This is a genomic window from Glutamicibacter nicotianae, assembly GCF_016907615.1.
Classification (GTDB): Bacteria; Actinomycetota; Actinomycetes; order Actinomycetales; family Micrococcaceae; genus Glutamicibacter; species Glutamicibacter nicotianae.
Map to the genome: position 1 here is coordinate 56,157 of NZ_JAFBCH010000001.1, position 56,537 is coordinate 112,693.

Annotated in this window: 55 protein-coding genes and 4 pseudogenes (1 of these 59 only partly in view); 30 read left to right on the forward strand and 29 right to left on the reverse strand. The window is 61.4% G+C overall.

Annotation, left to right across the window (positions count from 1 at the left end):
* The 6 genes and pseudogenes from JOE62_RS00295 to JOE62_RS00320 form a co-directional block, all read left to right on the forward strand.
* Positions 1–901, forward strand: partial view of a carbohydrate ABC transporter permease gene (locus tag JOE62_RS00295; protein ID WP_121866130.1) — the 3' portion only. It extends 83 nt beyond the left edge of the window; 901 of the gene's 984 nt are visible here — the last part of the coding sequence; its start codon lies off the left edge, out of view; its stop codon occupies positions 899–901.
* A gap of 10 nt (positions 902–911) precedes the next feature.
* A complete protein-coding gene (locus JOE62_RS00300; protein WP_204719456.1) occupies positions 912–1,580 on the forward strand; it encodes a YesL family protein in 669 nt (222 codons plus the stop codon).
* A 120-nt stretch (positions 1,581–1,700) separates the two neighbouring features.
* Positions 1,701–3,136: pseudogene (locus JOE62_RS00305) on the forward strand (IS1380 family transposase).
* A gap of 601 nt (positions 3,137–3,737) precedes the next feature.
* On the forward strand, positions 3,738–4,706 hold the full coding sequence (locus tag JOE62_RS00310) for a GGDEF domain-containing protein (protein WP_204719457.1): 969 nt from the start codon (positions 3,738–3,740) through the stop codon (positions 4,704–4,706).
* 333 nt (positions 4,707–5,039) lie between these two features.
* Positions 5,040–5,657, forward strand: coding sequence for a Fic family protein (locus tag JOE62_RS16425; protein ID WP_204719459.1), 618 nt, complete (start codon positions 5,040–5,042; stop codon positions 5,655–5,657).
* A 105-nt stretch (positions 5,658–5,762) separates the two neighbouring features.
* Positions 5,763–6,812, forward strand: a complete 1,050-nt coding sequence (locus JOE62_RS00320) for a YeiH family protein (RefSeq protein WP_204719461.1) — start codon at positions 5,763–5,765, stop codon at positions 6,810–6,812.
* Between the two features lie 152 nt (positions 6,813–6,964).
* Here JOE62_RS00320 and purU read toward each other — a convergent pair.
* Positions 6,965–7,836, reverse strand: a pseudogene (gene purU, locus JOE62_RS00325) (formyltetrahydrofolate deformylase).
* 438 nt (positions 7,837–8,274) lie between these two features.
* Here purU and JOE62_RS00330 point away from each other — a divergent pair.
* Positions 8,275–8,943, forward strand: a complete 669-nt coding sequence (locus JOE62_RS00330) for a GntR family transcriptional regulator (RefSeq protein WP_204719463.1) — start codon at positions 8,275–8,277, stop codon at positions 8,941–8,943.
* Between the two features lie 27 nt (positions 8,944–8,970).
* Here JOE62_RS00330 and JOE62_RS00335 read toward each other — a convergent pair whose 3' ends face one another.
* The gene (locus JOE62_RS00335; protein WP_420842161.1) at positions 8,971–10,011 is read right to left on the reverse strand and encodes a BCCT family transporter; all 1,041 of its coding nucleotides are present in this window, start codon (positions 10,009–10,011) and stop codon (positions 8,971–8,973) included.
* A gap of 23 nt (positions 10,012–10,034) precedes the next feature.
* On the opposite strand from JOE62_RS00335, the gene JOE62_RS00340 reads away from it, so the two are divergent.
* The 4 genes from JOE62_RS00340 to JOE62_RS00355 all read left to right on the forward strand — a co-directional run bounded on the left by JOE62_RS00340 (position 10,035) and on the right by JOE62_RS00355 (position 13,355).
* The gene (locus tag JOE62_RS00340; protein WP_204719465.1) at positions 10,035–10,964 is read left to right on the forward strand and encodes a hypothetical protein; all 930 of its coding nucleotides are present in this window, start codon (positions 10,035–10,037) and stop codon (positions 10,962–10,964) included.
* Between the two features lie 25 nt (positions 10,965–10,989).
* Positions 10,990–11,367: a universal stress protein gene (locus JOE62_RS00345; RefSeq protein ID WP_204719466.1), complete on the forward strand. Its 378-nt coding sequence runs from the start codon at positions 10,990–10,992 to the stop codon at positions 11,365–11,367.
* Positions 11,368–11,526: 159 nt separating this feature from the next.
* Positions 11,527–11,961 (forward strand): MarR family winged helix-turn-helix transcriptional regulator, encoded by a 435-nt coding sequence (locus tag JOE62_RS00350; protein WP_204719468.1) that lies wholly within the window; start codon positions 11,527–11,529, stop codon positions 11,959–11,961.
* Positions 11,958–13,355: an MFS transporter gene (locus tag JOE62_RS00355; RefSeq protein WP_204719470.1), complete on the forward strand. Its 1,398-nt coding sequence runs from the start codon at positions 11,958–11,960 to the stop codon at positions 13,353–13,355. Before JOE62_RS00350 ends, JOE62_RS00355 begins: the two co-directional genes overlap by 4 nt.
* A gap of 72 nt (positions 13,356–13,427) precedes the next feature.
* On the opposite strand, the gene JOE62_RS00360 is transcribed toward JOE62_RS00355, so the two are convergent.
* From JOE62_RS00360 to JOE62_RS00390, 7 genes are all read right to left on the reverse strand, one after another.
* Positions 13,428–13,724 (reverse strand): antibiotic biosynthesis monooxygenase family protein, encoded by a 297-nt coding sequence (locus JOE62_RS00360; protein WP_204719472.1) that lies wholly within the window; start codon positions 13,722–13,724, stop codon positions 13,428–13,430.
* 103 nt (positions 13,725–13,827) lie between these two features.
* Positions 13,828–14,358, reverse strand: a complete 531-nt coding sequence (locus JOE62_RS00365) for an ASCH domain-containing protein (RefSeq protein WP_204719474.1) — start codon at positions 14,356–14,358, stop codon at positions 13,828–13,830.
* A 237-nt stretch (positions 14,359–14,595) separates the two neighbouring features.
* The gene (locus JOE62_RS00370) at positions 14,596–14,910 is read right to left on the reverse strand and encodes a hypothetical protein (protein ID WP_204719476.1); all 315 of its coding nucleotides are present in this window, start codon (positions 14,908–14,910) and stop codon (positions 14,596–14,598) included.
* Positions 14,911–15,162: 252 nt separating this feature from the next.
* Positions 15,163–16,545: an allantoinase AllB gene (allB, locus tag JOE62_RS00375; RefSeq protein WP_204719478.1), complete on the reverse strand. Its 1,383-nt coding sequence runs from the start codon at positions 16,543–16,545 to the stop codon at positions 15,163–15,165.
* A 151-nt stretch (positions 16,546–16,696) separates the two neighbouring features.
* Positions 16,697–18,490, reverse strand: coding sequence for a glyoxylate carboligase (gene gcl, locus JOE62_RS00380; RefSeq protein ID WP_204719480.1), 1,794 nt, complete (start codon positions 18,488–18,490; stop codon positions 16,697–16,699).
* Between the two features lie 305 nt (positions 18,491–18,795).
* Positions 18,796–19,695, reverse strand: a complete 900-nt coding sequence (locus tag JOE62_RS00385; RefSeq protein WP_204719482.1) for a 2-hydroxy-3-oxopropionate reductase — start codon at positions 19,693–19,695, stop codon at positions 18,796–18,798.
* A gap of 36 nt (positions 19,696–19,731) precedes the next feature.
* On the reverse strand, positions 19,732–20,535 hold the full coding sequence (locus JOE62_RS00390; protein ID WP_204719484.1) for a TIM barrel protein: 804 nt from the start codon (positions 20,533–20,535) through the stop codon (positions 19,732–19,734).
* 363 nt (positions 20,536–20,898) lie between these two features.
* Between JOE62_RS00390 and JOE62_RS16430 the strand changes: the two genes are divergently transcribed.
* From JOE62_RS16430 to JOE62_RS00400, 3 genes and pseudogenes are all read left to right on the forward strand, one after another.
* A complete protein-coding gene (locus JOE62_RS16430; RefSeq protein WP_275587934.1) occupies positions 20,899–21,024 on the forward strand; it encodes a hypothetical protein in 126 nt (41 codons plus the stop codon).
* Between the two features lie 173 nt (positions 21,025–21,197).
* A pseudogene (locus tag JOE62_RS00395) lies at positions 21,198–22,665 on the forward strand (NCS1 family nucleobase:cation symporter-1).
* An 8-nt stretch (positions 22,666–22,673) separates the two neighbouring features.
* A pseudogene (locus tag JOE62_RS00400) lies at positions 22,674–23,391 on the forward strand (aspartate/glutamate racemase family protein).
* A gap of 50 nt (positions 23,392–23,441) precedes the next feature.
* Here JOE62_RS00400 and JOE62_RS00405 read toward each other — a convergent pair.
* Both JOE62_RS00405 and JOE62_RS00410 read right to left on the reverse strand, forming a co-directional pair.
* Complete coding sequence (locus JOE62_RS00405) at positions 23,442–24,203, reverse strand: HD domain-containing protein (protein WP_204719486.1); 762 nt, start codon at positions 24,201–24,203, stop codon at positions 23,442–23,444.
* 85 nt (positions 24,204–24,288) lie between these two features.
* Complete coding sequence (locus tag JOE62_RS00410; protein WP_204719488.1) at positions 24,289–24,975, reverse strand: SDR family oxidoreductase; 687 nt, start codon at positions 24,973–24,975, stop codon at positions 24,289–24,291.
* A 174-nt stretch (positions 24,976–25,149) separates the two neighbouring features.
* On the opposite strand from JOE62_RS00410, the gene JOE62_RS00415 reads away from it, so the two are divergent.
* From JOE62_RS00415 to JOE62_RS00440, 6 genes are all read left to right on the forward strand, one after another.
* Positions 25,150–25,362, forward strand: a complete 213-nt coding sequence (locus JOE62_RS00415; RefSeq protein WP_204719490.1) for a hypothetical protein — start codon at positions 25,150–25,152, stop codon at positions 25,360–25,362.
* A 34-nt stretch (positions 25,363–25,396) separates the two neighbouring features.
* On the forward strand, positions 25,397–25,930 hold the full coding sequence (locus tag JOE62_RS00420) for a DUF488 domain-containing protein (protein WP_275587935.1): 534 nt from the start codon (positions 25,397–25,399) through the stop codon (positions 25,928–25,930).
* Between the two features lie 334 nt (positions 25,931–26,264).
* The gene (locus JOE62_RS00425) at positions 26,265–27,251 is read left to right on the forward strand and encodes a siderophore ABC transporter substrate-binding protein (RefSeq protein ID WP_204719494.1); all 987 of its coding nucleotides are present in this window, start codon (positions 26,265–26,267) and stop codon (positions 27,249–27,251) included.
* A gap of 93 nt (positions 27,252–27,344) precedes the next feature.
* The gene (locus JOE62_RS00430) at positions 27,345–28,325 is read left to right on the forward strand and encodes an ABC transporter permease (protein ID WP_204719496.1); all 981 of its coding nucleotides are present in this window, start codon (positions 27,345–27,347) and stop codon (positions 28,323–28,325) included.
* 4 nt (positions 28,326–28,329) lie between these two features.
* Positions 28,330–29,364, forward strand: coding sequence for an iron chelate uptake ABC transporter family permease subunit (locus JOE62_RS00435; protein ID WP_204719498.1), 1,035 nt, complete (start codon positions 28,330–28,332; stop codon positions 29,362–29,364).
* A complete protein-coding gene (locus JOE62_RS00440) occupies positions 29,361–30,116 on the forward strand; it encodes an ATP-binding cassette domain-containing protein (protein ID WP_204719500.1) in 756 nt (251 codons plus the stop codon). The genes JOE62_RS00435 and JOE62_RS00440 overlap by 4 nt, the downstream gene beginning before the upstream one ends.
* Positions 30,117–30,226: 110 nt before the next feature.
* On the opposite strand, the gene JOE62_RS00445 is transcribed toward JOE62_RS00440, so the two are convergent.
* The 3 genes from JOE62_RS00445 to JOE62_RS00455 form a co-directional block, all read right to left on the reverse strand.
* Positions 30,227–30,820 (reverse strand): GNAT family N-acetyltransferase, encoded by a 594-nt coding sequence (locus JOE62_RS00445; RefSeq protein ID WP_204719502.1) that lies wholly within the window; start codon positions 30,818–30,820, stop codon positions 30,227–30,229.
* Positions 30,821–30,871: 51 nt separating this feature from the next.
* Complete coding sequence (locus tag JOE62_RS00450) at positions 30,872–32,092, reverse strand: MFS transporter (protein ID WP_204723167.1); 1,221 nt, start codon at positions 32,090–32,092, stop codon at positions 30,872–30,874.
* Between the two features lie 138 nt (positions 32,093–32,230).
* Positions 32,231–32,812, reverse strand: a complete 582-nt coding sequence (locus JOE62_RS00455) for a carbonic anhydrase (protein WP_204719504.1) — start codon at positions 32,810–32,812, stop codon at positions 32,231–32,233.
* A gap of 426 nt (positions 32,813–33,238) precedes the next feature.
* Here JOE62_RS00455 and JOE62_RS00460 point away from each other — a divergent pair, with 426 nt between their 5' ends.
* From JOE62_RS00460 to JOE62_RS00480, 5 genes are read left to right on the forward strand one after another with little or no spacing between them, the layout of a single operon-like run.
* On the forward strand, positions 33,239–33,874 hold the full coding sequence (locus JOE62_RS00460) for a TetR/AcrR family transcriptional regulator (RefSeq protein ID WP_204719505.1): 636 nt from the start codon (positions 33,239–33,241) through the stop codon (positions 33,872–33,874).
* Positions 33,875–33,878: 4 nt separating this feature from the next.
* Positions 33,879–35,483 carry a carboxyl transferase domain-containing protein gene (locus tag JOE62_RS00465; protein WP_204719507.1) on the forward strand — a complete coding sequence of 535 codons (1,605 nt, stop codon included), beginning with the start codon at positions 33,879–33,881 and terminating at the stop codon, positions 35,481–35,483.
* A gap of 15 nt (positions 35,484–35,498) precedes the next feature.
* Positions 35,499–37,547: an ATP-binding protein gene (locus tag JOE62_RS00470; protein ID WP_204719509.1), complete on the forward strand. Its 2,049-nt coding sequence runs from the start codon at positions 35,499–35,501 to the stop codon at positions 37,545–37,547.
* Entirely contained in the window at positions 37,544–38,068 is a 525-nt protein-coding gene (locus JOE62_RS00475; protein WP_204719511.1) for a MaoC family dehydratase, read from the forward strand. Before JOE62_RS00470 ends, JOE62_RS00475 begins: the two co-directional genes overlap by 4 nt.
* Positions 38,061–38,864 carry an HpcH/HpaI aldolase/citrate lyase family protein gene (locus JOE62_RS00480; RefSeq protein ID WP_239543078.1) on the forward strand — a complete coding sequence of 268 codons (804 nt, stop codon included), beginning with the start codon at positions 38,061–38,063 and terminating at the stop codon, positions 38,862–38,864. The genes JOE62_RS00475 and JOE62_RS00480 overlap by 8 nt, the downstream gene beginning before the upstream one ends.
* A gap of 123 nt (positions 38,865–38,987) precedes the next feature.
* Here the strand turns inward: JOE62_RS00480 and JOE62_RS00485 are convergent, their stop codons facing one another.
* The 5 genes from JOE62_RS00485 to arsB all read right to left on the reverse strand — a co-directional run bounded on the left by JOE62_RS00485 (position 38,988) and on the right by arsB (position 44,107).
* Positions 38,988–39,350, reverse strand: a complete 363-nt coding sequence (locus tag JOE62_RS00485) for a recombinase family protein (protein WP_338085725.1) — start codon at positions 39,348–39,350, stop codon at positions 38,988–38,990.
* 421 nt (positions 39,351–39,771) lie between these two features.
* Complete coding sequence (pstS, locus tag JOE62_RS00490) at positions 39,772–40,920, reverse strand: phosphate ABC transporter substrate-binding protein PstS (protein ID WP_204719513.1); 1,149 nt, start codon at positions 40,918–40,920, stop codon at positions 39,772–39,774.
* A gap of 101 nt (positions 40,921–41,021) precedes the next feature.
* Positions 41,022–42,542, reverse strand: a complete 1,521-nt coding sequence (locus JOE62_RS00495) for an FAD-dependent oxidoreductase (protein ID WP_204723169.1) — start codon at positions 42,540–42,542, stop codon at positions 41,022–41,024.
* Between the two features lie 49 nt (positions 42,543–42,591).
* The gene (locus JOE62_RS00500) at positions 42,592–43,008 is read right to left on the reverse strand and encodes an arsenate reductase ArsC (RefSeq protein WP_038992396.1); all 417 of its coding nucleotides are present in this window, start codon (positions 43,006–43,008) and stop codon (positions 42,592–42,594) included.
* A 10-nt stretch (positions 43,009–43,018) separates the two neighbouring features.
* A complete protein-coding gene (gene arsB / locus JOE62_RS00505; protein ID WP_204719515.1) occupies positions 43,019–44,107 on the reverse strand; it encodes an ACR3 family arsenite efflux transporter in 1,089 nt (362 codons plus the stop codon).
* A gap of 110 nt (positions 44,108–44,217) precedes the next feature.
* Between arsB and JOE62_RS00510 the strand changes: the two genes are divergently transcribed.
* The 4 genes from JOE62_RS00510 to trxA are packed head-to-tail and all read left to right on the forward strand — an operon-like array spanning position 44,218 to position 46,353.
* Positions 44,218–44,589 (forward strand): ArsR/SmtB family transcription factor, encoded by a 372-nt coding sequence (locus JOE62_RS00510; RefSeq protein ID WP_204719517.1) that lies wholly within the window; start codon positions 44,218–44,220, stop codon positions 44,587–44,589.
* Complete coding sequence (locus JOE62_RS00515; protein WP_204719519.1) at positions 44,586–45,002, forward strand: arsenate-mycothiol transferase ArsC; 417 nt, start codon at positions 44,586–44,588, stop codon at positions 45,000–45,002. The genes JOE62_RS00510 and JOE62_RS00515 overlap by 4 nt, the downstream gene beginning before the upstream one ends.
* 40 nt (positions 45,003–45,042) lie before the next feature.
* On the forward strand, positions 45,043–45,999 hold the full coding sequence (gene trxB, locus JOE62_RS00520) for a thioredoxin-disulfide reductase (protein WP_204719521.1): 957 nt from the start codon (positions 45,043–45,045) through the stop codon (positions 45,997–45,999).
* Positions 46,000–46,029: 30 nt separating this feature from the next.
* Positions 46,030–46,353, forward strand: coding sequence for a thioredoxin (gene trxA / locus JOE62_RS00525; RefSeq protein WP_204719522.1), 324 nt, complete (start codon positions 46,030–46,032; stop codon positions 46,351–46,353).
* A 78-nt stretch (positions 46,354–46,431) separates the two neighbouring features.
* Here trxA and JOE62_RS00530 read toward each other — a convergent pair whose 3' ends face one another.
* Complete coding sequence (locus tag JOE62_RS00530) at positions 46,432–46,929, reverse strand: GNAT family N-acetyltransferase (RefSeq protein ID WP_239543081.1); 498 nt, start codon at positions 46,927–46,929, stop codon at positions 46,432–46,434.
* Between the two features lie 9 nt (positions 46,930–46,938).
* Positions 46,939–47,328: a MerR family transcriptional regulator gene (locus JOE62_RS00535; RefSeq protein WP_038992406.1), complete on the reverse strand. Its 390-nt coding sequence runs from the start codon at positions 47,326–47,328 to the stop codon at positions 46,939–46,941.
* A 187-nt stretch (positions 47,329–47,515) separates the two neighbouring features.
* On the opposite strand from JOE62_RS00535, the gene JOE62_RS00540 reads away from it, so the two are divergent.
* The gene (locus tag JOE62_RS00540; protein ID WP_204719524.1) at positions 47,516–49,039 is read left to right on the forward strand and encodes a SulP family inorganic anion transporter; all 1,524 of its coding nucleotides are present in this window, start codon (positions 47,516–47,518) and stop codon (positions 49,037–49,039) included.
* A gap of 556 nt (positions 49,040–49,595) precedes the next feature.
* Here JOE62_RS00540 and JOE62_RS00545 read toward each other — a convergent pair.
* From JOE62_RS00545 to JOE62_RS00580, 8 genes are all read right to left on the reverse strand, one after another.
* A complete protein-coding gene (locus JOE62_RS00545) occupies positions 49,596–50,198 on the reverse strand; it encodes a cadmium resistance transporter (protein WP_204719526.1) in 603 nt (200 codons plus the stop codon).
* Positions 50,195–50,554 carry a Cd(II)/Pb(II)-sensing metalloregulatory transcriptional regulator CmtR gene (cmtR, locus tag JOE62_RS00550; RefSeq protein WP_038992393.1) on the reverse strand — a complete coding sequence of 120 codons (360 nt, stop codon included), beginning with the start codon at positions 50,552–50,554 and terminating at the stop codon, positions 50,195–50,197. Before cmtR ends, JOE62_RS00545 begins: the two co-directional genes overlap by 4 nt.
* Positions 50,555–51,231: 677 nt before the next feature.
* Complete coding sequence (locus JOE62_RS00555) at positions 51,232–51,936, reverse strand: hypothetical protein (protein WP_204719528.1); 705 nt, start codon at positions 51,934–51,936, stop codon at positions 51,232–51,234.
* Positions 51,937–52,140: 204 nt separating this feature from the next.
* The gene (locus tag JOE62_RS00560) at positions 52,141–52,953 is read right to left on the reverse strand and encodes an AAA family ATPase (RefSeq protein ID WP_096256526.1); all 813 of its coding nucleotides are present in this window, start codon (positions 52,951–52,953) and stop codon (positions 52,141–52,143) included.
* On the reverse strand, positions 52,953–54,461 hold the full coding sequence (locus JOE62_RS00565) for a TnsB C-terminal domain-containing protein (RefSeq protein ID WP_239543083.1): 1,509 nt from the start codon (positions 54,459–54,461) through the stop codon (positions 52,953–52,955). The genes JOE62_RS00560 and JOE62_RS00565 overlap by 1 nt, the downstream gene beginning before the upstream one ends.
* A gap of 6 nt (positions 54,462–54,467) precedes the next feature.
* Positions 54,468–55,061, reverse strand: a complete 594-nt coding sequence (locus JOE62_RS00570) for a recombinase family protein (RefSeq protein WP_096256525.1) — start codon at positions 55,059–55,061, stop codon at positions 54,468–54,470.
* A gap of 299 nt (positions 55,062–55,360) precedes the next feature.
* Positions 55,361–55,822, reverse strand: coding sequence for a hypothetical protein (locus tag JOE62_RS00575; RefSeq protein ID WP_096256524.1), 462 nt, complete (start codon positions 55,820–55,822; stop codon positions 55,361–55,363).
* Positions 55,810–56,469, reverse strand: coding sequence for a hypothetical protein (locus JOE62_RS00580; RefSeq protein ID WP_204719530.1), 660 nt, complete (start codon positions 56,467–56,469; stop codon positions 55,810–55,812). Before JOE62_RS00580 ends, JOE62_RS00575 begins: the two co-directional genes overlap by 13 nt.
* Positions 56,470–56,537: the final 68 nt, after the last annotated feature.

A 56,537-nucleotide genomic window follows, 5' to 3' on the forward strand; every position in this document is an offset into this window, starting at 1 on the left:
CACGAAGTGGCGCATCCAGCAGCGCACCGCGGGGGACTGGGCGGTGGACATCGTGCTCGGCGTGCTGATCGCCTTGATCCTCGCCGCGGTGATCTACCCCCTGTGGTTCATCGTCGTGGCCTCCTTCTCCGATCCGCGCGCCGTGGCCACCGGCGAGGTCACTCTGCTCCCGCAGGGATTCGGGCTGACCGGATACGAGATGATCCTGGCCGATGATCGCATCTGGACCGGCTACCGCAACACGATCCTCTATTCGGTGCTCGGCACGGCGGTGAACCTGCTGGTCACCCTCCCCGCCGCCTTCGCGATGTCGCGGCGCGAGTTCCGCCCGCGCCGCATCATCATGTTCCTGTTCGCCTTCACCATGTTCTTTGGCGGCGGGCTCATCCCGATGTTCCTTCTGGTCAAGCAGCTGGGCCTGCTGAACAACATGTGGGTGTTCATCCTGCCCACCGCCTTCTCGGTGTTCAACATGATCATCGCCCGCTCCTTCTTCGAGACCTCCATCCCCGAGGAGCTGCGCGAGGCCGCGGCCTTGGACGGGCTGAGCTACTTCGGATACTTCCTGAAGATCGTGATCCCGCTCTCGAGCGCGATCATCGCCGTAATCGGCCTGTACTACTTCGTCGGGCACTGGAACGACTTCTTCACCGGCCTGATCTTCATCCGCGACCAGGAGCTGCAGCCGCTGCAGAACGTGCTGCAGCAGATCCTGATGGCCAACCAGTCCAGCGCCGGGGCCGGGGGCTCGCTCGGGCAGTCCGCCGGCGATGCGCAGAACCTGGCGGACCAGATCAAGTTCGGGGTCATCATCGTCTCCACGCTGCCGATCCTGGTGCTCTATCCGATGCTGCAGAAGTACTTCAACAAGGGCGTCATGATCGGTGCCGTGAAGGGTTGAGCGGGCAGCGATGAAGAATTTCACAATGGGCTACGAATTCCTGGCCCGCATCATCCTGATGGTCTTCGTGCTGAATGCTGCGGTGGTGGCCTTCACGCTGCGCGGGCTGGTCGTGGCCGGCTTCTTCCCCTCGGTGGCCGCCTGCTATGCCAGCTGCCGCAGCTGGGTGCTTTCGGAAGACCGCCGCTGGACCGTCGCGCAGACCTGGCGCACCTTCGGGATGGCCTGGAAGCAGGAGCGTCGCGTCGCGAACCTGGCCGGCTGGCCGCAGCTGCTCATTGGCCTGCTGCTGGCCTGGGACTACTATCTGGTGAACTGGAACGACATGGGGGCCGCCGGCGTCGCGGCCTCCGGGCTGGTGCTGCTGGCCAATGCACTCTACTGGCTGTTCGTGCTGGTGTTCTGGGCGGTGGCGGCCAATTTCGAGGAGCGGCCGTGGTGGCTCGTGCGCACCTCGCTGCAGCTGGTGCTGGCCCGGCCCTGGTGCAGCCTCATGCTGGCCTCGATGCTCGGGCTGACGGCGTGGGCGTGGGACACCTGGCCCGGGATCCTGGTGGCCTTCGGCCTGGCCACCCCGATCTTCCTGGTGGTGCTGTGCGTGCATTGCTTCGGGCGGCTGCCCGGGATGGATGCACGGGAGCCGCAGAGGGCCGCAACCCCGGCGGGGCAGCCGGCTTAGCCCGGGTATTTCATGAAGGCGGCAGTCATTAACTGACTTAAAAGGAGAAAAGGCGGCCTGAACTGGGAAAATGGGAGTGCCTAAGCTTCCAAAATACCCGTTCGAAGGATCACCTTTTCAGTGAACCATTCTACCCCCGTTTTTCCTGCTCTCTCGACCCAACTCACCGGCCAAGCCCTGGTCTCCCATGCAGGGTTGTCGGTGCTGACCAGCTTCCTGAACGCGGTAGGCTTCCGCCAGCTTTGCGAGGACCGGTTCAGCCAGTTCGTGCCAGCCACCGCTACCCACCGTCCAGGCAAGATCCTCGGAGCGCTGGCTCTATCGTTGGCGGCTGGCGGGGAGCAAGCCACCGATATCGACCAACTACGAGCCGCACCAGGACTCTTCGGCCCGGTAGCGTCGGATGCCACCATCAGCAGGTTCATGAACCGGATCAAGGAGCAACCCGAAGCCTTCGAACATGGGTTCGCCACCATGACCCGGACCCTGCGCACCAAACTCTGGGCTGCGGCCGGGCCACGGAATCCCGGCCGGCTGGCCACACCAACCAACCCGCTGATCATCGACATCGACGCCTCGTTGGTGCACGTGCACTCCGAAAAAGAATCCAGCGCTGGAACCTATAAAGGCGGTACGGATTCGCACCCATGATCGCCATGGCCGACTACGGCAAGAAGAACGGCACCGGCGAAATCTTGGCCGTGCAGTTGCGCCCGGGAAACCGAGGAGCGAACTGCGCGACGTCCCATATCGAGGTGCTCAACCAGGCGTTGGCGCAGCTGCCGGACGGGTTCTATGACGAGCGCGGAAACCTCTATGGAGAGAAGGTCCTGGTCCGCACCGATAGTGCCGGCTCGTCCCGTGAGTTCTTGCACTACCTGGATTCGTTGGGGATCCAATTCTCCACCTCGTATTCGCTGCCGGTCATCAAGGAGCGGTTCATCCGGTGGATCGATGAGAAGAAATACTGGGAACCAGCCCTGGACGCTGACGGGGATCAGCGTGATAACGCGTGGGTGATCGACGCGTCCAAGGTGATCGAGCTGAAGGACTACCCGCCAGGAACCCGGATCTATTTGCGTGCTGAGCCGTTGCATCCCGGGGCGAAAGCGAACCTGTTCGATACGGACGGGAACAGGGTGACTGCGTTCTTGACCAATGCCCCGCGATTCAACGTGGCGTTCCTCGATGCGAGGCACCGGGCGCGTGGCCGGTGCGAGAACAGGATCAAAACGCTGAAGAACACGGGGCTGGGCAAGCTGCCGTATTGGTCTTTTGCCGCGAACCAAGCATGGGCCAACCTGGCGATGCTCGCACTGAATCTGGTGTCGTGGCTGCAGCTGGCCGTTCTGCCTGGTGGCCACGAGGCGTCGGTGTGGGATGTGAAGCGGTGGCGGTACCGGCTGTTCTCAATGGCCGGGAAAATTGTCTCTGGCGGCCGGCAGCGCCGGCTGTTGATCCCCGAAAGTGCACCAGAAGCGCAACTTCTATGCCAACTGATTGAGGGCATCGGCGTGTTGTTTCAGCGGTGGCGGCACGGTGAGCTGTCCGCCTGATGCTGGTGGTTGTCCCGTTGTTTCTTTGGTTGTGAAAGGTCATTTCAGTCCGGGCGGGTGGAGCCTGGCACCCAGCGCTGGTGGTTCGGCGCTCTTTGGCGTGGACAGAACCGGAGACGGCCGCCGAGAACCCCTTGGTATCGGAATTCGGCGGCCGGCGGAGTCCTCATGAAAAATTTGGGCTAGGAGCTTGAGATACCGTAGACCACGAGCGCTGAGGACGGCTTTTGGGGTTTGGTGGGGTATGCAGGCCAGGCTCTCGCATGCCGGCCCCGGCGTGCTTGTTTCCTGCAGGGGGCTCCGGTCCTAGTGGGTGCCGTAGCGACCGCTAAGAGCGAATACGGGGTAGTGATACATGCCAAAGTTTTGAATCTTTGCCGATCTTTGGCTCAATGAACTCGCGATCATTCGTCAAATACCCAAACGGTTCTGGTGGGATATAGAGAGAACATTCAGCAAATCAGAACCTGGTTGTTATTCTGTTTATCAGGAAACGGTTTCGCACAAGATTCCTGTTCTCGTGGGGATTTTAAGTTTGTTTAATTTCGAATTGTGCTCTGAGTGCATTATCGCCTGAGCTGCACGGAGGGTAGAGCCTAAGATGACACGCATTGCGAAAGATGCACAGTTGTTTAACGGTGCTCAGATATTCACCGATTCGGCCGAACATGCTATTTCTTACCTCAAAAGGCATACTCCGTTGACGGATTGGTCAGTTTCTCGCGTAATCGATGGAGAACAGGTCCATTTGCACGTGCAGCAGGGCCAGTTGCTCAAAACTGGTCAGCGTGTTGAGTGGGAGGAATCTTTATGCAGTCGAATGGCCAACGGTGCTGCTCATGTTGTGGAGAATACGCAGCTAGACCCTGACTATTCGCGTATGCGATTTTCAGCCGAGGTGGGCGCCTATGCCGGGTACACCATCAATGATGATCGGGATGAGATGTTTGGGGTCCTATGCGGCGTGCGCACCGATCCGCTCACTGAAGGAGAAAAAATAGATGAAGATCTCGTTGCTCTTATCAGTTCACTTCTATCTGCCCAATTGAAGCTAGCAAGAGTAGCTGATCGAGAACGGAGAAATAGCGAGCTATCCGATGCCTTGGCGCAAACAGATGCTTTAACTGGTCTGTTGAACCGACGCGGCTGGGATAAGATCACCAATGATGCGCAAGAACGCCTCGACGCTTTTGGCGATTCTGTCTCGGTTGCGGTGATAGACCTCAATGGGCTTAAGCAGGTCAATGACAGCCAAGGTCATGCAGCTGGAGATTTATTGTTGCAGCGCACTGGTGAGATCCTGAGAGGTAAAAGCACTGAGTCCTGCCGCGTCGCTCGATACGGGGGTGATGAGTTCATGATTTTGGCCAACGGAGTGGCTCCATCCCAGACAGAGGCTTATTTCTCAGTATTCAAAGAGTCTTTGGAAGAAGCAGGGATTCCTGCAGCCATGGGATTCTATTCAGCTCAGCCAGGTAGTACCAACATTGATCAGTGTATTGCCGCGGCCGATGCTTTAATGTATGAGCAGAAATATCAGCGTCGCGTTCGCCCCAATAACAATAGCTAACAGGCTATCCTTGCAACGGCTTCTAAAGAACTATATCCATCTAAATGCGCTCTTGTCATGAAGATCTCGAGATCGAAGGTTGTGCTCACTGAGGGGCAAACGGTTCTTGAGCCGAAATGCTACTTGTATTGTGTTTCCTGTTCATCTGCGACCAACCCGTCGTTATTTCCTAGCGTCTAATTCACTGCTGACTGAGCAAGCACGGACCTAGGACAACGTTGCCGATGAGGCTGGGAAGTTCAGGCAAGAACTCGTATGGATCGGCTACAAAATTTTCGCCGGACCTCGCGGAGCGAACCATGTTGCGACCCAGCATGAACTGATCCCTTTGCCTTGGCTGACCTTGAAGCGTTCATCCACCGAGATGACCTCCCCACTCTCATCCAGGTAGCTGTCGCACACGCCCAATTCGAGAGCACCCATCCGTTTGTGGACGGGAACGGCAGAACGGGGCGCGCCCTCGCCCACGCAATGCTCCGTCATCGCAGGGTGACCATCCATTCGACCGCACCGATCTCCGCGAGAATCCTGAGGGATATCCCTGGCTATTTCGACGCGCTGACTGCCTACCGGCAAGGCAACGCCCATGCAATTGTTAAAATCTTCATCGATGTCTCGATCTACGCCGCTGCTACGGGTCAAGCGCTGCTGCATGCCCTCGCTGATGAGCTGGAAGAATCACGCAACCGCTTGCAGGGGCTTCGGTCGAATTCGACGGCGTTCAAGTTGCTCCCCCTGCTCATAGCGCAACCCGTGATCAACTCCAACTATGTGAAAACATCCTTGGGTGTCACAGATGCCGTCGCGCACCGAGCCTTTGCAACGTTAAACGACCGCGGGGTCCTGAAAGAGAAGTCAGGATTGCGCAGAAACCGCGTCTGGCAGCACGATCACATTCTGCGAATCCTGGACGACTACGCAGCAACGATTCGACGGGACTCGGTGCACTAAGCCCTGATGCCCATGCGATGGGCATCAGACCATATGATTGTGATATGACCGTGATAGCCAGACGGGTCTCACTGTTCGACGACGAGTCATGGAAGAGTCATTAGCATGCCTCTTGAGGATTCATCGCGCACCCAAATGCCGGCTTCCGCTGAACCCAAGCCGTCGCTGGCGACACGCGTGGGCGAATGCATGCCCGGCATTATCCTGTGCCTCGTCATGGGCGGCGTGTCACTGGCCGCCGCGAAGCTCATCCCCGGGATGAGCGCACTGCTGATTGCCATCTTGCTCGGTGCGCTGTGGCGCAATCTGGCGCCGGTGCCCGCGGTCTTCGAGCAAGGGGTGGCCTTCTCCGCGAAGAAGCTGCTGCGTGCTGGCATCGTGCTGCTGGGCTTCCAGCTCTCGCTCGGCGCCATCCTGGCCTTGGGCCCGGGCGTGCTGGTCATCGTGGTGCTCTGTGTGGGCGTGACCTTCCTGGCCACCGTGTGGATCGGCGGGCGCATGGGCATTGAGCTGCCGCAGCGTCTGCTGATCGCCGCCGGCTTCTCCATTTGCGGTGCTGCTGCCGTGGCTGGTGCCGAGGGCGCAACCCGCGCCAAGCAGGACCAGGTGGCTACGGCCATCGGCCTGGTGGTGCTCTTCGGTACCCTGATGATCCCGCTAACCCCGGCGCTGGGCGCGCTGTTGGGCCTGGGCGAAACCAGCATCGGCGTGCTGATCGGCGCTTCCACCCACGAGGTGGCCCAGGTGGTCGCCGCCGGCGGCGCGGTGGGCGCCACCGCGCTGGGCGTGGCCGTGACGGTCAAGTTGGCACGCGTGGTCATGCTCGCCCCGATCATGGCGGGCCTGTTGCTGTACATGAGCCGCAAGCACAACATCGAAGGCGGAAAGCGCCCACCGGTCATCCCGCTGTTCGTGGCGCTGTTCCTGGTAGCCATGCTGGTCCGCACCACCGGCATCCTGCCCGAAACGCTGCTGCAGCTGGCCTCGACCGCGCAGACCGTGCTGCTGGCCGCCTCGATGTTCGCACTGGGCCTGGGCGTGCACCTGAAGTCAATCGTGAATTCAGGCGGCCGCTCGCTGGTGCTGGCCTTGCTGTCCACGCTGGTCATTCTGGTCATCGCCGTGGTCGGCGCGCTGCTCTACCGTCCGCTGTAACGCCAAGATTTCCACGAATCTCCACGACTGCCTCGGCACCGGCATTGCGGAAACGAATCAAACTTCACCGCAAGGGTCCGCGGGAACTCCGGGACGCAGAAAGCCAGCCACGTAGCGATGGCAACATGGCTGGCTGTCTGGAACTGCTGCAACTAGCGCAGCACGACGGTGCGTGAGCCACTGAGGAAGACCCGGTCCTCGCAGTGCCAGCGCACCGCGTCGGACAACGCCTTGCACTCGGTATCGCGGCCCGCGGCCACCAGATGCTCGGGCTCGAAGCTGTGGTCCACTTCCTGGACCCGCTGAGTGATGATCGGCCCCTCGTCCAGCTCCGAATTCACGTAGTGCGCGGTGGCGCCCACGGTCTTCACGCCGCGCTCGAACGCCTGGTGGTAAGGCTTGGCGCCCTTGAAGGAGGGCAGGAACGAGTGGTGGATATTGATGGCCCGGCCGGTGAGCTTGCGGCTGAGTTTATCGGAGAGCACCTGCGTGTAGCGGGCCAGGACCACCAAATCCACCTCGAAGCGCTCCACCAGGTCCATCAGCTTGGACCCGACCTCGGCTTCGTCTGCGCGGTGACCGGAATATGGAAGAACGGGATCCCGTTCCACTCGACCTGCTGGCGGTGATCGGGGTGGTTGGAGACAACTGCCGCGATCTGCACCGGCAGCTCCCCCATCCGGGCGCGGAACAGCAAGTCGTGCAGGCAGTGGCCGAATTTGGAGACCATCACCACCACGCGCTTCTTATGGCCTGCCGGGCGCAGCCCCCAGGTAGCTTGGTGCTCTTCGGCAAGCTGCCCGAGGCTCGCTTCGAGCTGCGAGATCTCCGCGGCAATTTCCTTCGACTCGGCGACTTCGAACTCGATGCGCATGAACAGCGTTCCTGAACGCTGGTCATCATGCTGCTTCAGCTCCCGGATATCTCCGTGGTGCTTGAGCAGCAGACCGGTGACCGCATGCACGATGCCCGGGCGCTCGGCGCAGGTGAGGGTCAGGACGTATTTGTTATTCGGTTCGGTCATCGTGCCGCTCCTTGGTTTCGCCGAGATGGCTATAGCTTCGCCATGACTCGTGTGGTTTTCAGATGAAAGGAATACGGTCGCGCAGTGCGCCCGCTTGCCCGCTTTGCCCCGCGGAATCCGGGCCGCCGGGCCAGGGGTTTACCTGCCGATAATCCGCGCCTTGCACTGCCCTTCAAAGCGGATGCCGGCAAGCCCGGCATCCGCGGACAGACTCTGATATATCAGTTGCTGATCAAAATACTAGGTGTGCCCCAGCACAGCGTCAATGACTTTTCCTGCTGGATTTCTGCAGGGTTCCAAGCAGGTTTTCAGCCCAGTTGCCGACCAGCAGCGAACGGCGGATTAGGCGCATTCGCGCGGAAAAAGCGCCCAATTCGGAGCCGGGGCGATACTCTTTGTGTGTCGGCAAAATGATTTTTGAGCAATGAAGAGAGCAATATGCCAAGGCCCACCGGATTGACCAGCACCGCCACGGAGCAAGGCTCGATGGCCGATCGCGCCTACAACGCCCTGCGCGACCGGCTGGTGCTGCTGGAGATCGCGCCGACCCATCCGATCCACGAACCGCAGCTCGCCGAGGAGCTCGGCGTCGGGCGCACCCCGATGCGCGAAGCCCTCAAGCGCTTGGAAACCGACCACCTGGTCGTGTCCTATCCGCGCCGCGGCACCTTCGCCACGGCAGTGGATTTCCATGAGCTGAACTACATCTCCGAGATGCGCCAGGTGCTCGAGCCGCTGGCCGCCCGCAACGCGGCGGCCAACAAGGACCCACTGATCCGCGAGGATCTGGCCGGCTCCCTGCAGCAGATCGATGCCTTGGACCCTACGCTGGACCAGCGTTCGCTGCTGCTGCTCGATGTGCACATCCACCGGCTCATCTACAAGGCCGCGGCCAACAAGCACCTGGAGGAAACCCTGGTGCGCCTGGATAACCTGGTGACCCGGATCTGGTGCCTGGTCATCGACCAGATGCCGCCCATCGCCGAGCACATTTCCGAGCATTCAGCCCTGTTGCGCGCCATCCTCGACGGCGACGCGGAGCTGGCCTCGCGGCTGGTCTCGGAGCACGTGGCCCACTTCGAGCAGGCCCTGCGCCGTGCCCCGTAGCCGACGCTCCGGGACGCGGCCGGCACGCTAGCGTACGGCACCCTCGGGCTCCAGATCCGCATCGGGATGCTGCTGCGCTTCGCGCACCTCGGCTTCTTGCCCATCGTCCGCCAGCTCATCCGCCGGCGCTTCCGGCGCTTGTGCTGCGGCCTCTAGCGCCGGGGCGGCGACAATCGAGTTCTCCCTGGTCATCAGGCAGAACTGCTCACCCGCGTGGCGGTCGATGCCGTCATCCACTGCCTGTTCCAGCACCTCCATGGCCACCTTGCCGCGCAGCACCAGCGGATCGCGGCTCAGGTCCTTCCACAGCGCCACGCAGAGCAGCAGCATCACCAGCACGAAGGGCAGCGCCGAGACGATCGTGATGTTCGTCAGCCCGTTCAAGGCTTCCGCCGGATGATCCCCGCCGGCCAGCAGCATCACCGCCGCCACCGCGCCCACCGAAACACCCCAGAAGACCACCGACTTCTTCGACGGATCCTCGGCGCCGAGCTCGCTGAGCGCGCCCATCACGATCGAGGCCGAGTCCGCCCCGGTGACGAAGAAGATGGCAATCAGCACCACGGTCAGCCCCATCAGCGCAATGGAGAACCACTCGGGGAACGGCAGCGCGCCGAGCAGCTCGAAGAGCACCGAGTCGAAGTCGATGTCCGGTGCCCCATCCACCATCCTCGCCAGCGCCTGGCCCATGTCCCCGTTGCGCTCGGCCCGCTCCCGCAGGCCGATGGCGCCACCGCCGAAAATCGCGAACCAGATCAGCGTGACGGTGGAAGGAACCAGCAGCACGCCGGTGACGAACTGGCGGATGCTGCGCCCGCGCGAGATCCGCGCGATGAACAGGCCCACGAACGGGGTCCAGGAAACCCACCATGCCCAGTAGAAGATCGTCCAGGAAGACAGCCAGGCGGCCATGTCCCCGTCGCCGGAGGCCGAGCCCGGGCGGTTGGGATTCGCATTCAAGCAGATGCCGGTTTGGCCGCTCTTGCAGTTGCGGCAGCGGCCGCAGGAGATGTTGAAGGGCATCGAGACGACGTCGCCCACCTTGAGGAACTCCACATCACGGCCCACTTCGCTTCGTCGGCCAGGAACTGGTGCACGACATTCCCGGGGAACCAGGATTCGCCCCGATCAACGAAGCCGGCGGCGAAGGCATTACCCGCAGCAACCGCTTCGCCAGCTCGGCCGGCGATGATGGGACCGAACTGCAGGTGAGCACCGCAACCACCGTGGTGCCGTGGGTGCTGGACCGCGATGTGGTGCGCTATTTCTTCGACAAGCTGGAACCGGTGCTGGTCAACGGCACCGGCGGGGTGATCTACGCCCGCACCGCCGCCGGCGTCGACGACGATCCGAAGTCGGACAGCGCTCCGGATGCCGTAGCGCCGCTGAAGAACTCGGTGTGGTCTCTGGCCGCGGCCGAGGTGCTGCTGCTGGTCTTCGCCGGATCGTTGCTGCTCTCCTCCAGCTACTCCCCGGATGCGAAACTTGTCCGGCAGCTGGTCGGCTGGGTTGGAGTCATCATGTCCGGAATCCTGCTGGTGCTCGAACTGCGCACCCGCAAGGCCGCAATGGCCGCGGATCGGCGGGTTAACGTATCGGCCGCCGCCTACTTCACCGCGCCTGCCGAAGCCGTCCCCGTAGCTGCAGGGCATGCACCATCCGGCACTGCCCAGGCGACGGCTGCGATCCAGCAGCCGGACACCAATCCGGGCACTGGATATCAGGCTGGAACCAGCTCAGCTGGAACTGGCCGCGACTCGGCTTGGGGTCCCAAGTGGACCAGCGATGCATCTTTCGCCTTGCGAACCTTCAGCTGGATGGCTGGGTTCCTCGTGCTCACCTCGCTGGTGGGATACCTGGCAGCCATCTCGGTCTTCGTTCCGGCCTTCCTGCTCATCGTGGCCCGCGCCAAGCTGAAGACCACCATCATTTACACGGCTGTGCTGTTCATTCTGATGCTGGTTCTTCCATCCCTGCTTCCCATCGACCTGCCCCAGGGCCTGCTGGCCAACTGGCTCTGATCACGAGATCTACTAGGAGAACACCATGGCAATCATCGCTTGCTACAGCGGCACCCCCGCGGGCCGCTTGGCCGTACGGCGCGGGCTGGCCGAGGCCCACAAGGCACAGGACCGGTTGCTGATCGCGAACCTGGACAAGGAGCCGATCACCGAGCAGCATCTGGGCATCGACCTCGATGCCCTGCTGGATCTCGGGGTTCCGCTGCAGATCCTGCCGCAAAACGGCCCGGTCCACGACGCTGCCGATTTCGTCCTCCAGGCGGAGCAGGAGCATTCCGCCGCATTGAGCGTCCTCGGGCTGCGCAAGCGCTCGCGCGTAGGCAAGCTGATCATGGGCAGCATCGCCCAGCGCATCCTGATCGAGGCCGACTGCCCGGTGCTTGCAGTGAAGGCGAAAGACTAGTCCTTCTCCTCGTGAACAAAATCAGCCAACGCAATCCCCGCCCGCATTTTCAACAGATGCAGGCGGGGATTGCGTTTGCGTTCCAGTGTCCAAAGGCGGTGCCCTATCTCACGAATAGTTTCACATGATACTTGTACGAGTTATTTGTATTCTGTAGCTATGGAAATTGAGCATGAGTCGGCAGGCCTTTCCGAGCAGATGCATGAAGCACTTTCACCACTGCTGAGCCTGATACGCACAGCCCTGTCCATGTCCCCGGGCAAACTGGGCATCCTGCACACCCTCGCCATCGAAGGCCGGGCAAGTGCCGCCCGGATGCGTCAGGACATCGGGGTCAGCCAGCAAGCCATCTTGCTGACCACCAAGGAGTTGGAAGGCCTCGGACTAATCGAGCGGCACCGGGATGAAGCCGTCCGACGCAAGCTCTGGTTCCAGCTCACCGATGCCGGCCGGGAAAAGCTGGAGCATGAAATCCAGCTGGGCCAGAGGGCGTTGACGCAAGCCATCGGCGAGAACCTGAGCGATGAAGAGCTTTCCTTGATACGTGCCGCCTTGCCTGCACTGAAAAAAATCAACACGGCGGTCCGCCCATGAATCGCACCGCAACCGCCCGAAATCCGCTGGTGCCGACGCTGGTATTTGCCGCGCTCGCCACTGCCATCGTCTCCTCGCTGGGCATGCTGCTGGTCCCCTCGATTTCACAGCGCTTCGACGTCGACGTTGCCACCGCCCAGTGGATGCTCACAGTGAATCTCCTGGCTGGCGCCGTGGCAACACCGATCATGGGTCGCCTCAGCGATGGTCCGCATAAGAAGCGGCTGCTGCTCGCTTCGCTGGCAACCATGTTCGCCGGGTCGGTCATGGCGGCGGCCGCCCCAACCTTCGGGGTGTTTCTTGCCGGACGCGTGCTCCAAGGCCTGTCCTACGGAATTGTCCCTGTCACCATCGCCATCGCACGGCGCTATGTGCCTGCCGAGCACGCGCAGAACACCATCTCTACCCTGTCGGTGACCGTTGCCTCCGGAATCGGCATCGGCTATCCGCTGACCGGCATCATCGCCGGCATTTTCGACTACTCCTTCGCTTTCTGGTTTGGTGCTGTCTTCGTGCTGGCCACCATCTTCGTCGTATGGAAAGTCGTCCCCTCCGGCCCAGATAACCACGCAGAGCAGCACCCCTTCGACTTCGCCGGCTCCTGCTTGCTGGCTGTGGGCCTCGGTTCCCTGCTTCTGACAATATCCGAGGGCCCCAAGTGGGGTTGGGCATCTGGGATCACCCTCGCACTGGCCGTCTTCTCGACCATCGTGCTGGGCCTTTGGGTACGGGTGGAAATCCGCCTGGACCACCCTTTGATCAACCTGCGCACGCTGAAGCAGGGCGAAGTCCTCTTGGCCAATATCTCGGCCATCGCACTGGGTGCGGCACTGTACATCGCCATGTCCGTCTCGTCCCTGGTTGCCCAAGCAGATGCCTCCACGGGTTATGGGCTGAGCCTCCCGGTCTTCTGGGCGGGATTTGTCATCTTCCCGCTCTCGGTAGGAAGCCTGGCCGCCAACCGCACGGTGCGGGTATTGGCCAAGCACGTTGGCATCCAGGTCATGCTTCCCATTGGTGCGATCATCATGGCTGCTGCCGGAACCATGCTCTGGCTGCTTCATGCGGCGCTCTGGGAGATCTTGCTGAGCATGCTGGTCTTCGGCATCGGCATGGGCGCAAGCTACGCGGCGATGCCGGCATTGATTGCGCGCAGCGTGGCGGCACAGGAACTGGGCAGCTCCGTGAGCTTCAACCAGGTGCTGCGCACCGTGGGTTCCTCCTTCGGCACAGCGATTTCCGCCGCAATCATCGCCACCCACCCAGGGCTTAACGGTGAGGCCAGTCCCGAAGGCATCAACATGACTTTCTTGCTCGGCGCCCTACTGTGCATCGCTCTGGGCGTGGCGCTGCTGACAGATTCGGCACGATGCCAGCAAAAGCGGAAGAGATAGCCGCCGAGCCTGGATGCAGAAAACGTCCCGATGCCGCGATAGCATCGAGACGTTTTCTGGATTCGGGGGTGCCTAGAGTTCGACGATCTCGAATTCCAGCAGTTCGGTTCCGGTGGCCACTGGCTTCTTGGCTTCGCTGCCGGCATGCGCCGCATCAGCGCGCTGCGCGCGCCAGTTCTCGAAGTCCTCGCGGGTTGCCCACTGGGTGTACACGAAGTACTTGTCTCCACCGTTGACCGGACGCAGCAACTTGAACCCTTCAAAGCCCGGCGAAGAATCCACCGAATGCTTGCGAGCGGCGAAACGCTTCTCCAGTTCCGGTCCGGCTTCACCAGGAACCGACAGGGCATTGATGACGACAATCGACATGTTCAACCTTTCGTGACCGAGTTTCGATGACAGGGAAACTCTTTGCTTCCACCCTACGCCTGCGCTTTCTTCGCCGCAGGCCGGCGTGACGAACTTGGAACGGCTAGTCGGCATGCTCCATGGGCCAGCAAATTTCAAAGCGCTCCAGGATCAGTTCTCCCCCTGGCTGGAGAGTGTCTTCAGGTTTCCAATCCACACCAATTGATTTTTGCGTACGGCGCCAGAATTTCTCATGTTCGGCACGCCAATATTCCAACGAGAGATCCCCTTCGCCCTCAGCTGCTGCAAACTGGGCATCCACATCGATGAATGAGGAGCGTTCGACGGACAGCACGCGCAAGATTGCTCGAGGCTGCCCGGCCCCGTCGCAGACGATGCAGCAGTCTTCAGGCTGCGGGACACGTTCTTTGTAGTAGGCGTAGTCGCTAGCAAGAGATGACGTCGCCCTCTTGGTTCCGTACAGCATTTGGTGTAGCAGCTCATCGGCAAGCGCAGGATTATCCCCGAACGACTCGGCAACATGATGCGGCGCATCGGCCAGCGGAATTCCTTTGCTCTCCAGATACTCGGACCACATCCGCTGCGCAGCTTCTGCATTGACAGGAGGCAAGTCAGGAACGGAATTTTCTGTCATGCCTAGATCATAGCCGCAGCAAATACCCAGGTTGACCATAAACTAGCTATTGCAAAACATCCGGTATTCAATCACAGACCTGGCCTCGAGAGGGCGCCCATCAGGGGTCTTCAAGCATCACTGAATCCCCGGGATACTATCGCGCAGGTCGCGCACGTTGCAGCCCTGCTTAGGCCTTGAGAGTACCGATACCGCGCTTGGCTAGCCACCGCGCTGCAGCAGGCCGGAGCGCTGGCGTCATTTGCCATCCTCGAAACTGCGTTTCAAGGTTTCCGGCCGACGCAGATCCCCGAGGGCTGAGAGCACGTCCAGTCGCGGTGCCCGGTGCTGATTACCCTCGCTGCCGGGGCAAGTGAAACCAGCTGGCGGGGAAACTCCGATACGCTTGGTGTTCTTCAGGCGGCGACGCCAATGGACATAGGTCTTGATGCCGAAGGCCAGCAACACTGCCAAGACCGAGAAGCCCAGGACTACCGAAGCTTGAACAACCTCGCCCAAGGTCAGGTCCTCTACTTCCTGGGTCAGCACCGATGCAACAGTAATCGTGTCCATACCCAATTCCTGTATCTAGAGTTGCGTCTGCTTCATCCCCACGTGGCTGCTAGTCTATGGGCTGCGTTGTTGGAATGGGCCAGGACACGGTAATCGATATGCGTTTGTTACGGATGTCCCAGACCCCCGGCAACCACGCAATGAATACGCGCCAAACTCCGGTGTTCCGCCGTGCCTGATCAGAAGCAATTCCCCACGAAAAAAGCTTCGGCAACCTGCCAGTTGCAGGATGCCGAAGCCATTTCCCAGTGCCTAGTGCTCGCGGCGGATCAGCTGGCCGGATGGGGTCTGGAAGTCCACATCATTGCCGGCAATGATCGAGCGGCGCACCACCCCATGCAGGGTCTTGCCCTGGTACGGGGAGATCGGGTTCTTGTGGTGCAGCTTCTGCACGTCCACCTCGAAGGTGTCCTCTGGAGCGAAGATCGCGAAGTCGGCGTCCTTGCCCTCCTCGATGCTGCCCTTGGCCCCCAGGCCGGCGAGCTTGGACGGGTTGACGCCCATCCACTGCACAACCTGTTCCAGCTTCAGCCCACGCTGCTTAGCTTCGCTCCAGATCAGCGGCAGGCCCAGCTGCAGCGACGCCACGCCGCCCCAGGCGACACCGAAGTCGCCGTTCTCCACGTCCTTCAGGTCGATGGTCGAAGGCGAATGGTCCGACACGATGCAGTCGATAACGCCTTGCTCCAGGCCCCTCCAAAGCAGCTCGCGGTTGTCATTCTCGCGGATCGGCGGGCAGCATTTGAAGGCGGTGGCCCCGTCTGGGATGTCCTCCGACAGCAAGGTCAGGTAATGCGGGCAGGTTTCCACGGTGAGCTTCACGCCCTCGGCTTTCGCCTGGCGGATCATTTCCAGCGCATCCGAGCTGGACAGGTGCAGCACGTGGGCGCGCACCCCGGTGGTGCGGGCGCGCTCGATCACCTGGGCGATGGCGGTGTTCTCGGCATCGCGCGGGCGCGAATCCAGGAATCCGGCGTATTTTCCGCCCACCGGCTGCGGTGAATTGTCAATGATCTCCGCATCCTCGGCGTGCACGATCATCAGCGAGTCGAAGGAGGCCAGTTCGGCCATGTCCTCTTCCATCTCGTCGACGCTCAGGGATGGGAACTCGTCCACTCCCGAGTGCAGGAGGAAGCACTTGAAGCCGAAGACCCCTGCTTCATGCAGCTCGCGCAGGTCCTTCTTGTTGCCTGGGATGGCACCGCCCCAGAAGCCGACATTGACGTAGGCGTTCTTGCCAGCGGCCTCGCGCTTGATCTCCAGCGCTTCGAGGTTCACCGTGGGCGGGATGGAATTCAGCGGCATATCCACAATGGTGGTCACGCCGCCGGCGGCCGCGGCCTTGGTGGCCGATTCGAAACCTTCCCATTCGGTGCGGCCCGGCTCGTTCACGTGCACATGGGTATCAACGAGTCCGGGAAGCAGCACCTCGTCGGCTGCCACCTCGATCACGCGGGTACCGGCCAGCGCGGTGCCGTAGGGCTCAACGGCGGCAATCTTCCCATCACGCACGCCGATCTCGCGTGGCGCGATGTCCCCTTCGGCCAGCACTTGCTGCCCGCGCAGCACCAGGTCATAGGTGGTACCGGTGGTGCCTTGGGTCGATGCGCGTCCGACAGCTTCGTTGATGCTCATGAGGCGTTCCTACTCGTTGATAGCTCAGGTTTCTTGGTGCTCGGCAGCTCTATGCCAAGTCTAGATTGCTGTGGCGCGAGGCACACCCGAAAAGGTGAACCGGTGCCCCGCGCCCAACGTTGCGGGGTGCAGGTCAGCGACGACTTCCCTTTCAGGCACCCACAGTGGCCGAGGCTGCCAGCGGCACCAACGCGGTTGGCGCATCGCCAGGCTCCAAGGCCAGGTCTTCGAATTCATTGATGGCATCCAGCTGCGCGCCCATGGCGATGTTGGTGACCTTTTCCAGGATCACTTCCACCACGACCGGCACCTGGTGCTCTTCGGCCAGGGCGTTGGCCTGCGTGAATCCGGCGGCCAGCTGGCTCGGATCCTCGATGCGCACCGCCTTGCAGCCCAGGCCTTCGGCGACCTTCACATGGTCCACGCCGTAGCCGTTGGTTTCCGGGGAGTTGATGTTGTCGAAGCCCAGCGACACGTGATAATCCATTTCGAAGACTCGCTGCGACTGGCGGATCAGGCCCAGGTAGGAGTTGTTGACCACCACGTGCACGTACGGCAGCTTGAACTGCGCGCCGACTGCCAATTCCTCGATCATGAACTGGAAGTCGTAGTCGCCGGAGAGGGCCACGACCTTCTCGCCCGGCTTGCCGCGCACCACGCCCAGGGCGGCCGGTCCGGTCCAGCCCAGCGGGCCGGCCTGGCCGGCGTTGATCCACTTGCGCGGGCCGTAGACGTGCAGCATCTGCGCGCCGGCGATCTGGCTCAAGCCGATGGTGGACACGTAGGTGGTGTCCTGGCCGAAGGCGGCGTTCATCTCCTGGTACACGCGCTGCGGCTTGATCGGGATGTTCTCGAAGTTGGTCTTGCGGTGGCCGGTGGACTTGCGGGCGGTGGCCTCATCGGCCCAGGCCGAGTAGTCCGGCAGGGTGCCGGCGGCCTTGCGCTCGCGCACCACGTCCAGGATGGCATCTATGGCGGCGCCGGCATCCGAGGTGATTCCCAGATCCGGGGAGAAGACGCGGCCGATCTGCGTGGGCTCGATGTCCACATGGATGAACTTGCGTCCTGCCCGGTAGGTGCCCAGATCGCCGGTGTGGCGGTTGGCCCAGCGGTTGCCCAGGCCCAGCACCACGTCGGATTCCAGGAACGTGGCATTGCCGTACTTGGTGTGGGTCTGGATGCCCACCATGCCCGACTGCAGGCGGTGGTCATCCGGAATGGCTCCCCAGCCCATCAGCGTCGGGGAGACAGGGATGTTCAATTCCTCGGCCAGCTCGACCAGCTTCGCCGAAGCATTGGCGTTGATCACGCCGCCGCCGGCGATGATGATCGGCTTCTTCCCGCCGGCCAGCAGGTCCACGATCTTCTCGGCCTGGCCGCGGGTGGCCTGCGGCTTGGAGGGAGCCAAGGGCTCGTAGGCGTCGATGTCGAAGTCGATCTCGGCCATCTGCACGTTGATCGGCAGGTCGATCAGTGCCGGGCCCGGACGGCCTGAGCGCATGATCTGGAAGGCCTTGGCGAAGGTGCCCGGAACCAGGCCCGGCTCCAGGATGGTGGAGGCGTACTTGGTGACCGGCTTGGCGACGGACTCGATGTCCACGGCCTGGAAGTCTTCCTTGTGCAGCACGCTGGTGGGCGCCTGCCCGGTGATGCACAGCATCGGGATGCTGTCGGCGATCGCGGCGTACAGGCCGGTGATCATATCGGTGCCGGCCGGGCCCGAGGTGCCCAGGCACAGCCCGATCTTGCCGGTGGCCCGGGAGTAGCCGTCGGCCGCGTGGCTGGCGCCCTCGACGTGGCGGTGCAAGGTGTGGCGGATGCCGCCGTGGGCTTTCATGGCCGAGTACAGCGGGTTGATGGCGGCGCCGGGCAGGCCGAAGGCCTCGGTGGCGCCCTCCTTCTGCAGGATCTGCACGATGGCATCTACTGCGCGCATCTTTGGCATTTCAGTCACGTCCTTAGGAGCACCGGCAAGGGTGCAGGTGGGTTGCTTGGGAGAAAGATAAGGAAACCTGCGGCGGGGCGGAAAGGTGCATGAGTCACCACAACGCCGTTTCCTTGAGCATCGGATGCCGGCAATGAACTGGAACAAAGCTCATTGCGCAGCGGGCCGGGCCTGCGCCGGCCGCTTGCCGTGTCATCAAGCGGCCTGCATCGGCCGGGCCCGCCATGGCGCGGCCGGCATCCGAGGAAGCGGAGATACCTTGGCCTCCCCGCCGCAGGAAGTCATTTGCCCTGGGGAATCTCCCCCTAGGCAGGAACCGGTGCCTCGACCTTGCCGGCCAGGCGCTGCACTCCGCGGAAGAGCCCGGAGTGGTCCAGTGCGCCGTCGCCGCTTGCGACGGTGGAGGTGACCAGCTGGGCCACCAGTGCACCCAGCGGCAGCACGACGCCGGCTTCGCGGGCTGCGGAAGTCACGATGCCCATGTCCTTGTTGTGCAGGGCCAGGCGGAAGCCCGGGGCGAATTCGCGGTCCAGGATCTTCTGGGCCTTCTGGTCGAGCACCTTCGAGCCGGCCAGGCCGCCGCCGAGGACCTTGACGGCTGCGTCGGTGTCCACGCCGTAGGCTTCGAGGAAGAGCACCGCTTCGGAAAGCGCCTGGATGTTGGCGGCGACGATCAGCTGGTTGGCCGCCTTGACCGTCTGGCCCGAGCCCGAGGGGCCCACCAGCACGATGGTCTTGCCCACTGCTTCCAGGACCGGCTTTGCGGCGTCGAAGTCCGCCTGTTCGCCGCCGACCATGATGGACAGCACGCCCTCGATGGCTCCTGCTTCGCCGCCGGAGACCGGGGCGTCCAGCGGGCGCAGGCCTGCTTCGCGAGCGGCATCCGCCAGCTGCACTGCGACGTCCGGGCGGATCGAGGAGTTGTCGATCCACAAGGCGCCGGGCTTGGCGTTGGCGAAGACGCCTTCGGCGCCGAGGGTGACGCCTTGGACATCCGGGGAGTCAGGGACCATGGTGATGATGACATCGGCATCGGCCACGGCCTGCGCGATCGATGCTGCCTTGGTTCCGCCGGCGGCCGCCAGCTCATTGCCGGCCTTGTCGCTGCGGTTGTATCCGGTGACGTTATAGCCCGCGTTGACCAAGTTCTTTGCCATCGGCAGGCCCATGATGCCCAGTCCGATGAAGGCGATGTTCTGCGACATGCGATTCTCCAAAAAGTCTTGTGCGAAAGGTGTTCTCTAGGCGGTTGCGTTGCTGCTGGCGGTCTGCAGCCAGTCAAAGGCGGTAGCGGCGTCCTGCTTGTATTCCAGGGCGACATTGCCGGCGTAGCCCAGCTCGCGTGAGCGGGCGATCCAGTCCAGCAGCGGCAGGCTTCCGGTGCCCGGAGCCCCGCGGCCCGGCGCATCGGCGATCTGGATGTGGCCGAAATCCTTGGCATGCGCTTCGATGACGGCTGGCACATCATCGCCGTTGACCGAAAGGTGGTAGAAGTCGGCCAGCAGCGCGATGCTGCTTTCGCCCTGCGCCTTGACGGCGTCGACGACAGCGAGCGCCTGGGCCGCGGTCTTCAGCGGGTAGGCCTCGGTGCCGGAGACCGGCTCGATCAGCACGGTGCCACCCACCTTGGCCACGCCCTGGGCCGCGGCCACCAGGTTTTCCAAGGCCAGCGCATCCTGCGCCGCCGAGTCGACACCCTCGATGCGGTTGCCGTACAGGGCATTGAAGGCCTTGCAGCCGGTGGCTTCGGCGATGGCCACTACGGCATCGATGTTGTCCTTGAATTCGGCTTCGCGTCCCAGCCAGGAAACCAGGCCGCGGTCGCCTGCCGGCATGTCGCCGGCGAAGAAGTTCAGGCCGTCCAGCTGGACGCCGGCGTTGGCCAGCGAAGCGACGAATTCGTCGACCTGCTTATCGGAAGGCGCTGCTTCGTTGAATGGCCACCAGAATTCGACGCTGTCGAAACCTGCCTGCTTGGCGGCATCCGCGCGCTGCAGCAGTGGCAACTCGGTGAGGAGGATCGAGCAGTTCAGAGTGTAGGACACTGGATTTCCCTTCAAGAACACCTTCCACGAATTCCGCTTTATGGAAGTTAGCTTTTGCTTTATGAAAACTTTAGAACGAGATGCCGATCACTGTCAAGAAGGTTTCCCGGCAATTTGCCGACCCACCCGAAGACTGCCTAAATACCTGTCTTCATGGGGTTAGCGTGGACGACAGAGTCAAGCATGCGGCAAAGATCTGTTCACCTGCAGCTTCCCGGAATGGAATAGAAAGCTCCGGAATGCGCGAGAGATATCGCTTTGCGAAATTATCATTTTCTATTGCGATAATATGATCCAGCGCATGCAGTGGTGGATGCTCACCTAGCACATATCTCGGAGTGACTTCCTAGCTCAGGAGCAGCCATGCTTTATCCATCGTGCTTCGCGCACACCGCACTGCGGCTTGCCGCCGCACCGCGCCCGGCCATGCCGCTTCTCGGCTCGCGGGCCGAGTTCTACGTTAATTTCGGACAGCCGATCTACCCGTAAGCGGGCCCGCCTCGCTGCCCTGCGTCCCCGCACGGTAGGCACGGGCCGTTGCACCCAACGCTCCGCTTCCCCAGATCTGTCATTTTTCCCTGCAGCAGTACGCCCTATTGTGCCCTGCACGGATACATGACCCTTTGACAAGGATGTCGATCATGTCGCAAAAGACTCCTGAAATGGTGCCCGTGGACGCACCGCAGGAAAACCCGCAAGCCATCGACCGGGCCAATCCCTTCGAGCTGAACGCTTCGCTCTACAACCAGGACCTGGCACCAACCACCCGCAAGGGACGCACCTGGAACTCCTACAGCATCTTCACCCTGCGGGCCAACGACGTGCACTCGCTGGGCAACTACACCTTCGCCATCGGGCTCTTCGCATTGGGCATAGGAGCGGTCCTGCTCTTCGTGCTGCTGAACTTCTCCGGGTTCATGGGCGAGAAAACCGGCGTCCCCTTCTCGGTGATGAGCCGCATCGCCTTCGGCATCACCGGCGCCCAGGTCAGGCGCTGCTGCGCGGGGCCGTGGCCATCGCCTGGTTCGGCATCCAGACCTACCTCGCCGCCCAGGTCCTCTCGGTCATGGTGATCGCGATGGCACCGGGCTGCACGGCCCTGGAGCAAACCAGCTTCCTCGGGCTCAATGGGCTTGGTTGGATCTGCTTCATGGTGCTCTGGGCCGTGCAGCTGGTGATCGTCAGCTACGGCATGGAAATGATCCGCAAGTACGAGGCCTTCGCCGGCCCAGTCATCTTGGTCACCTTCCTGGGCCTGGCCATCTGGATGCTGTTCGAATCCGGTTTCAACGTCTCGATGAGCACCGGCGAGCCGAAGTCCGGCATCGGGATGTGGACCGCGATGTTCGGCGCGGCCGCACTCTGGGTATCGATCTACGGCACCTTCGTGTTGAACTTCTGCGACTTCACCCGCGGCGCATCCTCCAAGAAGGCCATCGTCAAAGGCAACTTCTTCGGCATTCCGCTGAACATGCTGTTCTTCGGTGCCATCGTGGTGGTGCTCACCGGCACGCAGTTCTCCATCAACGGCCAAGTCATCACCTCGCCGTCGGATATTGACGAAATCATCCCGAACACCATGCTGCTGTTGCTGGCCTCCGCCGCCCTGCTGGTGCTGACTATCGCGGTGAACCTGATGGCCAATTTCGTCGCACCGACCTACGCATTGACCAACCTGTTCCCGAAGAAGCTGAACTTTCGCGCCGCCGCTCTGATCTCCGGGGTCATCGGACTGGTCATCCTGCCTTGGAACCTGTACAACTCCCCCGAGATCATCAACTACTTCCTCGGCGGCCTGGGCGCGCTGCTCGGCCCGCTGTACGGCATCATCATGGCCGACTACTGACTGATCCGCAAAGCCCGGATCAACGTCATGGACCTGTACCGCTCGGATGCAGAAGGTACCTACTACTTCACCCGCGGCGTGAACTACCGGGCCGTCGGCGCGCTGGTGATCAGCTCGGTGATCGCCCTGGTGCTGGCTTTCGTTCCCGCCTTGCACGTGTCGGCCCGTTTGTCTGGTTCCTGGGTTCGGGCGCCGGTCCCCTGGCCTACCTGGCCATGGCCAAGCGCCAGCACGATTTGGCAGACATCGATGGCGAGCCGATCGCAGTGGCCCCAACCCACTAGGACTACTCATGCGCATTCTGATCCTGAACGTCAATACCACGCAATCCATGACCCGCGCCATCGGGGATTCCGCCCGGCGGCTCGCCTCGCCCGGCACCGAAATTATCGAGCTCACCCCGGACTTCGGGGCCGATTCCTGCGCAGGCAATTTCGAAGGCTATCTAGCCGCCATCGCCGTAATGGACAAGGTCATCCAGGCGGGCTACGAGGGGGCATGGCCGCGAGGGCCTGCAGGAGCTGCTGGATGTCCCGGTTGTGGACATCACCGAAGCCGCTGCCTCCACCGCCCAATTCCTCGGCCACAAGTATTCGGTGGTCACCACGCTGGACCGCACGGTGCCGCTGATCGAGGACCGGCTGAAGCTGGCAGGCCTGACCGACCGGCTGGCCTCGGTGCGTTGCAGCGGGCTGGGCGTGCTGGAATTGGAATCCGATCCGCAGCGTGCGGTGGCGGCGATTGTCGAGCAGTCCGGCCAGGCGGTGGAGCAGGACAAGGCCGAGGTGATCTGTCTGGGCTGCGGCGGCATGGCTGAGCTGGAGGAGCAGGTGCGCCTGGCCACAGGCGTGCCGATTGTCAATGGCGTGCGCGCAGCGGTCACCACCGCCGAATCGCTGGTCCGCATGGGGCTGAGCACCTCCAAGGTACGCACCTACGCCCCTCCGCGGCCCAAGACCGTGACCGGCTTTCCGATGGCCCCGGTGGTCGCCGGCCTGGCGAACCGCTGAATGCCAAGTTAAATGGCAGGCTCAGCCCAGAGAGTTCACAGTCAGCCGTTCTAGAGTGGTAAGTACCTCATGAAGGTGCGAGTGATGACAAAAGGAAACCCCGGCGCTTCGGCGTCGGGGTTTCCTTCTTGCACGCTCTCCATCGAGGACCGGATTGGACTAGGAGAATTCAGGCACCTGGGCGACATACATGTCCGGGCGGACGACCACCAAGGCACCGGCCCGGTCGATCCCGCGCTCGGTGAAGATGTCCTGGTGCCCCATCGCCGCGTAGACCTTTCCCAGTCCATGATGGTATCCAGCCCATGGCCGGTCAGCTGCCAGAGCTTGTCCGCGTCCTTGACCAGGGAATCCTCGAGGCCGGTGGATTCGGCGCGGGAGTCATGGCCATCGATGATATTGACAATGCGTTCGATATCTTCCTGCGCTACATCATGTTTTTCCAGCAGCCGCGCAGCCAGCTTGGCGCCTTCCTTTTCGTGCTGCAGCACGAGTTCCGGGTTGCCCGCACCCGGCGCGATCGCACTGAGCACAAGGTCCGGATCGACGGCAGACCAGCCGATGTCGTGCAGCAGCATGGCCGGCAACACGATTTTTGCCTCCGCATGCGGGTGGTGCTCCAGCAGCTGATGGGCAATGGACACCGAATACAGCGTGTGGGCGTCATTGCTCCGGACCGCTAGAAGGTTCTTGGCGTCCTCCCACAGCGCCGCCAGCAACGGGTACTGCTCGAACAGATTGGGAGCCGCGCTTCCAAACCTGGCCGAGACATCGCGTCCGTAGTGGTTCGCCGCAGGTTCTAGTTTGGTCATGGGCACATGATCCCACCGAGGGCCCGCAGGCAGAAGCCCGGGCATCCACTCAGTGGAAGCCGCGGACTCCTGTCCCGCGCACGACCTAGAGGATCGCTTCGACGATCGGCATCTTGCCGTCGTAGAAGTTCACCGTGGCCCGGCGTGCCGCATTGTTGGCCAGCACATGGGTGATCACTTCCGCGACATTTTCGCGGGAAGTCTGCATCCCCTCGCCGTCAGCGTCCGAATCCTTGAGGTTCCCCGCCTCGTCGGCCAGCACCACATGCTTGCTTGCAGGCTCCAAAGTCAGCGCGCCCGGGCCCAGGATCGTGTAGTCCAGGTCGGTGCTGCGCAGGAAGGCATCCGCGTCATGCTTGGCCTTGGCATAAGCGTAGAAGGAGTTGGACGGGTCCAAGTTGTCCACGTCGACCAGCGCACGGCTGTAGGAGACCATCACGAAACGGTCCACCCCGGCCTGCTTGGCAGCCTTCATGGATCGCACTGCCGCCTCGTAATCCACGGCGCGGGTGCGCTGCTCGTTGCCGCCGCCGGCTCCCGCCGAGAACACGATGGCACTGGCACCGGTGAAGGCTTCCGCCAGCTGGTCCACCTCGGCGCTCTCGATATCGAGGATCACCGGCTTGGCACCTGTTGCCTTGATATCGGCGGCGTGCTCGGGGTTGCGGATCAGCGAATCGACAGCGTAGCCGCGGTCAGCCAGCTTGGGAGCCGCCAGCAGGGCGACTTTGCCGTGTCCGCCAATGAGTACTACTCGATTTCCTTCAGCCATGAATTGCTCCTTCTGGTTGATGCTCGTATTTGGCACAACGAGGCCTGCCCTGAGCCTATTCCCTTTCCGTGTCGCCGACTTCTTCCTGAGTGGCAGCTCAATTGACAGCATTCTTGCTGGCAATCGGCGTATTCTCTGCTTTATTGCATTCGCACTCAACCGAGGATGAAGCTCATGAAGCATAAAACCCTGAATTTGGAACTCAGCAACGACCAGTTCGCAGATTTGGCCAATGCCCTTGAAGACCATCGGGACTACTTCAAGAAACGTGCCGATGAAGCGTCCCTCGGCTTCGGGCTTGATACCGGATACTGGCAGTCCCGCGCTGCCGAGGTCCAGGAGCTGCTAGAACTGGTGCTCAGCTCCGCCAAGCACGAACAGCACTAGCCCGTTTCCTATTCTCTTCCAAGGAGCCAGCACTTTGCCCGCCAGGATTTTCACCATTGGACACTCAACAAGATCCATTGAGGATTTCCTCGCTCTGCTGATGCAGCACGGAATCATGCAGGTGGTGGACGTTCGTAAGCTGGCCGGATCCCGCAAGTTCCCGCAGTTCAACTCCGATGCCTTGCAAGCCTCGTTGAAAGCGGCAGGAATCGGCCTGCATCGCGAGGAGGCTCTGGCCGGCAGGCGCCCGGTGAGCCAGAGCGTCGATTTCGAGGTCAACGCGTGGTGGAGGAACCGCAGCTTTCATAATTACGCCGACCACGCACTCGGCGATGAATTCCTCCACGCAATCCAGCAACTCCAGGAGCGGGCCGTCGGCCAGAAGATTGCGATCATGTGCGCCGAAGCGGTGTGGTGGCGTTGCCACCGCCGCATCATTGCCGATTATCTCTTGGCCCGCGGCGCCGAAGTTCTCCATATCGTTGATGGACCCGAGGCCAAGGCAGCTGAGCTGAGCCCTGGAGCCGTGATTTGCCCGCAGCTGAGGATTACCTACCCGGCCGCCTGATACGCCGCGGGAAAGATTAGGCATTAATGCCCTTTATTACGTCATGGAAATCGTTACCGGTGCAATTCATAACGTTCCCTGACGCGGCACCCAAGAAATATGGACTAATTAAACAAGGCTGATGGTTTTTATTTTTCTCGGAAATCTCCCAGTCAACTCGGGTTAGGCTCAGCAAACGCCAAGTTTCACGTCGATCAGCCTTGCTGAACAGCGCTTTGAAGTGACCAGGCTAACATAAGGGCGACTTAGCTTAATTAGCTCAGATAAGGCTAAGCTAAGTAACAGATCACTCAATAGCGCAACCAAAGTCGGTTGCTGTTCGAAGAAGGAATACATGTCCTCCATGAAGCTTCGCGCTGCCGCACTGCTGAGCATCGCCGCACTGTCCCTGACCGCTTGCGGATCCGCAACCGATACCGCTGCCGTGGCCAAGGCCGGCGACGCCAAGACTGTCACCATCACCGACAACGAAGGCGAGAAGGCCATCCCGGTTCCCGCCAAGTCCGTCGTTGCGACCGACAACCGCACCTTCGAAACCCTTGATTCCTGGGGCATCGAGCTCACCGCAGGCGCCGTGTCCCTGATGCCGGACACCATCTCCTACACCAAGGACGAGAACATCCTGGATCTGGGAAGCCACAAGGAACCAAACCTGGAATCAGTCGTCACCGTAGAACCTGACCTGATCATCAACGGACAGCGCTACACCCAGCACGCACCGAAGTTCAAGGAACTGGCTCCGGAAGCCACCATCGTTTCCCTTGACCCACGCGAAGGCGAGCCATTCAACACCGAGCTGGAACGCCAGGTCACCACCCTGGGCGAAGTCTTCGGCAAGCAGGCCGAGGCCAAGAAGCTCGTCGAGGAATTCCAGGCTGCTGAAAAACGCGTAACCGACGCCTATGACAAGGACGAGACCGTCATGGGCCTGATTGCCTCGGGCGGCGAGCTGGGCTACTCGGCTCCGACCACCGGCCGCACCGTCGGCCCGATGTTCGACTTCCTGGGCCTGACCCCGGCACTGAAGCTCGAAGAGTCCTCCGCCGACCATGAGGGCGACGACGTTTCGGTCGAGGCCATCGCCAAGTCGAACCCTGACTGGATCATCGTCATGGACCGCGACGCAGCTGTTGGCGCTGACGGTGCCGACTACCAGCCTGCCAAGGAACTACTGGAGAACTCCGAAGCGTTGCAGAACGTCACCGCCGCCAAGGAAGCCCAGGTTGTCGTGATGCCGGCTGACACCTACACCAACGAGAGCATCCAGACCTACACCGAGTTCCTGAACACTTTCGCTGACGCTCTGGAAGCAGCGAAGTAAGCGTCTTGACCTCCCCAGGCCTTTAGTGGCGAAACCGGATTCCGGCTTCGCCACTAAAGCTGTATTCCCACCACATATTTCCACGGCGGCATTATGACAAGCACGACCCTCCCGGTCCGGACCAAGAGCAAGGTCCTCACCGGCAAACTCGCACTGGGCATCCTCGCGGTGCTCGTGCTGCTGGCGTTCTCCCTGTTCACCGGCGTCTACGACATCTTCGGCCAGGATGACGGCGGGATGATGTTCGCCGTCACCCGCATTCCGCGCACCATTGCACTGGTGCTCGCCGGTGCCGCCATGGCCATGAGCGGCTTGGTCATGCAGCTGCTGACCCAGAACCGCTTCGTGGAGCCGACCACCACCGGCACCACCGAATGGGCTGGCCTTGGCCTGCTGACCATGCTGGTCTTCTTCCCCACCGCCACCTTGCTGGCCAAGATGAGCGTGGCGATTGTCTTCGCCTTCATCGGCACAATGATCTTCTTCCTGTTCCTTCAGCGGGTTTCGCTCAAGGCCTCGCTGACCGTGCCGATCGTGGGCATCATGCTCGGCTCCGTGGTCGGCGCGTTCTCCACCTTCTTCGCCCTGTCCACCGACAAGCTGCAGTCCATGGGCATCTGGCTGGCCGGCTCCTTCACCTCGGTGATCCGCGGGCAGTACGAGGTGCTGTGGATCGTGGCCATCGTGGCAGTGGCCATCTACATCGTTGCCGACCGCTTCACCGTGGCCGGATTGGGCGAGGAAATCGCCACCAACGTGGGCCTGAACTACCGCCAGGTGATGCTGCTGGGCACCGCGCTGATCGCTGTCGCCACCGGCGTGGTCACCGTGGTCATCGGCAACCTGCCGTTCCTCGGGCTGATCGTGCCGAATATCGTCTCGATGGTCCGCGGCGACGACCTGCGCAGCAACCTGCCCTGGGTCTGCCTGCTGGGCATAGCGATCACCACGGTCTGCGACCTGATCGGCCGCACCATCATCATGCCGTTCGAGGTCCCGGTATCGCTGATCCTGGGCGTGCTCGGCGCGGTTGTCTTCATCTTCCTGCTACTGAGGCAGCGTAAAGTTGGCTAATCTCATGACTCACCCCGCCCTGGGCACCCATCACGCCGGACGCTCGGCAGGACCGCTTCCCACCAAGCAGGTCCGCAAGCGCTACTGGATCACCCTGTCCATCATGATCGGGCTGGCCCTGTTCTTCGGGATCGGCCTGCTCGTCTGGGATAACCCCATGCCATTTGGCTCCGACGGATTCTGGATCATCGCCAAGCTGCGCGCCAGCAACATCCTGACCATGGTGATTGTGGCGGCCTGCCAAGCCATCGCCACCGTCGCCTTCCAGACGGTCACCAACAACCGCATCATCACCCCATCGATTATGGGCTTCGAAGCCCTGTACCGCGTGGTGCAGACCGGCGCGATCTTCGTGCTCGGGGTGGCCGGGGTGACCTTCTTTACCGGGGTCAGCCAGTTCGTGCTGCAAGTGGCGATCATGGTGGGCCTGTCTGTGGCACTGTACGGCTGGCTGCTGTCCGGCAAGCTGGGCAACATCCAGATCATGCTGCTGGTGGGCATCATCATCGGCACCGGGCTGGGCTCGATCTCGACCTTCATGCAGCGCCTGCTGACCCCGAGCGAATTCGACGTGCTCACCGCACGCCTTTTCGGCTCGATGGCCAACGCCGACATGAGCTACATGCCGGTGGCCATCCCGCTGGTGCTGATCGCCGGCGGCTACCTGGTGCTGTCCTCCAAGAAGATGAACATCCTCGCCCTGGGCAAGGAAACCACCATCAATCTGGGCATCAACCACCGCCGCGAAGTCATGAAGAGTCTGTTCTTCATCTCCATCCTCATGGCCGTCACTACCGCGCTGGTTGGCCCTCTGACCTTCCTCGGGTTCCTGGTGGCCACCTTGGCCTACCAGCTGGCCGACACCTATGACCACCGCTTCATCTACCCGATGTCATTCCTCATCGGCTTCGTGGTCCTGGCCGGCGCCTACTTCATCATGAAGAACGTCTTCTACGCCGAAGGCGTGGTTGGCATCATCATCGAAGCCGTCGGCGGCATTACCTTCTTGATCTTCATCCTGCGAAAGGGCCGGCTGTGATTACCCTCAATTCCGTCAGCAAGCAGTACAGCTCCACGGTCTCCATCGGCCCGGTCAGCTTGGAAATCCCCACCGGCGGGATCACGGCGCTGGTGGGCCCGAACGGAGCGGGCAAGTCCACCATGCTCACCATGGTCGGGCGCCTGCTGGGCATCGACCAGGGCTCCATCGAGGTCTCCGGCTACGACGTGTCCAAGACCAATTCCAAGGACCTGGCCAAGATCGTCTCGATCCTGCGCCAGGAGAACCACTTCGTCACCCGCCTGACCGTGCGCCAGCTGGTGGGCTTCGGCCGCTACCCGCACTCCAAGGGCCGGTTGACCCAGGCCGATGAAGAGATCATCTCGCGCTCCATCGACTTCCTGGATCTTGGCGAGCTGGAAGGCCGCTACTTGGATGAGCTTTCAGGTGGCCAGCGCCAGCGCGCTTATGTGGCAATGGTCCTGGCCCAGGACACCGATACGGTGCTGCTCGATGAGCCGCTGAACAACCTGGACATGAAGCACTCGGTAGTGATGATGCAGCACCTGCAGCGTGCTGCCCGCGAGCTGAACCGCACCATCGTGATCGTGCTGCACGATATCAATTTCGCCGGGCACTACGCTGACTACATCTGCGCCATGAAGCAGGGCAAGGTGGTGCACTTCGGCACCCCGACGCAGATCATGCAGGACGAGATCCTCAGCGAAGTTTTCGAGACCCCAGTCAACGTCGTTCCGGGCCCCAATGGCCCGCTGGCGGTGTACTACTGAGTTCGCGAAATTTCAGTACAGCAAGACCCCATGACCGTCAGTGGTCACGGGGTCTTGCTGTGTCTCGGCAACTTTGATGAGGTTCCCATGCTAAAACTCGAAGAGCCCCTTCAGCAGGAAGTCGAGTCCGTCCATTCCTCGGCCAACAGCGCATAGGCCATGGAATCCATCCATTCCCCGTTGCGGTGCAGGCTGTCCTTGCGGCCGTAGAATTCCTTGCGCATCCCCACGCGCTCCATCAATTTCCACGATGGCTCATTGGCAGCGAAGCATTCGGCAGTAACTCGGCGCAAGCCAAGAGAGCCGAAGCACAGGCCGATGGCAGCACGGATGGCTTCGGTGGCGTAGCCCTTGCCGCCATAGGCCGGGTCGAAGCTCCAGCCGAGGTTTCCCTCAACGCCTTTGGCACTCTGCTCAACTTCACTTTGGCCCCAGCCATCCACGATATTCAGCATGACCGTGCCAATCAGCTCGGTCCCCTGGCCGGTATCCAGTTCCACGGCCAGATCCTTCAGCGGATAGTCCTTCGCGAAGAACATGACGCGGAAATCTTCCAGTGTCCCAGGACCAGCGGTGATCCACTGCGTAACTTCAGCAAGCTGCCGGTAGCGCCAGATTGCTTCCACATCATCCGGCGTCACCCGGCGCAAGCTCAGCCGCTCGGTGCGTACCGGCCAGCTGATCTTCCTCAGCTCATCTTCCATGCTCCAAGCCTATCCGCAGGTTTTCCGTGATGAGCGCTAGTCGCGACCGCTTTACTGCACGTCCCCGTCCTCAGGTGATTTCTTTCCGCGCAGCACCGGCGAGCAAATCAGCACTACCAGACCCGCGATGGGGAAAACGAGCAGAGCCAGCCGCAACCCGATATTCTCGGCAAGGAATCCGACCAGTGGCGGCGAGAGCAAGAAGCCCAATCGCATGAGCCAGGAGACAATGCTCAGGCCAGTTCCCGGGGACAGCCCCGGCAGCTTGTCGGCTTGGTCCATCACCGCCGGGACCAGAGTTGCCGAGCCGAATCCAGCCGCCGCGAAACCCAGCAATGTGCCCGGCACGCTGGGGAACAGCAACGCCAAGCCCATGCCGAGCGCTATCAGTGCGCCGCCGAACTGGGCCATGCTGCGCTGTCCAAAGCGGTTGACCATCCCATCGCCGAGGATTCGGCCAATGAACTGGGCGCCGACCAAGGCGATGAACCCGCTGGCCGCCAGCGCCGCTGGTGCCCCGAGCTCTCCCAGATACAGTGTTGACCAGGAATTTCCGGCATCCTCGACCATCACTCCAGCCACGGAGATCAAGACCAAGGCGCTCATCATCAGCAGCATCCGGCCGCGGGATCCTGCTGGGCCCGCAGTCCGGACGGTCCCGGTGGCCGGTGGCACAACGGGTTCGATGGCCCCCTGCTCAGCGGACCGGGGCAGGCAGAATTTCAATGCTATCAGCGCCACCACGGCGAACAGCGCCATCGAGATGCCCAAATGCACCGGCAGCGCCAGGCTCAGCTGAATCGCCCCGGCGGCCATCAAGCCGCCAAGCACCGCTCCGACAGACCACAAGGCGTGGAAGGAGTTCAGTATCGAACGCCCATAACGCCGTTGCACCACCAGGCCTTGCGCGTTCTGTCCGACATCGGTAATCGAGTCCATGGCACCGCCCACGGCGAAGGCCAGCACCACCCAGAGCACCCCCGGGGCGCTGCCGGCGGCGAGCAATGCCGCACCGGTAGCCATCGTGCCGAAGACAGCAACCTGCGCCGAACCGAAACGGCGAACCAGCGCGCCTGCGGCCAAACCGGCAAGGATCGCCCCGATGGGCCACGCGGTAACCAGCAAGCCGTAGCTTGCGGTGTCCAATCCCAGTTCCCGTTTCAGCTCGGGAAGCCGCGGCGCCATATTGGCAAAAAGTGCTCCGTTGGTGAGGAACAGGGCGGCGACTGCTGCACGGGCGCGGGAGTTGGCACTGGATTCGGTGGCTGTCATGGGGCCTTTCACCGCAGCTCCTGCGGACTGGTCACTGGCGAATGCCGCAATGGCATCCAGCGTCGAGAGTACCAGTGCCACTGCAGGCACATCACGACACCGTGCCGTTAAGCCTGCGAGTTGGATGTCTCCAGATGGTCAGCCCTCCAGCCAGCTCACCTCTCCGGTGCCCAAATCGTAGACCGCCGGTACCACCCGGGTCCGCTGTTCCTCCACCGCCTTGCGGATGATGGCAGGGCGCTCGAGCAGCTGCTCCACCACGGCGCGGGCATTGGCCTGCACCACCGTGTCCACCGCTTCGCTTCCCGAGCCCTCGACTCCTGCCGTGCGGGCTATGGGAGCAATCTGCTCGGCGAAGTCATCCATCTCACCGGGCAACCGCGGATTCCCGGCGTCCTTCTCCATCGCCTTCAACGTGGTTACCGCTCCGCATGCGGTGTGCCCGAGGATCACCAGCAGCGGTACCGAGTATGGACTGGAGACAGCGAATACCATGCTGCCAACCAGGGTGTCATCGAGCACGGCTCCGGCAGTCCGGGTGACGAACAGGTCTCCGATCCCCTGACCGAACAGGAGCTCGGGGGTGACGCGGGAATCCACGCATCCGTGAATCAAGGCGAAGGGGCTCTGGTGCTCGGCTTGCTCGCTGCGCCGGCTGGTTGCCTGGTTGGGGTGCTCCGGCTTGCCAGCGCAATAGCGCTGGTTTCCGGCACGCAGCACCTGCAGCACCTCGTCGGAGGTCTGCGGCGGTTCGGCCAGATGCGCGCGGTCCGCATCCGGGGCTTGCGGCGAAGCGCAGGCTGCCAGCCCGGCGAGGGCAAGGAGCCCGGAAGCGCCGGCGAGCAGACCGCGGCGCGAAGGCCCGGTCGAGGTTGCATCGTTGCACTTGGGGTTGCTGATTCTGGTTGCGGCATCTTGCCTTCCTGTCGCGCCTGATGAGCCGACAAGCCGAATTAACTATAGTTTGTCAGTAAATAACATCAAGCGATCTAGTGTTATGCATTTTATTCATGAATAGCAGGCGTCACCTTTCGGCAGAACTTAGTATCTTGGCGAACAAAGAATGTGATTGACACCACAGCCAATCTTCGGTTGGATGGAGACTGTCAATCGATTGATTGGCTTTTGAGTCACAGGGTGGTGTCCATGGAACTGGGAAGAGTCCAGCAAGCAGCCGTAGCCTGCTTTGCCCAGCGCGGCTTTGCTGCCACGGGCATCCGCGAACTGGGCAGCGCCGTAGGACTGAACTCGGCCACCCTCTACCACTACGTCGGCGGCAAGGAAGACCTGCTGCTGGGCATCATGAACGACTGCCTGTCCGTCATGATCTCCGGTGCCAAGCAGGCGCTTGACGGCAGCACGGATCCGGTACGGCAGCTCGCCTTGCTCATAGCCTTCCACGTCGGGTTCACGGCCACCAACCCCAGCACCGCACGCGTCACCGAACACGAGATGCGCGCGCTGTCCCCCTCCGCTCGCGAGCAGATGCAGGCATTGCGCGACGAATACGAGCAGCTCTTCTCCGATGCGCTGAAGGCCGGCGAGCGCCAGGGAAGCTTCAACACGGCGGACCTGGGCATCGCCCGCTTGGCACTGATGGAAATGGGCACCGGCGTCTCGCACTGGTACCGCAAGGGCGGCCGGCTCTCGCTGGCCGAGGTGCAGCTGAACTTCATCTCCCTGGCCATGCGCATCCTCGCGGTACCCGACGAATTCCCGCTGCCACCGCAGCAGCTGCCCGTACCCCAGGTAATCGCCAGCGAACCAACCCTCAAGGACTGACTTCGTGAAGACCCTTTCCTCCCAACTGAACCCCGAGCAGTTCGAACGCAACGCCGCCGACCAGGCGCCGTTGCTGGCCGAACTGCATGAACGGCTGGAACGCGCCGCGCGTGGCGGTTCCGAGAAGTCCCGGCAACGGCATGTGGATCGCGGCAAGCTGCTGCCCCGCGAGCGGGTGGACGCGCTGCTGGATGACGGTTCACCCTTCCTGGAAATCGCCCCGCTGGCCGCCGAGGACATGTACGACGGCGCCAGCCCCGGCGCCGGAGTAATTGCCGGCATCGGCTTGGTGCACGGGCGGCACGTGCTGGTCATCGCCAACGACGCCACCGTCAAGGGCGGCACCTACTTCCCGATGACGGTCAAGAAGCACCTGCGCGCCCAGGAAATCGCGCTGGAGAACAACCTGCCGTGCATCTACCTGGTGGACTCGGGCGGCGCGTTCCTGCCGATGCAAGACGAGGTCTTCCCGGACCGCGACCACTTCGGGCGCATCTTCTACAACCAGGCCCAGCTTTCGGCGGCCAAGATCCCGCAGCTGGCAGCGGTGCTCGGCTCCTGCACCGCTGGCGGAGCCTACGTCCCGGCAATGAGCGATGAGACGGTGATCGTGCGCAACCAGGGCACCATCTTCCTCGGCGGCCCGCCACTGGTGAAGGCCGCCATCGGCGAGATCGTCACCGCCGAAGAACTGGGCGGCGGCGACCTGCATGCCAAGACCTCCGGCGTGGTGGACCACCTGGCCGAGAACGACGAGCACGCGCTGATGATCATCCGCGATATCGTCTCCACCCTGCCGGCCAACCCGGCCCCGGCGTGGAACATCGAGGCCAAGGTCGCCGAGCCGCTGTACCCGGGCAGCGAACTGGCAGGTGTGGTGCCGGTGGATGTCAACGCGCCCTACGACGTGCACGAGGTCATCGCACGCATTGTCGATTCCAGCAAGTTTCACGAGTTCAAGGCCGACTACGGCACCACCCTGGTCACCGGCTTCGCGCGCATCCATGGCCACCAGGTGGGCATCATCGCCAATAACGGCGTGCTGTTCTCGGAATCCGCGATGAAGGGCGCGCACTTCATCGAGCTGTGCGACCAGCGCGGCATCCCGTTGCTCTTCCTGCAGAACCTCGCGGGGTTCATGGTGGGCCGCGACTACGAGGCCGATGGCATTGCCAAGCACGGGGCGAAGATGGTCACCGCGGTGGCCACCGCCCGGGTTCCCAAGCTGACCGTGATCATCGGCGGCTCCTTCGGCGCCGGCAACTACTCGATGTGCGGCCGGGCCTACTCCCCGCGATTCTTGTGGATGTGGCCGAACGCGCGGATCTCGGTGATGGGCGGGGCCCAGGCTTCATCCGTGTTGTCCACGGTCAAGCGCGACGGGATCGAGGCGGCCGGCGGCAGCTGGAGCGATGAGGAAGAGGAAGCGTTCAAGGCGCCAATCCGCGAGCAATACGAAACCCAGGGCAACCCCTACTATTCCACCGCCAGGCTATGGGACGACGGGGTCATCGACCCGGCCGATACCCGCCGGGTGCTCGGCCTGGCCCTGGATGTCTGCGCCCGCCAGCCACTGCCGGAGACCAGCTTCGGCCTCTTCCGGATGTAGTGCGAGGAAACCACCATGACTGCCAAGCTCTTTGATACCGTCCTGATTGCCAACCGCGGGGAAATCGCGGTGCGCATCATCCGCACCCTGCGCGCCCTGGGCATCGAATCCGTCGCCGTGTACTCGGATGCCGACGCCGGGGCCCTGCATGTGTCCGAAGCCGACCGCGCGGTGCGCATCGGCGCGGCCCCGGCCAATGAAAGCTACCTGGATATCGACGCGGTGATCTCCGCTTGCAAGGAGTCCGGCGCCCAGGCGGTCCACCCGGGCTACGGGTTCCTCTCCGAGAACGTGGATTTCGCCCGCGCCTTGGAAGTCGCCGGCATCACCTTCATCGGCCCGCCGGTGAACTCGATCAACCTGATGGGCGACAAGATCCGCTCCAAGAACCATGTGCTCTCCCACCAGGTGCCGGTGGTTCCCGGCATCGCCGAACCCGGCCTGGGCGACGAGCAGCTGCTCGCAGCCGCCACGGATGTCGGATTCCCGCTGCTGATCAAGCCCTCGGCCGGAGGCGGCGGCAAGGGCATGTTCGCGGTGGAATCCGCCGCGCAGCTGCCCGAGGCGCTGGCCAGCGCCCGGCGCACCGCGCGCAGCGCGTTTGGCGATGACACCCTGTTCCTCGAGCGGCTGGTGCGCAATCCGCGCCATATCGAGGTGCAGATCCTGGCCGACGCGCATGGGAACACCGTGCACCTGGGCGAACGCGAATGCTCGTTGCAGCGCCGCCACCAGAAGGTCATCGAGGAAGCCCCGGCCCCGCTATTCGAGAACCTGGAGCACGGCGCGCAGATCCGCGAGCGCATCGGCGCCGCCGCGGTGGCCGCCGCGCAATCCGTGGGCTACGTCGGCGCGGGCACCGTCGAGTTCCTGGTCAGCGACCAGAACCCCGACGAGTTCTTCTTCATGGAAATGAATACCCGCCTGCAGGTGGAGCACCCGGTCACCGAGGAAGTCGTGCGGGTCAACGGCGAAAAGCTGGATCTGGTCCAGTGGCAGGTGCGCATCGCTGCCGGACAGGCGCTGGACTTCTCCCAGGACCAGGTGGCGCTGTGCGGCCATGCCATCGAGGCCCGGCTCTACGCCGAGGACCCGTCTTCCGGCTTCCTGCCTTCGGTGGGCACCGTGCTGCGCGTGAGCGAGCCGGAGAATGTCCGCGTGGATTCCTCGCTGCGCGACGGCCTCGAGATCAGCGCCCACTACGACCCGATGCTCTCCAAGCTCATCGCCTGGGGCGAGGACCGCACCGAGGCGCTGGCCCGGCTGGATCAGGCCCTGGCCGGCACCGTGGTGCTGGGCGTGCTGGCCAACAGCGAGTACCTGCGGCTGCTGCTGGCCGATATGGATGTGGCGGCCGGGCGTCTGGACACCAACCTGATCGAGCGGAAGCTGGACCAGTTCGCTTTCCGCCAGCTCGAGCCCCGCGAACTGGCACTGGCAGCGCACCTTGAGGACCAGCGGATTCCTGCGGCGAATACGCCGTGGGGCTTGCGCGATGGCTGGCGGGCCCAGCAGCGCCGGGCCAGCATCCAGCACTTCGATGCCGAGGCGGCCGAGGGCAAGACCGCGCTGCTCAGGAAGCAGGATGCCAGCTTGGTGCGCGTGGGCAGCGAGGAATTCACCGTGCGCCAGGAACCGGATGGAACCCTGTCCGTCAACGGGCAGCGCACAGCACTCCAGCACGCCTTCGCCGAAGACGGCACGCTGTGGCTGTGCGAGGACGGGTGGACTGCGGCGGTGCGCAAGCTTTCCCGCGAAGAAGTCCTCGAACGCCACCTGGCCACCCTCGCCATCGAGTCCGGGGCCTTCTCCCCGCATGTCGAATCCCCCATGCCCGGCACCGTGATCAGCGTGCAGGTTGCCGATGGCGATGAGGTCGCCGCTGGCCAGCTGCTGCTGAGCATCGAGGCGATGAAGATGGAGCACCAGCTGATCTCCCCCGCCGATGGCATCGTGCGCATGACCGGCCTGAAGCCCGGGGATCTGGTCAAGGCCAAGCAGGTCGTGGCCACCGTGGAAGCAATGCAGAGTACCGAAGCGAAGCATCAGGAGCAGGACGCATGAGCGAGCAAATCCCCACCCGCGTGGAGCAGCGCGGCCTCTACTTCGACGAGCTGCAGCTCGGGGCCATCTACGTGCACAAGCCCGGACGCACCCTGACCGAAGCGGACAACGTCGCGTTCACGACGATGACCATGAACAACCAGGGCCTGCACCTGGATGCCGCGTGGGCTTCCACCCAGCCCTTCGGCAAGCCGCTGGTCAACTCGCTGCTGACGCTGAGCACGATGATCGGGCAGTCGGTGGGCCAGCTGACCGAAGGCACCATCGTGGGGCAGCTGGGCATCAACGACGTGAAGTTCCCGCATCCGATGTTCCACGGCGATACCCTCTACACCGAAACCGAGATCACCGCGCTGCGCGAATCCAAGTCGCGCCCCGGCCAGGGACTGGCGTCCATGACGCACACCGGCCGCAACCAGCACGGCGACATCGTGGCCACCGCCACCCGCACCTGCCTGATGTGGACCAGGCAGGCGCACCAGGACGCGCTGGAAGCCAAGGGGGAAAATGCCGATGGCTAGATTCCTGATGGGCCCTTCCCTGCTGTTCTGCCCGGCAGACCGGCCCGAGCGCTACGCCAAGGCGGCGCAGCGCGCCGACGCGGTCATCATCGACCTCGAAGATGCGGTGGCCCCCGCGAACAAGGACGCTGCCCGCCGCGCACTGCTTGAAACACCGCTGGATCCCGAACGGGTGATAGTGCGCGTGAACCCGGTGGACAGCGAGCACTTCGCCAAGGACTTCGAAGCGCTGGGGCAGACCGCCTACCGCACCGTGATGCTGCCCAAGTGCGAGTCCGCGGAGGATCCGTCCGCGTTGGCCGGATACGACGTGCTGGCGCTATGCGAAACGGCCAAGGGCATCACCAATGCCGGACAGATTGCCGGGGCCCCGAATGTCGTCGCGCTGATGTGGGGCGCCGAAGACCTGATCGCCTCGATCGGCGGCACCTCCTCCCGTGGCGGGGACGGCAGCTACCGCGAGGTGGCGCGGTTCGCGCGCTCCCAGGTGCTTCTGCATGCGGCGGCCCACGGCAAGGCGGCGATTGATTCCGTATACCTGGACATCCCCGACCTGGAAGGCCTGGGCGCAGAGTCCCGCGATGCCAAGGCCTCGGGATTCTCGGCAAAGGCCTCGATCCACCCCAACCAGATGCCGGTCATCCGCGAGGCGTTCGCGCCCACCGAAGCGGAACTGGACCGCGCGAGGCAGATCCTTGACGCCGCCAAGGAGAACCCAGGGGTGTTCGCCTTCGAAGGACAAATGGTCGACGAGCCGCTGCTGCGCCAGGCCCGGGCCACTTTAGGCAGGCACTAATAGGATCCCAAGGAGTGAATCGCACCGGGTTTAATAGAAGCAAGGAAATTGGAATAGGAACACTTCGCCCATCGGCGTAGAGTATGTCCACGTTCAAGAATGGCTCGGTAAGACTTCTGATTCTCACGCCGCGCTCCCCCAGCTCACGGATAATCTCAATGGCCATCCGCTCTTCACCTGCCACGCGATCCAGGGCGCGGATGACCAAAGTTCCTCTGGCTGCAATTGCGCCTTGCACGCGACCCACTGCGGCCGCGCAGCCTCCCTGCTCGACTCCCCACAGTCAGTAAATATCTGCTCGGCCCCGGCCGCGCGCAGCTCGGCCGCCTGCGCCTGCGGGTTCTGCTCGCGCGTGCTCACTCGCGCGTATCCAATGACTGCCATATCAAAAAACGGTACACAGCCAGGTTGTGCAACACTTCGGTTTTGAAAGACCTTTCTGAAACAAAAAACCCCGGTGTGCCGCCCTGTGACTGTTAGTTTCATTTGGCGGGTTTTCACAGTTGGAATGGCGTATAGAACTGCACCAGTATTGCCAGGGCAATATCTTCAGGAACAAGCACACGGCAACGCAGAGCATAAAGAATGGGTAGCAGCCTCGAATTCTTCAAGGAAGCTACCCACCAATCGGCTATTTTCGGGTTGGGTCTTTGTAAAACCATCATTTAGGGGACAAAGAAAACCGCCATTCGAGCGATGCGACTGTTAATTTCGTTTGGCGGTTACATCGCGGTTTGGATTGTCATCTCCTATTTCTAACACGTGAGATCACGCTAAAAGGGATTCCGGTTCATCCCATGAAAGCGCATCATCTCGCGCTTCAGGATCTGACCACCGCATTGCGTGGAAAATGCAGAAAGGACAGAAGAATCAGATTCTACCGCCCTCAATGCCCTTACAAAACCCTCTAATTTACCGGTCGAACCGTGATTGAGTCGATCGCATCGCTCGCATCTTTGGCCAAACGTTCTGGCATCGGCGCGCTCTTCGCAGAGTCAGCTGCGATCTTTTGCCCTTCTTCGCTGACCACGTAATGTCCGAAGGTTTTCACCAGATCAACGGTTTGGGCATCCGAGTATGAGCTACAGAACAGTAAATAGGAGACCAGTACCAACGGGTAGGCTCCGGGTGCGGTGGTATTGCGGTCCAGCTCAAGGGCAATATCGTGGGCGCCGCGGCCTTCGACGCGTTCGGATTCTGCCACGGCAAGGGCTGCGGCTTCTCCGCTGACCTCAACAAATTCGTCGCCCACCCTAAGCTTCGCCTTGCCGAGGCTTTGATCAACGAGCGAATCATCGGCGTACGCAATGGTGCCAGGTGTGCGGGACACCGTGGTGACGACGCCGGCATTTCCCTGAGCCTTTTCCAGGGAAATACCGTTAGGCCAACTACCATCAGGCTCGTACCTCCACGCTTTTGGTGCGACGCTGTGCAAATATTCGGTGAAGTTTTCAGTGGTTCCCGAATCATCGGATCGTGCCACCACTGTCATAGGAATGTCGGGCAGTTCTACGCCGGGATTTAGCGCTGCGATGGCAGGATCTTGCCAGCTGCGGATGTCCCTGTTGAAGATTCGGGCAATGGTATCCGCATCAAGGTTCAGTTCGCTGACACCGGGAATGTTGAATGTGACGGCGATCGGGGAAATATAGGCGGGGATGTTGATGGAACCGCCTGGGCCGCAGGTCTGTTGGGAACGCTGGACTTCTTCGTCTTTGAGGAAAGCGTCAGAGCCGGCGAATTCGGTTGCCGCGGCGAGTAGTCCTTCGCGTCCTGCGCCCGAACCGACCGAGGCATACTGCACCTGGACTTTGGGATGGAGCACCGAGAATCCTGTGGTCCAAGCGTTCATCGCTGCATTCTGCGCGGTTGATCCGCCGCCAGTTAGTGTGCCACTCAAATTCGAGGTGTTAGCTTCGGCGGCCTTCTTCTGGGCTTCACCTAACGGGTAGTCGGACCCGCACCCTGCCAGAAGCATGATGGATGCAAGACTGAACGCGGCAAGAGCACGAGGAGATCGAAGGAAAGGTTTTAGGGGTGATTGAGCGGGGCGCATTATGGCTCCTGAAGTACTCGAAGAAACGAGGATCGAACATGAGAGGGGTGGTGAGGCGGTGCCTGTTGCCAGACACCGCTTCACCAAGTAATCACTTGATATTACTTATCTGCTAATTCGGCGTTGCCGTGCAAGGTGCCGGTGGCAAAACCGATTGTGACCGGTTGCTTCGTGCCACAGCACGACTGCGCTGGCTCATCGCTCTGCTCGTTCGGCATTTCTGCTTCACCGCAGCCGGTAGCCGGTACAGCTCCCTCGGCCGATGTTCCGCAGCAGGCATCGACTGCCGCCGGCGCGCTTCCGCAGGAGCTGTCCTCAGCTGCCGGAGCATCGCACGATCCGCCAAGGTCGGTGGAGCAGACCCCTGTTTCGGGCAGGTCAAGCTCAACCCGGCGTGCAGCTTCAAGGTCCCCGGACAGGTGCGCCGCAATGGAGCGGACCTGCTCATAACCGGTGGCCATCAGGAACGTAGGGGCACGGCCATAGCTCTTCATACCTACGATGTAGAAGTTCGCCTCCGGGTGAGCCAGTTCCTTTTCACCGTGCGCGCTGACCGTGCCGCAGCTATGGAATTCCGGATCAATCAATGGACCCAGTGCGCTGGGAGCCTCGACTATCTGGTCGAGATTCAAGCGCAGCTCGGAGAGCATGCCCAAATCCGGGCGGAATCCGGTAGCCGGAACAATCCGGTCCACTTTCAGCACTCGCCCGTCGGCCAAGTTCACGCTCAGCTTGCCGCCAATCGCCAGGGAGCTGATTGACACGTTTTCCAGCAAGCTGACGTGGTTGTTTTCTACCAGTCGGCGAAGAGAAGTGCCCAGCTGCCCGCGTGCGGGCAGCTGGTCTGCGGCCCCGCCGCCATAAAGCCGGATCGGATTCGCCTGGCCACGTAGACCCCACAGTATTCTGGTGTCCGGCTGTTCCTTCTGCAAGCGTCCCAGCGAGATGATGGTGTTCGCCGCCGAATGCCCTGCGCCGAGCACCAGAATCGTCTTGCCTGCGAAGTCTTCTCTGTCGGTGCCTAGAGGGTCGGGCAACGGGGACGTGATGAAGCCTTGCGTGCGGGCCTCGGCTTCGCCGATTGCTTCGATGCCCGACCGGCCCACAGGGTTTGGCTGGCTCCAGGTACCGGTAGCGTCGATGACAGCACGCGCCAGCACATCCACATCGCCCAGCGCAGTTGTGGTGCGAACCAGGAACAGAGACTCATCACGGCCAGCAGTACGTGTCTTGTCGATGCCCCGACCATCTTGGTGCAGCCGGCTGATCTTGGTCACGCGGTGGCCGTACTTGATCTGCGAGGCCAATCGCGGGTGGTTCGCCAGTGGTTCGAGGTATTCGTTGAGCAGTTCTGCGCCGGTCGGGAGCTTGGTTTCGCGTGGGGCGACCCAGTCACCTGCGTAACTTTCGCTTGGGGTCTCCAGCAAACGCTGCGCCGCAGCATCGATATCAAAGCGCCACGGGGAGAACAGTTTGATGTGTTTCCACTGTTCAATGGCGGCGCCCACGCTCGTGCCGGCTTCGAGCACCAGAACATCTTGGTTTTGTTCGATGAGGTGTGCGGCGGCGGCCAGGCCGGTCGGTCCGGCACCAATGACCACTACGGGATGGGTTGTGTCCATCATGACTCCTTGAATTTTGGTGAACCGTCGTGAATCCTGAGAAGCGGATTTAGCCGGTGGGAAGCAGTTCTGCGATCAGTGCTTCGATGCGTGTGCGGATCTCGTCGCGGATCGGCCGGACAGCCTCAACGCCCTGGCCTGCCGGATCTTCCAGCTTCCAGTCTTCGTAGCGCTTGCCCGGGAAGAATGGGCAGGCATCTCCGCAGCCCATGGTGATCACGACGTCCGAGTCCTTGACCGCTTCGGTGCTCAGCACCTTGGGCACTTCGGCGGACATGTCGATGCCTTCCTCCAGCATTGCCTGGACGGCGGCCGGGTTCACCGAATCGGCCGGGGCGGATCCGGCCGATCGCACTTCGATGCGACCTTTGGACAGGTGGGAGAGGTAGGCGGCGGCCATTTGCGAGCGCCCGGCGTTGTGCACGCAGACAAACAGGACCGAGGGCTTGGTGTTGTTTTCAGCCATGATTGTTTCCTTAGACAGAAGTGGTAGTTGGCTTGGCAGCGGGGAAGAATTTGCGCGACCACAGGGCCACGTAGACCAAGGCGACCAGGATAGGCACCTCGATCAGCGGACCCACCACCCCGGCCAAGGCCTGTCCGCTGGTGGCACCGAAGGTCGCAATGGCTACCGCGATGGCCAACTCGAAGTTGTTCCCGGCCGCGGTAAAGGCCAAGGTGGTGGTGCGCGGGTACCCCAGCTTCAGCCAGTGGCCGATGAGCATGCCGGCACCGAAAACCACCACGAAGTAAACCAGCAGCGGGACGGCCATGCGCAGCACATCCAGCGGCTTGGAAATGATGTTATCTCCCTGCAGTGCGAAGAGCAGCACGATGGTGAACAGCAATCCATACAGCGCCCACGGGCCGATCTTCGGCAGGAACTTTCCCTCGTACCAGTCCCGGCCCTTGGCCTTCTCGCCCAGGGTGCGGGTCAGGTATCCGGCCAGCAGCGGGATACCCAGGAAGACCAGCACCGAGGCGGTAATCGCGGCAATGGAGAACTCGGCGCTGGTGGTTTCCAATCCCAGCCAGGATGGGAGAAGCTGCAGGTAGAACCAGCCCAGGGCGCCGAAGGCGATGACCTGGAAGACCGAGTTGATGGCCACCAGCACGGCAGCCGCCTCTCGGTCGCCGCAGGCCAGGTCATTCCAGATGAACACCATGGCGATGCAGCGGGCCAGGCCCACGATGATCAGGCCGGTGCGGTATTCAGGCAGGTCCGCCAGGAATACCCAGGCCAGCACGAACATGAATGCCGGGGCGAGGATCCAGTTGATCACCAGCGAGGTGACCATCAGCTTCTTGTCCGAGAGCACCTTGCCGGTTTCGTTGTAGCGCACCTTGGCCAGCACCGGATACATCATGACCAGCAAGCCAATGGCGATGGGCACCGAGACCCCCGCCACGGTGAAGCGGTCCAGCAATTCTCCCAGCTTCGGGAAGATGCGGCCCAGCCCCAAGCCCACGGCCATGGCGAGCAGGATCCACAGGGCCAGGTACCGGTCCAGGAAAGATAGTTTCGCCGCCACGGGGGCGGTATCGGGCACGGTCGCAGGTGTCATGCAATCATCACTCCAAGTTTAGACATCGACGAGCGTCGATGTTTCGAGTATGCTTGCCTATATCGATGTTTGTCAATTTCTATTGAGAGCCAAGAAATGAGCCGAGGCCGATGAGCACCTCCACCCTGAACCCCGCTGGCGAACACCCAGCCGCGGCAGCCGAATTATGCTGCGTCCCCTCGCAGGGCGAAGAGATCCTCCAGCTCGAAGAAGCCGAGCTGCTGGCATTGCGCTTCAAGGCCCTGAGCGACCCGAACCGCTTGCGCATCCTTTCCATCGTCTCAGCGAGCGAAGCAGCCGAAACCTGCGTTTGCGATCTGTCCGAGCCCCTGGAGCTCAAGCAGCCCACCGTCTCGCACCACCTGAAGATCCTGGTTGATGCAGGGATCCTGCACCGCGAGAAGCGCGGGGTGTGGGCCTACTTCTCGGTGATCCCCGGCGCCTTGGAATCCCTGGGCGCCAGCTTGGTGGCCAAGAAATGAGCGCAGCAGCCAAGCCAGCGGTGCTCTTCGTCTGCGTCAAGAACGGCGGCAAATCGCAGATGGCCGCTGGCCTCATGAACGCCCGCGCAGGCGCGCAGATCGACGTCTCTTCCGCGGGGACGCATCCGGGCTCGAAGATCAACGCCCTGTCAGCCGAAGTGCTGCTGGAACAGGGCATCGACATCACCGCAGAGCATCCAAAACAGCTCACCGAAGCACAGATGCGCCAAGCCGGACTGGTCGTCGTCCTGGGACGCGAAGCCCAGGTCCCGGAAGCGGACGGGGTGGATATCGAAATCTGGGAACTCGATGAGCCAAGCTCCCGCGGCATCGAAGGACGCGAACGGATGCTGCTCGTGCGCGACGAGATCAGCCGCCGCGTCGCAGACCTGGCCACCCGGCTGCTGTCCTGAGCAGCGAATACGCCTTTACACCACTGGAGAAAGAATTCTTATGACCCCTGAAGAGATCCGTGAAGTCATCATTGTCGGCTCCGGCCCGGCCGGTTACACCGCCGCGGTTTACACCGCCCGTGCGAATCTGAACCCACTAGTCATCGCAGGCTCAGTCACCGCCGGCGGCGAACTGATGAACACCACCGACGTGGAAAACTTCCCGGGCTTCCCCGAGGGCATCATGGGCCCTGATCTGATGGACAACATGCAGAAGCAGGCCGAACGCTTCGGCGCCGAGATCCTCTTCGATGACGTCACGGAAATGAATCTCGAGGGCGAAATCAAGACGCTGTCCCTGGCCGACGGCACCGTCTTCCGTGCCCGTGCTGTCATCGTCTCCACGGGCTCTGCCTACCGCGAGCTGGGTCTGGAAGATGAAAAGCGCCTCTCCGGCCATGGCGTCTCCTGGTGCGCCACCTGCGACGGGTTCTTCTTCCGCGAGCAGACCATCGCCGTGATCGGCGGTGGCGACTCGGCCATGGAAGAAGCACTGTTCCTGACAAAGTTCGCTTCCAAGGTCATCGTGGTGCACCGCCGCAACGAACTGCGCGCCTCGAAGATCATGGCCGACCGCGCCTTGGCCCACGAGAAGATCGAGTTCATCTGGGACTCGGAAGTCGTCGGCATCAACGGCGCAGAGAAGGTCGAGGGCCTGGTCGTGAAGAACCGCAACAGCGGCGAGGAAACCACTGTAAATGTCACCGGCATCTTCGTAGCCATCGGCAACGACCCACGCGTGGATCTGGTCAAGGACCAGCTGCAGCTCACTGCCGAAGGCACCATCGCCGTGGAAGGCCGCACTTCCAAGACATCGCTGCCAGGTGTCTTCGCTGCCGGAGACGTCATCGATTCCACCTACCGCCAGGCCATTACCGCGGCCGGCTCGGGCTGCGCCGCGGCCCAGGACGTGGAGCACTACCTGGCCAACGTGTCCGAAACCCTCGCTACCGTCTAATCAAGTTTTTTCAGAAAGGGGTTGTCTCTTATGAGCAACGCAAAAGCAGTCACTGAAGCAACCTTCCAGGCCGATGTCCTGGATGCCGACAAGCCAGTGATCGTCGATTTCTGGGCTGAATGGTGCGGCCCTTGCCGCCAGCTCGGTCCAATCCTGGATCAGATCGCAGAAGAGCACACTGCGAAGGTCGACGTCGTGAAGGTCAACGTCGATGAGAACCAGGCAATTGCCGCGAAGTACGGCATCACCAGTATCCCAGCCGTATATGTCTTCAAGGGTGGCGAGCATGTTGCTACTTCCATCGGTGCCAAGCCTAAGGCTGTCATCGAGAAGGACTTCGCAGAATACCTGTAGGCCGGTACCAGCTGCTGAGAAGCGGCGCGCCGGGATTGCTGCCCGCCGCGCCGCTTCTGCCTTGGGCAAGCAGCTTGGTCAAAGCCGCAGTTCGTACAGGAAAGTATCCAGCCACTGCCCCGCCACTGCCCCTCGGGCACCCTGGGCAATCCGCTCGCGCCGGCCAACCTCGCGGAACCCTGCCCTAGCATGCAGCGCCCTGCTGGCTTCGTTGCCGGCGATGACGGCCGACTGCACCATCCAGTAATCTTCTTTCCTGGCCCGGGCGATCAGCTCGGCCAGCAGCCGGGCGCCAACGCCGCATCCGGCATAATCCGGATCAATGTACACCGAGTGCTCCACCACGCCGCGGTAGGCCGGGCGGGCTGAAACCGGGCTGGCCGCCGCCCAGCCGAGAACCTTGGCATCGGGCGCAATGGCCACCAGCGACAATGCAGGAATTTTCGCCGCGAAGAACTTCTGGCGTGCCGGCACCTCGGATTCGAAGGTGGCCAGGCCGGTCTCGATGCCGCTGGCATAGATGCGGGCGATATCCGCCCAGTGGCTCTCTTCCATCGCGGCTAAGCGGGTCTCCATGCTTCCGGCCTACTTGGTGCGAAGATCTGCGATGAAGGACTCGGCGCGCTGCAAGTTCAGCGCGAGCTTGTCGCGCTTGGCGCTGGCACGCTGGGTGTAGTCATCGAGCTTGGCCCGGGCGACGGTGTCCTGCGGATCTGCCGCGAGCGCGTCCACCGCGTCAAGCAGCTCCCCCATTTCCTCGAGCGAGAAGCCCAGCGGCTTCATCGAGCGGATCACCAGCATGCGGGCCAGATCCGAGTCGGTATAGATTCGGAAACCACCTTCGCTGCGGGTGCTCGCCGGCAGCAACCCCACCTCGTCGTAGTGGCGGATGGTGCGATGCGACAGGCCGGTGGCCTCGACCATGTCACCGATATGCATCGAACCGCCTGCACCTTCGGTCTTCGCTTGATCCATGAAGTCCTCCGTTTCCTCCAATTACAACCCTACCCTTACGTTAGGTTAGAGTTGTATTCGATGGCATCTGGTCTACGACCGCTCCGGCTGCTCTTGCCTCGTCTGCGGCGCAATGATGCCCATCCCATGAATTCTACGCACTGCACGTGCCCCACGCTTACTGGCTTGAAAAGAAGGGAGCTCACCTATGAGCACCAGCACCACAGCGGATCCTTCCGCACTGAGTCCGGCCGAGCGCCAATCGGTGTTGCGCACCCTGAAATCCCCGAGGTTGCTTAAGACCGAGGTCCTCGCCGGCCTGGTAGTAGCGCTGGCCTTGATCCCCGAGGCCATCGCCTTCTCCATCATCGCCGGAGTGGACCCGCGCATCGGGCTGTTCGCCTCCTTCACCATGGCGGTATCCATCTCCTTCTTCGGAGGCCGTCCTGCCATGATCTCCGCCGCCACCGGCGCCATCGCGCTGGTCATCGCGCCTTTGGTAGCCAGCCATGGAACCGACTACTTCATCGCCGCGGTCATCATGGCCGGGATCTTCCAAGTGGTGCTGGCACTGCTGGGCGTGGCGAAGCTGATGCGCTTCATCCCGCGTCAGGTAATGGTCGGTTTCGTCAACGCGCTGGCCATTCTGATTTTCCTGTCCCAGGTCCCCGAGCTGCTCGGGGTGACCTGGCTGGTCTATCCGCTGGTGGCGTTGGGCCTGTTGATCGTCTTCGGCCTGCCCAAGCTGACCACTGCGATCCCGGCCCCGCTGGTGGCCATCGTGGTGCTGACCGCGATCACGGTCATCGCCTCGCTCGCCGTCCCCACCGTGGGCGACAAGGGCCAGCTGCCCGAATCCCTGCCGACCCTGTTCATCCCTGATATCCCGCTGAACCTCGAAACTCTGCAGGTGCTCTTCCCCTATGCGCTGGCCATGGCCTTCGTGGGCTTGCTCGAATCGCTGATGACCGCCAAGCTGGTCGACGATGTCACTGACACGCACTCGAATAAGACCCGCGAATCCTGGGGCCAGGGTGCGGCGAACATCATTACCGGATTCTTCGGCGGCATGGGCGGCTGCGCGATGATCGGGCAGACCATGATTAATGTGAAGGCGTCCGGGGCGCGCACCCGCATCTCGACGTTCCTGGCCGGGGTATTCCTGTTGATCCTCGTGGTGGTTCTCGGCGATGTGGTGGCCTTGATCCCGATGGCCGCACTGGTGGCAGTCATGATCTTCGTTTCCATTGCGACCTTCGACTGGCACAGCATCCGGCCCTCGACGCTGCGGATGATGCCCAAAAGCGAAACCACAGTCATGCTGATAACTGTGGTTTTCACGGTGGTCACCCACAATCTGGCTATCGGCGTCGCCGCTGGAGTACTCACGGCCATGGTGCTCTTCGCCAACCGCGTGGCGCACCTGGTCACCGTCACCCGCAGCGTCGAGGAGCACTTCGGCGAGAAGATCGCCAAGTACGTGGTCAACGGGGAATTGTTCTTCGCCTCCTCTAACGACCTGTACACGCAGTTCAACTACGCCGAAGACCCGCAGAATATCGTCATCGACATGCACGACTCGCACCTGTGGGACGCCTCGACCATCGCGGCCCTGGACGCGATCACCGGCAAATACGAGAAATATGGCAAGACCGTGGAGGTCGAAGGACTGAATACCGCGAGCCTGAAGATGCGCGAACGCCTGGGCGGGAAGCTGGGCGGCGGGCACTAGCAACCAGTCCGCGACGCTTGCTCAACTTCCGTCTGGTGCCGGCAGGCTCGGCAGATTCCGGAGAAATCGTGGAAAATCCATGCTGATGGAAAGCGCCAGCTCTCCAGATCTCCGGTACAACAGCGACGGTGCGGGACGCTGATTGAATTCCGTGCAAACGCTCGACTGGAGTCCATTATCCAGTCGAGCGTTTTGCGTGGGCTTGAACCGCGCAGCTCCCGCGATAATGAGCACTAGATGGAGCGGGATCTGCTGCCTTTCCCGCCGTTCAACGATCGGTTTCACACTTCTATTGCCCAGCGCCAAGCTAGGCGTTCATAAACATTCGTTTTTGGGAAGTGGAAACCGCCGATCCGAGCAGCTGCTCGGATCGGCGGTTTTTCAATGTTTTTGTTTTCCCGAAACTTGTGGCTTCGTTCGCTTGGTGGCGGGGTTTTTGCAGCGCTCCGTGGCGGTCTTGTTGCCGCGATCACGCAGGACTGGCTGCAGGTTGGTGTCGCGGTCTGAACCGAGAGGGGTGCGCCCGGTCGGGGCCGTTTGGATCGCTGCCGCTACGTCAGAGTCCGAAGGCTCCGCCGCTGACGAGGATCACGATGCCGAGGCCGATGAGAACGATGGGGAAGAGGATGTGCTCCCAGCGTTCGAGCACTTCGGCGATCGGGGGGCGGGTGGCGACGAACTTTGCCAGGGCCACCAGGACCGCGACGAGCGCGAGGAAGACGATGCAGTAGGCGACTACTGCGAGAGGTTCCACGCTGAGGAAGACAGGGGTGTAGACGCCGATGTTGTCGCCGCCGTTGGCAAGGGTGACGCCTGCGACTGTCCACACGCCGACCTTCTTGCCGGCAACCTTGGCCTCGTCGTCATCGTCGTCATCGTCTCCGCGCCAGGCCTGCCATGCGGCCCAGAGGCCGAGGCCCAGAGGGATGAGACCGAAGTACGGGATGGCTGCCGAGGGCAGGAATGTTCCGGCGCCGATGGTCACCAGGACCGCGGCACCGAGGATGCCGGCGAATCCGAGGTACTGGCCGACCAGAATGCGGGCGGTAGTGCCGCGCTGGCCTGCCCCTCGCGCGAAGAAGAGGGAGAGCACGATGATGTCGTCGATGTTGGTCGCTGCGAACAGGCCCATCGCCTGCAAGACCGAGGTGAGGATCATGCGCCCACCCCAGCTGCGTCGCATCCGGGAAGCGAGCAGGCGGGATCGATGCACGGGGCGTCTTCGTCCACTGCCAGGGTGGCATCGACCAGTGCCGTCAGCGCCTGCGCCAGGTGCGAATCGGCGATCTCATATCGTGTCCGACGACCCTCGGGCTCGGAGACGACGATCCCGCAATCGCGCAGGCATGCCAGGTGGTTGGACACGTTCGGGCGTGTCAGGTCCAGATCTCGGGCCAGTTCCGCCGGGTAAGCGGGATGGTCGAGCAGGGTCAAGATGATCCGGGATCGAGTGGGGTCGGCCAGTGCACGACCCAGGCGGTTCATCACGTCGAGACGCGAAGCAATAGTCAGCATGCTCTGAACTATACAGCACGCACTGAACACTCGGTCACAGGCGTCATCCCAGATCGCATGCCCGCAAGGGGGTCGCCATACGGGACACACGCCTCTTTGGCTCGGACAATTTTAGAAACTCCGAGTTTTCAAAGATTTCAGATTCCCGTATACCCTGCCCAAGAAAATGCCCGGTGAAGGCGCCTTATACGGGACACCAAAAACGGTCGTTATTGACACACCGATCCGCCCTCCCAGTGAAATTATTGCGACAGTTGAATACTCAACTGAACCGTCCCCAAATGGGGAAATCTGCGAGAAAGTGAAATATCGGAGGGTAGCGCGATTCTTCGCCAGGAATGAGACGTCGTCTGGCCTGCAACCCGTCCGGTTCATAGCCAGCGGACGGATCTTCACAGGCCCGGTGTAACGCCGTGATCGTTGATTTGTACACGATGACGGTTTACCCTTTGGAGCACCTAGATTCCGGCGCCCACCCCGGCGATATGGGGACCATGGCCTGCCCAAAAACACGATTGGCCGCCGATCCCGGAAAAGTACGGAGTCAACGGCCAACCGGCACCTCATGAAAAATCGCGGCTAACAATCAATCACACCAAAAGCGAGCAGAAGTGATGCAGAGCTATCTATACACGTACCCACCCGAGGCCTGGCCTGTAGCAGAACAATTGTCGGAACTAGTTATTTAAGATACGCCAAACTATCGTCTGCCATTTAGCTGTACGAGTACCCGATGTTCGAACCAGCTGGGTATTTATCTTTACCGGAATATTTGGTCGTCCGTCTTTTTTCTTCGGCAGTCCTTTTTGGACGAACTCATTGCCGGCGAAGCGACCCCCCCAGTCCCTGAGACGGTAGATATTTTTATAAGTTTTTTCGCTCTCCACCGGACGCTGGAGGATCGATCCGGACCTTCCACGCATATTTCTGCGAGGCATGTTTCTTTCGAGAGATTTGAGAACAGCATCGACTTCTTTAGTGGGGCCAGACAGAACGAACAAGCATTCAGTCGAGGGGGAGTGCTTGTTTACCAGTGCCAGCCGACATATATCGAGGAGTACTCTGTCCCATGAACAGTGGCTCGATCCGGCCCACTTCGCCTCGATGCATACGTCGGTCAAAGAAGGGTTGTGAGCCTGGATGTAGAAGTCGACCTCGCGCTTGCGACCTGCCGTTGTGTCAACATCCCTTGCAAGCGCCTCGTGGGCGTACCCAGGACGCGAGAGGAAGTCTACCGAACTGATGAGTGCGGAAATGATTTCATTCATCACCCCATGGAGGTGATACTCATTAAAGGAACGCCCACGTTCGCAAATATAATCAAATTCAAGCTTGGCCGAGATTCCGTCTGCCAGCCTCTTCCCTATGTCTTTTCGTTGCACCCAGTAAGCATACATACCCGCATTGAGAAGTGTGTTTGGGCTATTAAGGGTCTGAGTAGTAATGGAACTCGATTGCGCGTTTAGCCTTCGATTCATCCTGCACATGTCTTGCAAGCTATAGGTTGCAAGACGTCTCATCGGCCGCCCCTCCCCCTGTGACTGTTAGCTTGATTTGGCGGTTTTCGCGCAGATACTCATGGCGGTTCAACTGATTCCGATAACGAGCGTGGAACGCGCAGCTTCAACAACGTCATCGGTAATAGTGTCCAGCTCATTGATCTTCAGGACCCGCTGCATCTGTGTGAAGAGCCGATCAATCAGCCGGAAATTACCGCGCGTGATGCGCGCGATCGCCGCGACAGCTTGCGTATCGGTGAAGTCCTCCAAATCCATGGTTTTGCCGAGGGCACGCCACTTTCGTTGCAGGACGAAATGCAGTTCATCCTGCGCTAGCGGACGGTATTCGTGGGCGAAGCCGACACGGCTATAGAGCTGAGGATATCGGCTGAACTGCTTTTCTATGCCGGGCATCCCAATCAGCATCAGAGCGATATTGTTCCTGTCATACCTATCTCGCAGCACTTCCAAGGCAGTGGCGTTGAGTCGTTCCGACTCGTCGACGATGATCAGCTCCACATGCTTGTCTTGATTCATCGGACCGTTCGTGACGCCTAGGGTATCAAGATGTTGGTGAATGCAGATCGAGGTCCGATTAGTGATCAGTGAGAGCTCTTCTTTGATTTGCTTAGGAGTTGTCAGAACCCCTGGGGTGAAGAAGACGGTTCGCGTTTTGGCTAGATCCTTATAGATTTGGAGGTCGCTGTCCTCCCGGCGACCCCATTCCTCTACTAACGCCGCGGCTTTCGGGCTCCAGTTGGCATAGCGTTTAGCCGAGAGGGTTTTGCCGATTCCAGCTTGTCCGTAGCAGATCCCGATGGTCCGCTGCCTGCGCACCGCATTGGCGAACTCAGTGAAGCGGCGGTGCTCCTTTGTTGCGATAAATGTTGAGGGTGCCATTATTCGTCCTCTGCGTAGGTGCGCAACTTCGTTTTCTTAGTTGGGTGGGCCGCCGGATCAGGTTGGGTTGGCTCCGTTGGTGGTTGTCCGGCCGGTAGAAATTCTGCGACGGTGGCTATTCGTTCTTTGATTTGTCCGCGCAACTGACGCTTGCGTGCGGAGCGTGCCTTCTGGATGTCCTTGAACGTCACGGTGGCTCGTTCATGCGTGGGATCCACGGCTTTGCAGATGTGCTGGCCCCGGTGAAAGACCTGGATCTCGGCAACGTCCCGAGGGTCGTAGCGAAGAATGACGGATTCTCCGACGTAGGCGGCCAGCAACGGGGAAATGTAGCGTAGGCCTTGGAAGTGCACGCCATCGCGGTGGACGATTCTTGGTTTGGCGACCGTGAGCAGCAGCAGGTTCAGTTCATCGATGGTTTCAGGCAGACGCGGTAACCAGCCGTTGCCCTGCCACGCTTTTTGAGGCGTTTCCTTGATCTCTTGATGCTCACGCTGGTGATAGTTCTGCCCAATGAACTCTTCTAGCGCCGTGTCCAGTTCACCGATGGACAGCCCCGGCTTAGGATTGGGCACGCTGTGCAGGTAGCCAGGCAACCGGGCTAAGAGCTCGGTATTGAGGGTGCCGAAGAATCGCTCAATCTTTCCTCTGCCCTGCGGCCGGGCCACCGTGGAGAAAATGATTTCGAAGTGCAGGTCTCTGGCGGCCTGCGCTAAGTGGTGGCTCGTGAAATCGGTTCCGTGGTCTACATAGAGCACATCAGGGATTCCGCACATCGGCCAATAAGCTGTCTTTTTGGGCCAGATCGCCTCACGCAACGCCAATGCCGTATTCAAGGATGAGGGGGCGCCGGTGAAGATCATGTACCCGCAGAGGGCTCGCGAGTAATCATCCATGATCGTGGTGAGCCACGGGCGGACCGGCTGGTGGCTAGCGTCAAAAACCAGGATGTCGAGCTCGGTATGATCGGCCTGCCACACCGCGTTCGGGCGTTCGGCGCGGCGGCGCCAGACCAGTTCATATTTATCTCGGTACGCCGCCGTACCTTGCTGCGCCAGCGTCATCATCCCCGGATCTATCTCGCCGACAATCGAGCGGATGGTGGAGTAGGAAACCGGTGCCCACCCTTGGTGGAGCGCTACCTTGTTGACTTGTTCGTGGATGGCTGCCGTGGTCCTGGGCGGTTTAGCTAAGGCGAGGCCTTCGACCAGGTTCACGAATTCGCTGGGCATCCGGCGTCCACGTTTGCCAGGTGCCACCGGTTCCAGACCAGGCTTCCCGTGGAGCTTGAAGCTCTGGTGCCATCGTTGCAGTGTCCTCAGGCCGATATGGTGTTCCCCTGCCAGAACCGTCAGCGGCACTCCGTCTTCGACGTGTTGCCGCAGCATTTCCCAACGTGCTGTTGCCTTAGCCAGGTAGTCACGAGGAGTTCCTGCTTTCTCGGTACTGCTGTCATTCTGGTCTCGCCCCAGCGGTGCGTCCCTGCGCGTTTCGCTTCGCGGGGACATGGCCGATCACAAGCTCTTGGAAGAGGCGGGCTCTTGGCCCAAGTGGCGGTAGAACGTTGCGCGGCTCCAGCCAACCAGGCGTGCTGCGTCTTCGGCGGTGCGTCCCCTGGCGCGGGCATCTTTGGCGATCGCGAGCTTGTCGGCAATCACTGCCGGGTCAGAGGCCGGCCGGCCGAAACGGGTTCCGGATTGCCGGGCGGCGGCAATGCCGGCGTTGACTCGTTCCACGATCAATTCGCGCTCGTATTCGGCCAACGAGGCAAGCATGTTCAGCATCATCCGACCGGTCGAGGTGGCCGGGTCGATGCCATCGGAAATGGAGCGGACATTAATCCCGCGCTCCCGCAAAAGGTTCACGGTATTCAAGACATCGATCAGGGAGCGGCCCAGCCGGTCAACCCGCCACACCACGACGGTGTCGCCGGCTTCGGCATAGTCCAGCAGATTCTTCATTCCGGGCCGCTCGATCGCGCTGCGGCTGCCGGAAGTCACGTCGGCGAACACGTCGCGCTTCTGCACCCCTGAAGCAACCAGGGCATCGAGCTGCAAGGCCGCGTCTTGGCTCAAAGTGCTCACGCGCGTGTATCCCAAATGTCTCACCTGCCCAGTGTGGCTCAAAAACCCCTGCACGGCAAGCAGGTAAGACGTTTTACGTTGGGACGACTTTATAAGACGGTTGGACTCCTTGCCGTTCCGGAATATTGAGACGGCATGGCCGGGCTGAGGAGAGTGTCTCAATAATCTTTAGTTTGTTGATACAACGCGGATAGGGTCAAGCAGGCATCTAAACCGATACCATCTCCTGCAACGTGGCAAGCAACATGAAGAGGGGCCGCACCTGGTAGGTGCGGCCCCGTCATGTCTGGCAACTTCAGGTATTGGCTTAGGGTGCTGGACACTTATTCCAAAAGCTCTCCGACGCCACGAAGGTTTATTTCACCGAGGGTAACGATGTGCAGGTATTGATCCGGTGCTTGCTGTTCAGCGGCGCCCCGACTGCAATATAGAGCCGTGGGCTGTGGATTCTCCATGATCCCGAAGATTGGATTCCCATCGGCGTCCTCATCGTACGATGACAAAGTAGTATGCGTCAGATACAAAACGCAGCCATCTACCAGGTCTATGCTTTCGGCACCCTGCACCTTACGAGCTTCCCAGCTGACTTTAGTGTCTAGATACTTTTCCTGAATCGCAAAGCATTCACGTTCACTGGCCACGATCGCAATTATTGGCTCTATGTATTCAAGATCTGGAAATGGGCTGGGTTGTTTCCCATAGACGACGTAGACCATCTGATCTTCTGAATATTTCGAGCCCAGGCGAATCTTGATTTTTGTCAGGATACTGCTTAGAGACGGCATGGAACCCCCTTCTGTACAGGAGCGTAGGCATCAGCATAGTAAGTCTTGCCTTTGTAGACAATAGATCCGAGAGTACGGCCTGACCATGTGGTTTTTTTCGCAGATTTGCATGACAGTGCGTGATTTGTCTGCGTGAAGACAACAGGATAGTAAGTGCCTTTATATTTATCGCCCTTTATCTTTTGGGCTGGCTGGCTAATATCCGGGCCACCCTTGATCCACCAGGCTAATCGTTTAAATCGCGCCTGTGAAGAATGCTTGATCGAAGTGACTTTCGTGGTGCAATAGGTTGTGGATTTGAAGCCACCCGTACTATAGTTCCCAGATTTTCTGGTGTGAAAACCTGCGGCAACGATCTTGCAAGGCCCATAATTCACTTTTGCCATGGCACCCACATTGAATCCAGCTTTGCGTAGTTCGTCCATCTTATCCATCTTGGCTACTGCATCGGCAGGCGATTCCGCTTCGATGTAGTTCGATTCCGTAGGGGTTTTCTCGGGGAAGAAATCTTTCGTTGAAAGGGCATATTCCGAAGACTGCTGCACCGTATGGGTGTCGCTAACAGGAATTTCAACAGCCTGCGCCATCCCCGGTAATACAGCTACCAAAGACAACGCAAGGGGTAATGTTACAAAAGTAAAATTCATCGTTATGCCTGACGCTTGTAGTTTAAACTTTTGGTTCTGGGCTCAATATTTTTATTATCTTCAATAGT

Coding starts and splice junctions, on each gene's coding strand:
- JOE62_RS00300 (WP_204719456.1), top strand. CDS start 912: ATGAAGAATTTCACAATGGGCTACGAATTCCTGGCCCGCATCATCCTG.
- JOE62_RS00310 (WP_204719457.1), top strand. CDS start 3,738: ATGACACGCATTGCGAAAGATGCACAGTTGTTTAACGGTGCTCAGATA.
- JOE62_RS00320 (WP_204719461.1), top strand. CDS start 5,763: ATGCCTCTTGAGGATTCATCGCGCACCCAAATGCCGGCTTCCGCTGAA.
- JOE62_RS00330 (WP_204719463.1), top strand. CDS start 8,275: ATGCCAAGGCCCACCGGATTGACCAGCACCGCCACGGAGCAAGGCTCG.
- JOE62_RS00345 (WP_204719466.1), top strand. CDS start 10,990: ATGGCAATCATCGCTTGCTACAGCGGCACCCCCGCGGGCCGCTTGGCC.
- JOE62_RS00350 (WP_204719468.1), top strand. CDS start 11,527: ATGGAAATTGAGCATGAGTCGGCAGGCCTTTCCGAGCAGATGCATGAA.
- JOE62_RS00355 (WP_204719470.1), top strand. CDS start 11,958: ATGAATCGCACCGCAACCGCCCGAAATCCGCTGGTGCCGACGCTGGTA.
- JOE62_RS00360 (WP_204719472.1), bottom strand. CDS start 13,724: ATGTCGATTGTCGTCATCAATGCCCTGTCGGTTCCTGGTGAAGCCGGA.
- JOE62_RS00365 (WP_204719474.1), bottom strand. CDS start 14,358: ATGACAGAAAATTCCGTTCCTGACTTGCCTCCTGTCAATGCAGAAGCT.
- JOE62_RS00370 (WP_204719476.1), bottom strand. CDS start 14,910: ATGGACACGATTACTGTTGCATCGGTGCTGACCCAGGAAGTAGAGGAC.
- allB (WP_204719478.1), bottom strand. CDS start 16,545: ATGAGCATCAACGAAGCTGTCGGACGCGCATCGACCCAAGGCACCACC.
- gcl (WP_204719480.1), bottom strand. CDS start 18,490: ATGCCAAAGATGCGCGCAGTAGATGCCATCGTGCAGATCCTGCAGAAG.
- JOE62_RS00385 (WP_204719482.1), bottom strand. CDS start 19,695: ATGTCGCAGAACATCGCCTTCATCGGACTGGGCATCATGGGCCTGCCG.
- JOE62_RS16430 (WP_275587934.1), top strand. CDS start 20,899: ATGCTTTATCCATCGTGCTTCGCGCACACCGCACTGCGGCTTGCCGCC.
- JOE62_RS00405 (WP_204719486.1), bottom strand. CDS start 24,203: ATGACCAAACTAGAACCTGCGGCGAACCACTACGGACGCGATGTCTCG.
- JOE62_RS00410 (WP_204719488.1), bottom strand. CDS start 24,975: ATGGCTGAAGGAAATCGAGTAGTACTCATTGGCGGACACGGCAAAGTC.
- JOE62_RS00415 (WP_204719490.1), top strand. CDS start 25,150: ATGAAGCATAAAACCCTGAATTTGGAACTCAGCAACGACCAGTTCGCA.
- JOE62_RS00425 (WP_204719494.1), top strand. CDS start 26,265: ATGTCCTCCATGAAGCTTCGCGCTGCCGCACTGCTGAGCATCGCCGCA.
- JOE62_RS00430 (WP_204719496.1), top strand. CDS start 27,345: ATGACAAGCACGACCCTCCCGGTCCGGACCAAGAGCAAGGTCCTCACC.
- JOE62_RS00435 (WP_204719498.1), top strand. CDS start 28,330: ATGACTCACCCCGCCCTGGGCACCCATCACGCCGGACGCTCGGCAGGA.
- JOE62_RS00445 (WP_204719502.1), bottom strand. CDS start 30,820: ATGGAAGATGAGCTGAGGAAGATCAGCTGGCCGGTACGCACCGAGCGG.
- JOE62_RS00450 (WP_204723167.1), bottom strand. CDS start 32,092: ATGACAGCCACCGAATCCAGTGCCAACTCCCGCGCCCGTGCAGCAGTC.
- JOE62_RS00460 (WP_204719505.1), top strand. CDS start 33,239: ATGGAACTGGGAAGAGTCCAGCAAGCAGCCGTAGCCTGCTTTGCCCAG.
- JOE62_RS00470 (WP_204719509.1), top strand. CDS start 35,499: ATGACTGCCAAGCTCTTTGATACCGTCCTGATTGCCAACCGCGGGGAA.
- JOE62_RS00475 (WP_204719511.1), top strand. CDS start 37,544: ATGAGCGAGCAAATCCCCACCCGCGTGGAGCAGCGCGGCCTCTACTTC.
- JOE62_RS00480 (WP_239543078.1), top strand. CDS start 38,061: ATGGCTAGATTCCTGATGGGCCCTTCCCTGCTGTTCTGCCCGGCAGAC.
- JOE62_RS00485 (WP_338085725.1), bottom strand. CDS start 39,350: ATGAAACTAACAGTCACAGGGCGGCACACCGGGGTTTTTTGTTTCAGA.
- pstS (WP_204719513.1), bottom strand. CDS start 40,920: ATGCGCCCCGCTCAATCACCCCTAAAACCTTTCCTTCGATCTCCTCGT.
- JOE62_RS00495 (WP_204723169.1), bottom strand. CDS start 42,542: ATGGACACAACCCATCCCGTAGTGGTCATTGGTGCCGGACCGACCGGC.
- JOE62_RS00500 (WP_038992396.1), bottom strand. CDS start 43,008: ATGGCTGAAAACAACACCAAGCCCTCGGTCCTGTTTGTCTGCGTGCAC.
- arsB (WP_204719515.1), bottom strand. CDS start 44,107: ATGACACCTGCGACCGTGCCCGATACCGCCCCCGTGGCGGCGAAACTA.
- JOE62_RS00510 (WP_204719517.1), top strand. CDS start 44,218: ATGAGCACCTCCACCCTGAACCCCGCTGGCGAACACCCAGCCGCGGCA.
- JOE62_RS00515 (WP_204719519.1), top strand. CDS start 44,586: ATGAGCGCAGCAGCCAAGCCAGCGGTGCTCTTCGTCTGCGTCAAGAAC.
- trxB (WP_204719521.1), top strand. CDS start 45,043: ATGACCCCTGAAGAGATCCGTGAAGTCATCATTGTCGGCTCCGGCCCG.
- trxA (WP_204719522.1), top strand. CDS start 46,030: ATGAGCAACGCAAAAGCAGTCACTGAAGCAACCTTCCAGGCCGATGTC.
- JOE62_RS00530 (WP_239543081.1), bottom strand. CDS start 46,929: ATGGAGACCCGCTTAGCCGCGATGGAAGAGAGCCACTGGGCGGATATC.
- JOE62_RS00535 (WP_038992406.1), bottom strand. CDS start 47,328: ATGGATCAAGCGAAGACCGAAGGTGCAGGCGGTTCGATGCATATCGGT.
- JOE62_RS00540 (WP_204719524.1), top strand. CDS start 47,516: ATGAGCACCAGCACCACAGCGGATCCTTCCGCACTGAGTCCGGCCGAG.
- JOE62_RS00545 (WP_204719526.1), bottom strand. CDS start 50,198: ATGATCCTCACCTCGGTCTTGCAGGCGATGGGCCTGTTCGCAGCGACC.
- cmtR (WP_038992393.1), bottom strand. CDS start 50,554: ATGCTGACTATTGCTTCGCGTCTCGACGTGATGAACCGCCTGGGTCGT.
- JOE62_RS00560 (WP_096256526.1), bottom strand. CDS start 52,953: ATGGCACCCTCAACATTTATCGCAACAAAGGAGCACCGCCGCTTCACT.
- JOE62_RS00565 (WP_239543083.1), bottom strand. CDS start 54,461: ATGTCCCCGCGAAGCGAAACGCGCAGGGACGCACCGCTGGGGCGAGAC.
- JOE62_RS00575 (WP_096256524.1), bottom strand. CDS start 55,822: ATGCCGTCTCTAAGCAGTATCCTGACAAAAATCAAGATTCGCCTGGGC.
- JOE62_RS00580 (WP_204719530.1), bottom strand. CDS start 56,469: ATGAATTTTACTTTTGTAACATTACCCCTTGCGTTGTCTTTGGTAGCT.